We start from the raw sequence: 57,671 nt of genomic DNA, 5'->3' as shown, positions 1-57,671 counted from the left end.
GCAGCAACTGAAAAGTGGTGAGCTGGCTGTGGTCAGCCAATTGACCAGGACCCAGAGCCGGGAGCAGGATTTTGTGTTTATCGGCCCCCATCACACTGAGCGTATCTGGCTGATTGGCGATCCGACGAAGCTGCTGCCCATTCAGTCGTTGCAGCAGCTGGCCGGTCAACTGGATTATGGCCGCATTGCTGAACTGAACGGGGCTTATTATGGCGAACAGTTTGAACAGCTGAAGCGACAGCCGGAGTTTGCCCGGCAACTGGTGTCTATCAGCAGTATTCAGGACAAACTGGCGCTGCTCCGAGCCAACAGGGTCAATGCCATTCTGGAAGATGAAACTGTGCTGCAGTATTGGCAGGACAAAGGTTACCAGGATGCAGTCCGTTATCAGAAGTTGCTGCTGATCTACCAAAGCCCGGTGTATTTTGGCTTCAGTAAAAAGGCATTAAGCCAGGCTCAGCTGCAAAAGTTGCAACAAGCCTGGCAGCAGATGGTGCAAGACGGCGAAGTAAGCCGGATTCAGGCGATGCGCTGGTAACGGCGCTGGCATTCCACAAAAAAGCCGTCAATCGACGGCTTTTTGCTTCTTTCGCTGTTAGTCCAGCTTTTCCGGCCCGGCCTGCTGCTCCAGCAATTCCAGTTCACGGCTGAGCTGCTCCGGTGAGCCGGTGTTTTTGGCCAGCACCAGATAAGCGACAGGCACCACATAAATGGTCAGCAGGGTGGCAATGCCGACACCGGCGAAAATGACCATACCTATCACCATCCGGCTTTCGGAGCCCGGCCCCGTAGTGATGATGAGCGGGATTGCACTCATGACGGTGGTGAAGGCGGTCATGACAATAGGGCGCAGGCGCAGCGCAGAAGCGCGCTTGATGGCTTCTTCAAACGCGACTCCGGCATCCCGCAGCTGATTGGCAAATTCGACGATCAGGATGCCATTTTTCGCCACCAGACCGATCAGCATCACCAAGCCTATCTGGCTGTAGATATTCAGTGTCATGCCCGCCAGGTACAGACCGGCCAGCGCACCCACCAGCCCCAGCGGTACTGTCAGCATAATGACCAGCGGGTGAATAAAGCTTTCAAACTGAGCGGCTAACACCAGGTAGGTGACCAGCAGCGCCAGCATAAAAATAAGCGCTGTGGATTCGCCACTTTCTTTGTACAGCAGCGACTCGTTTTTGTAGTCGATGCCCACTGTGCCTTCGATATTCTCCTTGACCACAGTTTCCAGAAATTCCAGCGCTTCACCCAGGCTGTAACCCGGTGCCAGGCCAGCAGTAATAGTGACAGCGCGCATTCTGTTGTAACGGTTCAGCGCTGAAGTGGTGGCTTCTTCTTTTAAGGTCACCAGGTTGTCGAGTGGGATCAACTGGCCAGACTCTGTTGCGCGCACATACACATTGCTGATGGCGCCGGGGCGGGCAAAGTCTTTGTCTTCCCCTTCGAGCAGCACATCGTATTCTTTGCCGCGGTCAAGAAAGGTAGTGACACGGCGGCCACCAAGCATGGCTTCCAGCGCCCGGCCCACAGCACCGACCGAGATGCCTAAATCGGCGGCTCTTTCGCTGTTAATTTCCACCAGCACCTGAGGCACTGTTTCTTTGTAGTCGTGGTCCAGCATCTGCAGGTTGGGGTTGGCCGCCGCTTTTTCCAGTACGATGTCACGCCAGCGCGACAGCTCTTCATAGGTATTGCCCTGAATAACAAACTGCACTGGCCGGCCACCCCCGCGGCCGCCGCCCAGGCCACTGCGCATAAAGGTAAAGGCTTTAATGTCTGGCAGCTGGTTCAGTTTGCCTGCCACTTCCTGCATCAGCTCGGCGGTGCGGCGCTGGCCGTTGTTCCAGTTTTCGGTGCCGACTATGGCCACACCACCGCTGTTGCCCCAGCCCGGCACCCGGATAAGCAGCCGGTTAAATTCGCCTTTCTGGTAGTAGGGCAGCAGCACATCTTCAATTAACCGCATATTTTTGCTGTTGTTCTGATAACTGGCCCCTTCAGCGCCATTCATATTGACAAAAAAGGTGCCTCTGTCTTCCTGAGGGGCCAGCTCGCCTGGCAGCATTTTCAGCAGCAACACACTGGCCACCAGGCTCAGCAGCAACACAGCAAAAGTAGGCCAACGATTCTGCATCACCATGTTCAGTTGATTGCGATAACCGGTTTCCAGTGTGTCAAAGGCCTTGTGCATGGCGGCACTGAAACGGGATTCACGTTTCTGATGCTTCAGCAGTTTGCTGGCCAGCATGGGCGACAGGGTGAGGGCCGTCAGTGCCGAAAAGGCCACGGCCGCCGCCACGGCCAGCGCAAATTCGGTAAAGAGTTTCCCCAGTTCGCCTTGCATAAAGACCAGGGGGACAAAGACTGAAATCAGCACCAGGGTGGTGGCGATGACGGCAAAACCCACTTCACGGGTGCCTCGATAGGCCGCCAGCAGTGGTGCTTCACCCTGTTCAATGCGCCGGTAAATGTTTTCCAGCACTACAATGGAGTCGTCAACCACCAGACCTATGGCCAGCACCATGGCCAGCAAGGTCAGCAGATTGATTGAAAAATCCAGCGCAAAGAGCACAGTGACAGCCGCCACCAGGGCGACGGGCACCGTAATAGCCGGAATAAAGGTGGCGCGCAGGTTACCGAGGAACAGGAAAATGACCAGCACCACCATCAGCATGGCGATGGCCAGTGTGTTGTACACCTCGTGAATGGATTCGGCGATAAAGAGGGAGGAGTCATACCCTGGTTCAATGGTGGTGCCGGCCGGCAGGCTTTGTTTGATTTTCTCCATCTCGGCGCGGGCGTTGCGCACCACGTCCAGCGTATTGGCTTTGGACTGTTTGATAATGCCGATACCCAACAGGTTTTTACCGTCGCCGCGGAACTCACTTTCTTCATCTTCTGAACTTAAAATGACATTGGCAACTTCACCGAGGCGAACAATGTAATTGTCGGCCCCCCGTTTAATGGCCAGGCGGCGGAAATCCTGCTGGGTTTTGTAGGTGCGCACTACCCGCACGGTAAAATCGCGTTCAGCGGATTTAATTTCGCCGGCCGGCAGTTCGACATTTTCGTTACGCAGCACAGTTTCAATGTCCTGCACTGTGACACCACGGGCAGCCATGGCATCTTTGTCCAGCCAGATCCGCATGGCATAACGGCGTTCGCCGCCTATCTGAATACGGGCCACACCGTCCACCACCGAAAAACGTTCCACTATGTAGCGGTCGGCATAGTCGGACAGCTCCAGACTGGTCATGGTCTCACTGTTCAGCACAAACCAGGCAATGGTGTCGTCATCGCCGTCTGCTTTAAAGACTTCAGGCGGGTAGGCCTGATCCGGCAGATTATCCAGAATACGGGAGACCCGTTCCCGCACGTCATTGGCGGCGGCGTCTATGTCCCTGTTGATATTAAATTCAATGGTGACGTTAGAGCGGCCATCCCTGCTGTTGGAGGTGATGTTTTTAATGCCTTCCACACCGGAAATGCGGTCTTCAATGGGCTGAGTAATTTTGGTTTCGACAATTTCGGCTGACGCGCCCGGGTAGTCGGTGCTGACGGTGACGATAGGCGAGTCAATATCCGGAAACTCGCGCAGCGGCAGCATGGTAAAACAGACAATACCGAAGATCAGCAATAACAGGTTCATCACTGTAGCGAAGACAGGACGTTTGACGGAGACATCAGATAACCACATAACTTACTCCACCACAGTCACAGACGAACCTGTCTGGAGTTTTTGTGTGCCTTCAATCACCACCTGCTGGCCCGGTGTCAGGCCCTGGCTGATTTCGACCATACCGGGCAAGCGCTGACCAATTTCCACTTCGGTCTGAACGACGGTGTTGTCCGGCTGAATCACATAGACATACTGTTTGTTTTTCAGGGGCACCAGGGCTTTTTCGGAAATTTGAATGGCCTGCTGCTCGTCCAGTGTCACTTTCACGGTCAGCAACATACCAGGGCGTAATTTGTGATCGGGATTGGGCAACATGGCATGTACCCTGACGGAACGGCTGACCGGGTCCAGACGGGTGTCAATGGCTTTGATGGTGCCGTCAAATTCCTCGCCGGGGTAGGCGACACTGCTGCTGCTGACTTGCATACCAGGCTGCAGTTGGGCCAGATACTGTTCAGCCACACTGAATTCAATGCGGATCTGGCTTAAATCATCGAGTGTGGTCAGTATGGTGCCGGCACTGACATAAGCCCCCTGGCTGACCCGGCGTAAACCCAGTACACCACTGAACGGCGCTTTGATGGCCAAATCATTCAGCCGGGCTTTAACTGCATCCAGCTGCGCCAGTGTGGTGTTTACTTTCGCTTGTTGTTCATCCAGTAAAGACTGCGCAGAGGCCTGGGTGCGGGTCAGGTTTTTTAATCTGTCCAACTGACGTTTTTGTTCGGTCAGCTGGGCTGTCAGCTCTGCCACCCTGGCCCGCTCTTCCACGTCATGCAGCTGCACCAGTAAAGCGCCTTTTTCGACGGCCCGGCCTTCGTTAATATTCAGCACTGTGATGTAATCGCTGGCATTACTGACAATTTGGATGGATTCGTTGGCCAGAGCTGTCCCCAGGCTTTGCACCTGACGTTTTAAATTGCTCAACTCTGCAACCTGAGATTTCACCTGAACAGCTGAGTTGGTGGCCGCGGCTTTTGGCGCTACCTGTTGATTTTTGAACGCTAAAAAGCCAATAAATGCAGCCATTCCAATCAGTAATAACCAAATCAGTCGAGAGTTTTTTTGCACCACTTGTACTCCGTTTTTGTATAGTTCTGTTGGTTTTTATTAAGCAGGGCTATTGTAGGGAAGAATAGCCATTGCGTATGACCTGTTATCGCAGTGACTCAGGTATTGGTCGTATTGGAGAGAGAATGTCAGATAAACCCTGTCAGTTTTGCCTGAATATGCGCTTTTTAGTGCTGTGGACTGTTGCGATGTTGTTATTTTATTGGTGGTACACCGCATGACTCCGCTGCAGTTTCAGGCAAAAACCGCCAAAGGTGGCGCCAGTTTGCTGCTCTGGTCCTCTGGTCTGTTATTGCTGTGGCTGCTGGCGCTCGCGGCATTTCGTGAGCTGTTGCCTGCCACCGCCTGGGCTATGTTGCTGCTGGTCTGCCTGATTGCCCTGGTTTTGGCTTATGCCCGTTTGACGGAACCATGGCTGGTGCTGGAAGCGACCGAGCAGGGGCTGACGTTTTTTCATCGCAAAGGCAACTGGGTGTTGCCCTGGCAGGAATGTGGGCTGGTCACAGTGCCCGAGCTCAATGGCCAGGAGCTGGCTTATGTTGGCATCCGCCTGAAGCAACAAAGTCCGTTTTTATCACGCCTGAGCCCGCGTCTGGCGGTGGCGCTTTTGATGGAACAACGCAACCTGTTGCTCAGTGCGGTCGGTCAGAATTGCCCGACCGGGCAATGTCCGTCGGCCTTTTTTATGGAAACCAACCCTTGTCTTGTGGAAGGGAAGGTGTATAAAGGGGTGATTGGTATGTTTGGTCAGCGTATGCAGACGCTCAGACAACTGATTGGTTTTGAACTCTATATTCCTCTGAATGCATTGAGTGAAAACCCGCAGATTTTTTGCCGGACAATCAATCAGCTTCGGCTACAATATTCAGAGAATACAGTCACCTAGACACCTGCATCCTGCTGTATCATAATGGCGGTGAAAAAATAAGTGAGTACACGGTAAGTTGTTATGAATAATTACGAAAAGCCTTTTCTGGTTAGTGGTCGTAACACATTAATCCATAAGCAAAAAAAAGTGGATTTAGTGATTGTGAATGACACAAATGACCCTGTTGTTGTTGCCACCCGTCATGGGGTGAAAATTTTTAATGAAGAATTACCAGCCAATAAAGCGGAAGCAAAATCCCGCTACCTTGAACTGGTGGATATTTCCAGCAGTGATGTGTTCAGCGAATGCAAAACCCTGTTGTTTGTACAGGCACTGAATAATAAAGAATATAAAGTTGATTACAGCAAAGTAGGCACAGATTTGTTTATCCGTATTCACCAGGAAAACTACATTTAATCCTCTGCTGAGTCCGGTTGTTAAACACAGAACTGCCTGTCACAGCAGGTAGTTTTTCTGGTTGTAGGACCTTTATGCTAGAAGCCATTGCTTGTCAGTTTAGCTTGAAAGACGATTTGGTATTTGTCGAAATACCAGTCTCCTTGACTGACATCAGTGATGCCACCATCAAAGAGCAACTGGAGCAGGCAGGTTATGGCCGTTGTCTGTTGCTGCTTGATCAATTGACGAATCTGGTCACTGAATACAAACAAATCCAACAAAAAATCAAGCAACAGCTGCAAAGCGAAGGCTATATCCTGAAATACAAGGTGGCTCAGCGCAAACCGGCCATTCTGAACATTATGGTGTCAGACGATACCATGTCGGCTGTCGCCGAAATTATTGCTGCTTTTGGTGGCCAACACGTTTCTGCCAACGACGTGGTTAAAGCCGGACAGGAAGCCGGTATTGTTTACGGTTTTCAAAAAGAACAGATACTGCAGTTGGTTGCACATGCCAGCCGCGCTGAATCTGGCAGCAAAGTGCGCGCCACTATTGCCGTAGGCCGCGAGGCTGAATCTGGCAAAGACTCGGTATTTGAACCGCTGATCAGTGACATGGGGAACAGGATCCGTAAACCTGTGGCACAAAGTGAGGGGAAAGTCGATTTACGCGATTTTGGCGTGATTGCTTCGGTCAAAACCGGCGATGTGCTGATGCGGCGTTTACCGCCGACCAAAGGCAAACCAGGCATGACGGTCACCGGCAAAGCGCTGCAGGCGCTGGATGGTCAGGAAAAGTCCTGGGGGGCCGGTGAAGGCGCTGAAGTCAGCCCACAAGACCCCAGCCTGCTGCTGGCCAGCCGGGATGGTATGCCCCGTTTGCTGGAAGCCGCTGTCACTGTTGATGAAGTCTTTGTGATTAATAAAGTGGATGCCAGCACCGGCCATATTATTTTCAAAGGTGCAGTGGTCATCAACGGTGATGTGGCCGAATCAATGAAGGTGGTGGCTGGCGGCAATGTGTTCGTCAAAGGGGTTTTTGAAGGAACGTTGCTGGAGTCGGGAGGCGATGTCAGCATTGGCGGCGCCGTGATAGGCCATCAAATCAATGATGAAACCGGTTCTGCACTCAGCACCGTGATCCGGGCCAAAGGCAATATTCAGTGCACGCTGGCGCAATATACCGAGTTTGAATGCGAAGGGCTGCTGAATGCCACCAAACAACTGCTGCACTGTGATGTGCAGGCCGCCGAAGTGTTGGCCGGGATGCCGGACAAAATCAATGGCAAAATTGTCGGTGGGAATTATTACCTCGGCAGTCATCTGAAGTGTGGTGAATTAGGCGCTTTGTCAGGCAGTCAGCTGAAAATCCGTCTTAACCGACTGATGGATCCGATCCTTGAAAAGCAGGCTGTGCTGAAAAATACCCTGCTTGAACTGAAAGCAGAAATGGAAGAGATCAGGCAGCATGTTGAGCAAATGAAACAGATGGAACGCTCGCCGGCTGTGATGGAACAACTGACCGCTATGGTCAAAGATTACGAGGAACAGCGGCGTATTGCTGCCGCTTTTATAGCCGACATCAAGCAATTGGAAGAAAATCGCCGCCAGTTATTATTGGCTGTGGCGGTCGAAGCCCGCCAAAAACTCTTTACGGGTGTGGAATGCCAGATAGGTCAGGAACTGACCCGTACCCGCAGGGAGTACGGCCCGTCCCGCATCCGCCTGACTGATCAGGGCGTGGTGGTCGAAGCCTTTATCTGACACCCGCAACTCTTCTTACAGATTGAATTCTGGTCTGATTATTGCTTCGTTCGTGGTCTGAATCTAAGGTGTCAATGCGCTGACGCTTCGACGTTGGCCGGTGCAAAGGACTAGAACTGAATGAAGCTGAAAACCCTGGTATTAGTGCTGAGCCTGAGTGCTCTGCTACCGGCCTGTGGCGGTGGTGGAGGAGACGAAGGCTCCACGACCGAACTGGCCAGTGTCAATGCTGGTGCAGACCAAAGTGTGAACGAACGCAATAGTTTTACCCTGACTGCGGTGGCGGATCCGACAGGCGGCAGCTTTAGCTGGCGCCAACTGACCGGCACTGTGCTCAGTGGTATGCCTGCCTCAACGGCCAGTGTGAGGCTGACCGCGCCTGTGACTAAAACCGACCTGCTGCTGGCCTTTCAGGTCAGTTACACCAGCCCAACCGGACTGGTCAGGACCGACGAAGTGCAGGTGACCATTAAACCCGTAAATACCTTGCCTGTTGCTGTGGCACAACTGAGCAAACCTTCTATTGTTCCTGTCGCTCTCGGTCAGCAGGTGGAACTGTCTGCTGCCTCTTCTTATGATCCGGATGCCGATGGCAGCATCAGCAGCTACAGCTGGCAACAGTTATCCGGCCCCACTGTGGCCCTGACCGGCGCCAGCAGTAAACAGCTCAGTTTTATCGCCCCTTTGGTCACCGAAGCGACGGACCTTGGTTTTAAACTGACAGTGACAGACGATGAAAACGGCAGCCACAGTACAGAAATTAAAGTACCGGTGCGGGCCAGCAGCAGCACTGTGTATGCCAATGCCGGGGCCGATCAGCAGGTCAGGGAGTTTTCGCTGGTGCAACTGGATGGCCGGGCGTCGCAAAGCAGCTCTGCCAGCTACAGCTGCAGCTGGAGCCAGGTGAGGGGACAGACGGTGGTGTTGCAAAATGCCAGCCAGTGCCAGGCGAGCTTTATTGCACCTGACGTGGCGGGCAGTGCTGAAGTTGAACTGCGCCTGACGGTCACTGACAGTGCGCTGCGCCAGGCCGCTGATACTGTGGTGGTATCGATAGTGAACGCTGTGCTTGGCAGTCTGCCGGATACGGGAATGACCCGCTGTTACGATCAGAGTGCTGAAATTCCCTGCGGTAATGCGGCATTGCCGCGTCAGGATGCAGAGCATGGCCGGGATTCTGTGATCCCTTACCTGCGCAAAATTGGTCGGGGTGAACATGCCTTTGATTTTACCAAACTCGATGAAAATGGTGACGAGGTGTCGGACGACGCTTCGGAGTTCTCCTGCGTCCGCGACAACGTGACGGGCCTGATTTGGGAGCTGAAGGAGCCTGTGCTGGCGGCTGCACCCAATACCACCTTAAGAGCAGCGAATAACAGGTACAGTGACGTCAATCCGGCGCCGGGCAACGGCGGAGAGGCTGGGGAGGCTGCCGCAGCAAACAGCAGTTGTCCCAGTGACACAGACTGCGGTACCCAGACTTACATTGATGAAGTCAACGACGCTGTGTATTGCGGGGGATCCAACTGGCGTATGCCGACGCTGGTGGAACTGATGTCGCTGGCGGATTTCAGCCGCCGGGGTCAGGCCCATTTGCTCGATCCGGCTTTGTTTCGTTATGAACCCGCACTGAGCCTGCAAAACAATTTGTATTACTGGACCAGTGAAACCAGCGCTGAAGGCGGTGGCGGCATCTCCACCTGGGTGTTTAATAACCAGAATGGCAACGACAACAGTCTGCCGAAACAAGCGTCTCAACTGGCTTATATTCGCCTGGTCAGAACCCCTTAGGAGAGCGGTATGAAATTGATACTGGTGGCTTTGAGTCTGAGTTTCTCTGTGCAGGCAGCACAGATTTGTTATGACAATATTGAAGTTGGGGTGGATTTCAGCCATCTGACGCTGAACAGCGACGGTACAGTACTGGACAGCAAAACCCGGCTGCTCTGGTCTGCCTGTCTGGTTGGACAGACCTGGGACAGCAGCAGTAAAAGCTGTACCGGTAACCCGCAACAATTAACCTGGGCCGATGCGCTGCTCGAAAGTGCCCGTCAGGATTTAGGCGGCTACACCAGCTGGCGATTGCCCAATGCCAAAGAAGTACAAACCATTATCAACAGAGGCTGTGTCGATCCGGCGCTGCGACTGAGTCTGTTTCCTGGGGCCAACAGTGAGAATATCTGGACTGGGACTACCGCCGCGAATGAAGCCAATCAGGCGTTTGCTATTGCCATGTACAGTGGCAAAAATAACCTGAAAACCAAAAACACACCTTTGTATGTGCGGCTGGTTCGCTTCAGCGACGAGTAACAGGCGATAAATACCTGTTGCCGTGCGCTGAGGCAGGCTGCTTTTCATGCCCGCTTCCGTTAAGCTCGGGGCTGCAACGAAGAGGAGTAAAACCAGTGCGTTGGTGTGTCTTGTTCTGTCTGATCCTGAGCTGCCCGGGCTGGGCCAATGAATGCGCTATGGCCTTTCGGCATGGTATTTTGATTTCGCCTGAGCAAATCCGGGTGCAAAGCAGCAACCGCACTGTATTTCAGATCAACCATGACAGGCAGCTGTTTATCCGGGGGGAATGGGTCACCTTAACCCCGGCAGAGCAGGAGTTGCTGCAACGTTATTCGCACCTGTTGCGTAAATTTGTGCCTGAAGTGGTCAGCATTGCGGTGGACAGTGTGGAGCTGGGACTGAGTGCCATTGAAAATATGTTGTCCGGCATTGGTGACAGTTCGCAACAGGAAGAATGGCAGCAACTGATCCGCGAGTCGACCTACCAGTTAACCTCCCGTTTTGTCCGCAGTGGCGACCATTTTTATCTGGCCCCACAAAGCCTGCATGAGCTGGATTCATTTTTACACGGCGAGCTGAAACATCAACTGAAAACCTTAGCCAAACAGACGGTTGGGGCCGTCTGGGAAGCATTGCAGGATGCCTTGCGGCAGACGGATGACAATTTTGAGCGGACCGAAAGCCCGAGCTGGCAGCCGCTGGGAGAGCTGGTCAGTAAGATCAATGCCGGTCTGGACCAGAAAGCCGGCGAGCTGGAAGAAAAGTCGGCGTTATTCTGTCAACGTCTGACGGAACTGGATCAGATTGAAAGCCAACTGCAACAACGGGTGCCGCAGTTGATGCAGTATGACGTGATTATTGCCAAACCGTAAAACTACCTACCCTGGTAGCCCTTCTGTTGTTCTGACAGCAAGGCGATAACCTAACCAGGCCATAGGCAGGTAGGCCGCAAACAAGTCGACGACAATAAACCAGGTGGGGGCGGGGATCAGTGTTGCGGCCATTAGTCCACCGCAGAGAAAGAGGCTGCCTACCAAGGCTGCCGCCGCTTTTTTATATCCAGCACATAGTTTAACGGCGATAAAGGCAGCGAGTAGCGTACCACCTGCATGCGCCAAAAATGGCATCAGAAAATGAATAGGTTGCAACAGCGGCATCGCCGCGTTGATCCCCTCCGGCGTCGTCATATCCACACCTTCAGGTAAGGGGATAAGTGGGCCGTTAAGGCTGACAAACAGCATATTAAGCAGGCTGCCAAATACAAGCCCAACCACCACAGCTGCAATGAATTTGAACCAGGCCATACGCAAAGCTTTCTGTTAAGGAATTCCTCTAAATAACATCGGGCATTGGCCTGCTTTTGTCTAGCTTTAGCTGGGAATTTACGCTGTGACCTGTATTGAATGCGGGCGCGACAATGCGCACCCGCAGATGCATCACATATAGGCTCGACTAAAGGCTTCTTTCGATTGACGAATATAAGTCCGTGCTTTTTGTGCGTGTGCTTCCCAGGCGGCTTTGTCTTTGGCGTCGGTAAAGGGGTTTTTCTCACTGGCGACTGAGCTTTCGAACTTGTCGTAGAAGGTAATAGCGGCGGAGGTGATCTGGTTAAAACGCTCTTTAAATTCCTGCATACCTTCCAGCTGGGCTGAGGTTTTCAGCATGTACTGGATCAGTTCAGTCGAATCGTTGCTGTTCAGCAGCGCCACAGCCCTGTTGCTGACCGAGCTGCTGACTTCATCCGCAATGTTAGCGCGCACCGGCTCCTCTTTGCTCATCACCCGGCTGTAGTTTTCCTGGGTGCGGGCCAGACCGGCATGCTGCACGTAGTCGCGCAGGTGTTTGTCCAAATCTTTGCGGAAGCTGTCCACCAGCCGCTGCATGGCCTGCAGGTCGCTTTCCAGTTGCTGCACCTGCAACAGTTCTTTTTCCAGCTCGGTTAAAAACTGCTCGGCTTTTTCATACACTTTCAGGCCGTTTTCTTCAGCAAATTTGCGGTCTTTGCGGCTTAAATCGGCATTGTCATAATTGGACCGGTCAAAAGCCGTCGCTAAAAAGGATTTAAAAGGTTCAGCAAAAGCAGCATACAAACCGCCGCTGACCACTGTTAAGGTGGCGGTGCCCAAATCACTGAAGGGTTTCACCATGGAATTCAGCCGTGCCTGTTGCAATGGTGAGCTGACCCTTTTGGCGTCGGCCAGAATAGTGCGGAAGGAGCTGTAGGCCATAGGGTTGGACATTTTATTACGCTCAGAGCCTGCCAGCACAAAGGTAATGCCGGAATAAATACCGTTGGCATACTCCAGGTACTGGCGCTGGGTTTCCAGCTGAGCGGCGTAATTTTTGCCAAGACCCAGCAGGGCTTCTTTTTTCAGCTCGTAATTCTGATTGGTCTGCAGCTTGTCCAGAATGCCGCTGATAATACGTTGTTCGTTTTTCTGCAGTGCGGTGTCGAGCAAAATGCGCTGAATGCTCAGCTGGTCCAGCAGCACGGTGCCGTGTTGGGTTTCGATATCCAGCCGGATGTATTTGCGGCCCGGGTCGTCAATCGACAGCCGGTGTGCGGTATACCCCTCCTGACCGGGGTTCATTTCAATCAGGCCAATTTGTTGCCACTGGGCACCCACGCTGACAGAAGGTGAGCTCAGCACATTAATTTTGTAGCTGGTAAAGGCGGTTTCAGGTTTAACCCAAAACTCCATTAAACCGGCTTCGGCAACCGGCTGACGGCTGACCAGGGCGCTGCTGCCATTCTGGCATAACAAGGCGCTGGGTCCGGCTTTGGGCTGGCTTTGATCAGGCTGACAACCGGCCAGAATGGTTAAGGGCTGATGGTCTTTGTCAAAATCGGCCACAAACACCAGTTCAGCCGCCTGACTGGTCAGGCTGCACACCACAAATACAACAGAGCACAAAGCAACACGCATAACCAATTTCGCATCCTGATAAGGTCTTTGACGGCCAATGCCAGTCTGATCAAATTAAACTGTACCCTGGCTGAATCAGGGCCATTTGTATTCAATAAGCAGCTGTTTTACACTGCGTTTTTCATTTGAACCAAGAATAACAGATGTCTCACAACGCTGGTTTACAGTTTTATCATCCGGTGGCCTTTTGGTTGGGCTGCCTGGCCATTACCTTAGGTGTGCTTGGCCATGTCCCCATGTTTATGCACTCGGTGCATATGAATTACCAGATGGTGGGCATGCCGATGGACACCAACATGTTGATTGGTATGGGGCTTATTCCTTTTGGTCTGTTGCTGGCAACCTATGGCCTGATGCCCCGTATGGCGCAGTTGCGCCAGCAAGGCGGCTGTACGCTGCAATTTCATGTTGCTGATCAGTTACCACTGAACAAAGAGCACTGGACTCTGGTGCTGGTGCTGCTGCTGGCTGTCGTCGTGGATGTGATGAAACCCGCCACGCTGGGCTTCGTGATGCCCGGTATGAAGACCGAGTATGAAATTGACAGCAAAACGGCAGGCACTCTGGCACTGGTGGCTTTAACAGGCACTACGGTCGGTTCAGTGCTTTGGGGCATAGCTGCGGATAAATTTGGCCGCCGGGCTGCTATTTTGTTGTCGGCACTGATGTTTATCGGCACCGCTATTTGTGGTGCCATGCCAAGTTTTGAGTGGAACCTGATCATGTGCTTTTTAATGGGCATGTCGGCGGGGGGCTTGTTGCCTATTACTTTTACCCTGATGGCTGAAACCATACCCGCAGCGCACCGCGGCTGGTTGCTGGTGGCATTGGGGGGCATAGGCACTGCCGGCGGTTACCTGGTGGCGGCTGGCTCTGCCGCCGTGCTCGAGCCAATGTTCAGCTGGCGGGTGTTATGGCTGCTGGGGTTACCGACAGGTTTGCTGCTGATTTTTCTGAATCGTTATATGCCCGAATCGCCGCGTTATCTGGCAAGTCAGGGGCTTGAGCAGCAGGCGAGGGCGGTGCTGGCCCGTTTTGGCAGCGACGGACAGGGCCACAGCCATGTGGTGGCCGAAGTGCAGGCCGACAGCAAAAAGGCTGGCTTTCAGGACTTATGGCAAGGGCCTTATGCAGGACTGAGCATTGGCCTGGTGCTGGCAGGTATTGCCTGGGGTCTGGTGAACTTCGGTTTTCTGCTCTGGCTGCCGGTGAATCTGGGCGAGCTGGGTCTGGCCAAAGAAGCCAGCGCTATTATCGCCAAATCGGCCCTGATGGCTGTGCCTGCTGTTTTTGTGGTGATTTGGCTGTACCACAGCTGGAGCAGCATCAAAACCCTGTTGCTGTTTTTATTGTTGACCGCCTTTTCGCTGATGGCTTTTGTTGCCTTTGATTTCTGGCAACTGTATCAGCCAACGGCCTTGTCTGTGGCCATTGCTCTACTGCTGGTCAGTGCCAGCGGAGTGATCGCCATGCTGATCCCTTATGCCGCCGAAATTTACCCGGTGGAGCTGCGTGGTGCCGGCTCTGGCCTGATCGCCGCCAGCTCAAAATTTGGTGGTATTCTCGGTGCCGGTGTCGGGGTGCTGGGCTGGTTTGAGCAGCTGGGGTATTCGGCTTTGGCCATTGCTATCGCGTTGGTCTGTGCCGCGCTGGAGCTGAAACGCCATGGTATAGAGACCCGTGGCAAAAGCCTGGAGCAACTGCAGCAGGAAGTCAGCAGTCGTTAGCGGGTCAGCCATGAAAACAAAAAGGCCAGGGGGAGCTGGCCTTTGTCTGCAGAGCGCTTACAGGGCGGCTTTCAGCTCTGCCGCCGTTGCGTATTTTTGCGCTATGGCTTTGTCCAGTAACAACTGACCTGCGGCTTTATCCCCTTCTAAGATCTGCCGTACCCCAGACCAGGTTTGCACCTGCGGGTCGTTTTGCTGCAGCAGGTAGTTTTCCCACTGCCCGGAGAAAGCCGCTAATCGACGTTGTGCGTCCAGATTGCCGTTTTTGGCGGCCATGCCCCACCAATAACTGGGGCTGTGTAGTTGCGACAAGGTCATAATAGGCTGCACCCGTGCATCTTTACCTGGTTGGGCCGACAGATGGTAATCCCCTTGCGTGGCTTTGTTGCCCAGTGATTTTCCCACCAGCTGTTGTGATACCTCTGCCAGGTCCTGGTTGGCCGCGCTCAGCACCTTGGTAATGATGCCATCGGCATTGGCGCTGACTTCCGCATAGCCGGCAAAACCAGGCAGTTCAGCTGTGAAATACAGACTTCGTTTGGTGTTATAGAGTTCAGAAGGGAGCCCCTGATTTGGATCCAGCGGCAGCTGCTTGTCAATATCTACATAGTAATACGAACTGCTGGTCACCAGGTCGAGCAATGAACCCAGCGCATATTGGTGGGTCGGAGAACCGGCGATCGCATAATCCAGCAACTTATGTTCCTTGATGATCTTATTCACCTTCGATTCGGAGACCGGCCCCAGGCTATAGGTCAGCAGAACCTGTGCCTGGTGTTTTTTACCTGTGGCGGCGTATTGCCACTGCCTTAATGCACGGACCGAGTTGCGGTCGAAGACTTTATCCGGGTAAGAGCCCAGAACTTCTGCGACTGGTACTTTGCCTTCTTCATCGACGATAAACCGGATTACGACATAACCAAACTGTCCTCTTCGGGCCGCCTCTTCGGGGTACTGAGGCTCCTGACGCTTAATCGCCTCAGGAAATTCGGTTTTATTGGATTCCTTCGGATCCAGCTCCCGGATCTGCACTTGTGTCAGCAATTGGCTGGCCAGCGTGGCGGCTTGCTGCTGCTCTCCGGCTGACAGCCTGGCCGATAATTTGCTGATAATACCTGCCGCTCTGCTGTCACCCAATTGGTCCGCCAGTTGAAAATAGGCCATCGCCTTCACCGGATCGGCGGCAGTGCCTTCGCCATTATGGTGCATAGCGGCCAGGTTAAAGGCGGCCAGTTCGTTGCCCAACGGCAACAACGCAGTGAACTCAGCCTGCGCTTTGGCATAGTCTTTGAGTTCATAGTGTTTCAGGGCATCCAATAAGTCGGCCTGAGCCAGAGTGCTGCACAGCAAGCTGGCGGCAAGTAATGAAAAACGCATTTTATGTCCTTATAAAATTTCAAATGAGAAATGATGTTAACACTGATTCTTTTACAGGGACAACTCCATAGGCTGGTAAAACAGCAATAAAAAATGGCCCGCAAAGGGGCCATTTTTACGAAGTGGCAGGGCCGGTATTTAAACCGATTTAACGCTGTTTACCCAGTTGTCCACCCGTTTTTCCAGCACATCCAGTGGCAGGGCTCCACCACCCAGCACTGTGTCGTGGAAGCCACGGATATCAAACTTATCGCCCAACTGCTCTTTGGCTTTGGCGCGCAGTTCGAGGATTTTCAGCATACCGATTTTGTAGGCCGTGGCCTGGCCAGGCCATACCAGATAACGGCGTACTTCAGACACCACAGCGCCTTCGGCCACTGGGGTTTTAGCCTTGAAGTAGTCAATGGCCTGCTGTTCAGTCCAGCCTTTGGCGTGCATGCCGGTGTCCACCACCAGACGTACGGCACGCCACATTTCGGTGATCAGGCGGCCAAAATCGGTGTATGGGCTTTGGTAAGCGCCCATTTCTTTGGCCAGCACTTCAGAATACAAAGCCCAGCCTTCGACATAGGCGGTGAAACCGGCCTGAGTACGGAAGGTTGGCACCGATTTCAGCTCCTGCGCTATGGAGATTTGCATATGGTGGCCCGGGCTGCCTTCGTGATAGGCAATGGCTTCCATTTCATTTTTTGGCATCTGCTTCATATCAGACAGGTGCGCGTAATAAATGCCAGGACGTTTGCCATCCGGAGTGCCAGGGAAATAATGCTGGGCAGCACCCGGTTGTTCACGGAAAGCTTCCACCCGTTTTACGACCAGCGGCGCTTTGGGCAGAATGCCAAAGTACTCGGGCAGTTTTTTCTCAATAAAGGCCAGGTAAGCTTCGGAGTCTTTCAGGTAAGCGTTGCGGCCTTCGTCTGTGTCCGGGTAGAAAAATTGCGAGTCGGTTTTAATAAACTTAAAGAACTCCTGCAAGTCGCCTTTAAAGCCAACCTGGTCTTTGATCGCAATCATTTCTTTGGTGATGCGGTCCACTTCATTCAGGCCAATCTGGTGAATTTCTTCCGCCGTTAATGAGGTAGTAGTGGAGTTTTTCAGCCGGTGGTTGTAATAAGCCACACCGTTGGGCTGAGTGGAAACACCAGTGGGGTTGACGGTGGTTTTATCCAGCTCGCTGGTTAAAAACGCAGACAGTGCCTGGTACGACGGCTGGAACTGGGTGGTCAGTGCCGATTTCACGTCGGCCAGCAGTTGTTCGGCTTTTTTGTCATCCAGTTTGTCGGCTTTTTTCAGGCTGTCGATTTTGCTTTTGGCGTCTGCCCACAGCGGAGCGTCTTTGTCGCTTTCAGTAAAAGGCGCGCCGGTCAGCAGATTGTTCACCTGCTCAATCACCCCTTCATAGGCAAAACGGGGTGGCCGCACACCAGCTTCGGCGTATTTGGCCGCCCGTTGCTGCAGCTCGGCAATGGCTTTGGCAATACCGCCCAGACGTTTGATATAGGCCTCCATATCGGCCACTTCATCCACTTTGTGGAAGTTGATCATAATTTGTGGCAACAAGGCATGAATGCCCTGCATCTGGTTAAACACATAGGTATTTACCCGAAAGGCGGCCGCGTCGCGGGCCTGCTCGTACTGGTAAATCCAAAGGTCGTAGGAGGTTTTGGCTTCCATATCCAGTTTGTTGTAGTCAAACTGGCTTTTCAGCTCCTCCACTGTGGCGGCATGCCAGGCCAGTTGCTGGTCTTCTGCCGCTTCGGTGACCTCATCAATCTGGTCGTTTTTATCTTTACGGCCCAAAAAGGTCATTTGCAGCGGGCTCATTTGCAGCTGTTCTTCATATTTGGTTTCAAACCACTGGTTCAGACGCTCTGATTCAGACTGAGCCGCCGCCGTGTTTTCTGCCGGTGCTGCAGCGGCTGGTGCCGCGGTTTCTGTGCTGGTTTTTTCCTGGGCTGGGTTGCAGCCACTGACCAGTGCGGTGACGGCCAGGGCGATAAGGGTTTTACGCACGTTGAATTTCCTTTTTTTGTTATGCCATGTTGAATGGTGCAATTTTTAGTTGTGCTTACGGGTGAAACAACAGGGTTCAGCCTAACGCTTTTTGGCGGTCAGGTGAACCCGATTTTGTAACATGCTGTTGCACACCTGCTCAGGTTTTTGGCATCAGTTCCAGCATGGCGACCACAGTGGCTTCTACACCAGTGCGGATCGCTGGTTCCGGGCTGATTTTAAACAAAGGGCTGTGATGGCTGGGCACCGCAGCACCCCCCTGACGTTCGGCGTCAAAGTCGGCCTTGGGGGTGCCGCCTATCTGGAAGTACACAGAGGGAATAGTCGGGTTTTGAATTAAAAACGGATAGTCTTCCGCCCCCATGCCCAGGCGTCTGAATTTTTGATCAAAAATATCGGCACCAAAATGCGCGGTCCAGCGGGTTTTCAGGCGCTGGGTCAGCGGAATATCGTTGATGGTCGGTGGTGTCGGTTGTGGGTCCACTGTGACTTTCGGCAGTTTGTCTTCCGGCAGGCCCGCCACCCGGCCCATATTGACCGCCACCCGTTTTATGGCGCTAATCAACTGCTCGCGGGTTTCCAGCGTGTCACTGCGCACCGTCAGCTGCAGATGGGCTGAATCCGGAATAATGTTGTGTTTGGAGCCGCCATGGAAGGAGCCCACTGTGATGACGCTGGGCTCTTTCGGGGCTATTTCGCGGCTGACAATGGTTTGCAGGGCCAGCACAATCTGTGACCCCAGCACTATCGGGTCTTTGCCCCGGTGCGGGCTGGCACCGTGGGCGCCAATGCCAGGAATTTCAATATCAACAGAATCGACGCCGGAAAAAGGCGAACCTTCCACTGCCACTATTTTTCCAGCTTCAATTTCACTGGACACGTGCAGCGCCATCGCATAGTCCGGTGTGCCAAACCGCTGGTAAATTTTGTCGTTGCGCATGCCAATGGCGCCACCCGTGTACTCTTCCGCCGGCTGGCCTATCAGCATCAGGGTGCCAGACCACTGGTCTTTTAAGCGCACCATTTGGCGGGCCGTGCCGACCAGGCTGGTGACATGCATATCATGGCCACAGGCGTGCATCACCGACACCTCTTTGCCAAACCAGTCTTTGCTTTTGGTTTTAGAGGCATACGGCAAACCGGATTTTTCTTCGACCGGCAAGGCGTCCATGTCGGCACGCATCATCACCATAGGGCCCGGGCCGTTTTTCAACAGCGCCACCAGCCCGGTTTTGCCGACGCCGGCCGTTACTTCATACCCCAAAGCGGTCAGCTCTTCAGCCAGCCGCTTCGAGGTGTTGAATTCCATAAAAGACAGTTCAGGGTTTTGGTGCAGGTGTTCAAACAACCCCTTCAGGTTTTGTTGGTAATCGGCTGCTATGGCTTCATTGAGGTGTTGGGCCTGCAGTACAGTGCTGCAAAAAAGTGCCGGCAGGAGCACAGACAGCCGTAAGGTGGAGGCATGCAGTTTCATCCGTTGTCCTTATGTTTATTTCAGTCGTTGTTCTTGTCGGTCTACCTTAACTGAATTCCGCCGGAATTGGCATGACATCCACCTCAACCTCAAGTTGATGGTCGCCATGGCCGAGTACCAGACCCTTGAGAGGCACCACATCGCTGTAGTCCCGGCCCCGTGCCAGTACCAGGTGACGACCATTGGGCTGCAGGTTGTTGGTTGGGTCGAACCCGACCCAACCGCTGTCCGGACACCAGACTTCAAACCAGGCATGGGAGGCGTCAGCCCCGGTCAGTTTTGGCTGACCGGGTGGCGCTTCGGTTTCCAGATAGCCGCTGACATAACGGGCCGATAACCCCAGACTGCGCAGACAGGCAATCGCCAGATGGGCGAAATCCTGGCAGACGCCTTTTTTATGGTGCAGCACTTCGGTTAGCGGCGTGGCGACACTGCTGAAGCCTGGATCATAGTCAAATTGCCGGTAGATTTTTTCACTTAAGGCCGCTGCCAGTTGCACCACCGATAAATCGGGGGCGGCCAGTGGCTGAATAAAGGCCCTGCATCCGGCAAGCTGAGGCAACATGGGGCTGGTTTTGCTGCACAGGCAGGCCTGCAGATCCGCCATGGCGGCAGGCACCGAAGACACCAGAGCTTCGGACCAGGGGCGCTCAGAATAATGTCGTTCAGCTTCAGTGCTGACCTGCAACACCGAGCTGGCGACCACACAAAGCCCCTGATGGCTTTGTGGCAGATGCAGCAGTTGTTTATGGTTGCCAAACCAATCCTGCTGTTCATAAAGTGGCGCAGTTTGCGGGTCTATGGTCAGATTGAACTGACGCAGCTGTTGCCTGTGGTCAGACAGGGGTTGCAGGCATAACAGGTTGTAACTGTTGGCCACCGCATGCTGGTATCGGTATCGGGTCAGGTGACGGATCTGATAACTTTTCATCGGCTCTCTCACCACTGCTGCCAGCGCCAGCTGGGTTCTGCATGACTGAAATAACTGTGAGTGATTTGCTCCGACAGCTGGCGTAGCAGCTGTTGCAGCTCGAACAGCATGGATTTAAGCCCCGGGCTGGCCTGTTGCTCTGCCGTCAACAGCACGTCGGCTTCCAGACCGAAGAAGGATTTGAGCTGTTGCAGTAAGGCCAGGCTATGGCTGTTTTGTCCGTCATTGCTGGGCAACAGGCTGAGCAAGCCTTCCAGTTGGCTGACACCAAAACAGACAGAACGGGGGGTGCTGTCGTCCAGCAGCAATAAATCCAGCACTGCGAGCGGATGCAGTTCAGAGCCATAGCGGCGTCTGTACGTGACCTGAGTATCGGTCAGCCGCAACAAGGCCTCCTGCAGGCTGGCGCTGATGCTCTGGGGCTGACAAAAACAACTCTGCAATAAGTGACTCATTTGCAGCGCCCGTTCCAGATGCTGGCCAGCCTGCAGAAAATTCAGGCCGGGTGTACGGGTCATGGTTTCATTGTTCATGCCATAGATAGCGGTCTGCAACAGCAACAGTTGGTCTAACTGACGAACCAGGGCGGCAGGTTGCCATTGGGTTTCGGCGGACCAGCTCTGGCGCTGCAACTGTTCCAGCACGTACCAGCTGTCTTCGCTGATGTATTCCCGCACCGACATTGTGTTGTAGAGTACTGCGCTGAGCGCTTTTGGCAGGCTGCCCGGCGCCGTAGGACTGCACAGCTGCGCCAGACCGTGCTGCAGCCAGTTGGCGGCCTGCTTAGGTGCTGTTAAAGCTGTGGCGCCATTGGCAAACAGACAAAATTGCAGCAAGGCCCGGCTGTCCGCAGTGGCCAGACTTTGTTCCAGCACCGCCATCTGGACCAGCTGACGCACGACCCGGCTCATCAGGTTCAGCCGTTCGTTGTAGCGGCCAAGCCAAAATAAATGATCGGCGATCCGGCTGGGTAACACCCCTGAACTGCGGTTCAGCCGGACATGCTGCCGCCCTGGTCGCCACAGACTTTGCTGATCGGCCGATTGGCCTGCAAACCAGACATCGCGGTACAGTGGGCTGTCAGCCTGGCCCTGTTGTTGAGCCAGGGCGCCGGGCAGCACAGAAATGTGTCCCTGCTGATCCAGGCTGAACAATTGCAGACTGAGTGGGGCATCTCCCTCCGTGCCTGGCTGCGACTGAAACAGCACAAAATCGGCGCTCTGCAGCTGCAGCTGTTCCCGCCAGGCCTGCTGGGCAGTACTGTCCAGCTCAGACCAGTGCAGTAAGCGATGGCTGCTGATTTGATACAGCTGGCAGCCTGGCTCAAGCCTGGATGGCAACTCGTGCTGCCCCCCCCAGTAACAGGGCAGGGCAGGGAGCAGCAGCTCTTCGCCCAATAAATGCCGGCAAAGTTGAGGCAGAAATACCTGCAGCAACGGGTGCTGCACCAGGCTGGCCCCGGGCGGGTTGATCATCTGGAGCTGCTGTTGCCTGATGCTTTGCACCAAGCCGGCAGGGCCGAGGCCGGAGTGGTTCAGTTCCAGTGCATCCCGCTCTGCATCGGGCAGTGCGCACAACAAGGCATGCAGCGGTTTCAGGCCTGTCACGGTTTTTAAATGCAAGGCACCATCCTTAAACATCAGATCGGCGCTTTGCAGCAAAGGCAAATCCAGATAACCGGCCAAAAAATTCAACTCGGCGTAAAACGGGTCGGCTTTACCTGCGCAGAGCAGTCCACCTTGGGCCTGATTGTTCTCTGTGTCATGCAGTAATTGCTTTAAATCGCGGAAAAACTGCGCCAGATGCAGCCGTTTGGGCAAGTGCTTGCCGGGCAGCTGCAGCTGGTTCATGGCCAGGCGGTGCTGAACCACCAAACCCAACCCAAGCGGGCTGCTGTGTTGCTGCCTGACAAAAAAGCGGCCATCGGATGTGCTGCCCAATTCAATGGAAAACAAGCTCAGCCAGGGCTTGTTGCTTTGCTGCAGCTGATGACAGGGCAGCAGGAACAGCGGGCTGGACAGCAGTTCTGCAGCGGGCAACAGGCCCTGACGCAGTAGTTGTTGTTCGCCATAGAGATCGGCCAGTACCAGATTGAGCAGCCGATGCCGCTGCGCCAGGCCCCGTTGTAGCGGGTGCCACTGGTCGGGGCTTAGCAGCAAAGGCCGGGCCGACAGCTGCCCGAGCGGCGGTGCGGCAGGGTTGAGCTCCTGCAACTGGCGGTTCAGCTCCTGCTGCAGCATGGCCTGTTCGGTCTCTGAGCGCGAGCCCCACCACTGGTCCAGTGCATTGACCGTCCTATTCATGCCGTCAACTGGTCCAGGTTATGTGCCAGTTCGACTGAACCTGCCGCCAGGATCACCTGATGCAACAGAATAAGGCCTGACTGAATTTGATCAATCAGCTGGTGCAGCTGCGCCGTGGATAACTCCCCCAGCTGTTCGGTCTGGATCAGGTCCTGCAGCAACCAGACCTGCTGCAATATCGCGGTGCTGTGCGGCATGGCTTTCGCCGACGCGGCCACCCGGTTCAGGCAGTAACGGATGGAACGCGGGAAATCAGCGTACCCCAGCAGGTAATCGACGGCGTCGGCGTCGCCACCATGTTGCGCCTGATAGTACTGGTACGATTCAACGCCGCCGAGCGCGTTAAGCACCGACAGCCAGCGAAAGCGCGGGCGCTTGATGTCGGTGGGTTGCAGCTGCTGCAGCACCATCACATCCATAATGCGGGTGGTCATATCGGCGCGTTCCAGATGCCGCCCCAGGTTAAAGGCGTCGAAGGCATCCGAGCGCAACATGGTGCCATCCAGCACCCCAACCACCATCTGGCAACGTCGGGTAATTTCGGTCATCAGCCGGTAACGCTGCTGGCGGCTGGGCAGGGTTTCGCATTCGGCCTGAATAAATAAATCCAGAGTGTTCAGTTCTTCCCACATATCCCGTGGCAACAAGGGGCGGATGGTGCGGGCATTGCGTTTGAGCGCACTGCTGACAGAACGTAATGACAGCGCACTGTCGGCGCTGGTTAATAACACCTGCATGACCTGCTGCTCTGTGGTGAAGCCCTGGTCTGGTGCTTCGGTGCTCAGCAGTTGCCGGCTGTCTTCGCCCAGTACTTCAATCAGCAAAGGCCAGCTGACCTGGCTGTCTTTGTGGCTGTCGATCAGTAACTGACTGGTGGCATTGATCAGGCGGGCTGTATCATCCAGCCGTTCCAGGTAACGGCCTAACCAAAACACATGGTCGAGTGATTTCAGTAACATAATTCAGACCTCGTCGTTGATGATCCAGGTGTCTTTACTGCCGCCACCCTGAGATGAATTGACAACCAAAGAACCCCGTTTTAATGCCACCCGGCTTAAGCCGCCTGTGGTGCAATAAAGTTCTGCCCCCTGCAGAATAAAAGGCCGCAAGTCCAGATGGCGGGGCTCCAGTACGCCGTCGCACAAAGTGGGTGCCGTAGACAAAGCCAGTGTTGGCTGCGCAATAAAATTGCGCGGATTGGCGCGAATTTGCCCGGCCATGGCCTGCCGTTCCTGCTCAGTGGCGCGGGGCCCGATTAAGATGCCGTAACCGCCCGATTCATTGGCCGGTTTCACCACCAGTTTATCGAGGTTTGCCAGCACATAGCCGCGTTGTTTTTCGTCCAGGCACAGGTAAGTCGGCACATTGTCTATTTTGGGTTGCTCGCCCAGATAATACTGAATGATTTGTGGCACATAAGCATAAATGACTTTGTCGTCGGCCACCCCTGAGCCCGGCGCATTGGCAATGGCCACCTGACCTTTGGCCCAGGCGCGGATCAGGCCAGGCACACCGAGCGCTGAATCGGGTCTGAAAACCTGCGGGTCAATAAACACATCGTCCACCCGGCGGTAAATGACATCGACCTGCTGCAGGCCCCGCAGGGTTTTCATATAGACATGATCGTCCTGCACCAGCAGGTCGGTGTTTTCCACCAGCGGCACGCCCATTTGCTGGGCGAGAAAACTGTGCTCAAAATAAGCCGAATTAAACACACCGGGGGTCAGCACCACTATGGTTGGCACCTCGCCCTGACGGGGTGACAAGGAGGCCAGCATTCGCCACAGCTGATGCGGGTAATCATCGACCGGGTAAATAAAGGAGTCGGCAAACAGCTCTGGAAACACCCGTTTCATCACGGTACGGTTTTCCAGCATATAAGACACTCCCGAAGGCACCCGCAGGTTGTCCTCCAGCACCAGAAAGCGGCCGTCACTGTCGCGGACCAGATCGGTGCCACAGATGTGGGCCCACACGCCATAACGGGGCGAAATGCCCCGGCATGGTGCAAGGTAATTGCGTGAATCCAGCACCAAATCGGCGGGCACTATGCCGTCTTTGAGGATTTTTTGCTCGTGGTATAAATCGTCGATAAACAGATTCAGTGCACGCAGACGTTGGGTTAAGCCTTCGCTGGCTTGCCGCCACTCGCTGTAAGGAATGGTCCGTGGCACCACATCCAGTGGCCAGGCTCTGTCGATATTCTGCCCCTCCGAATACAGGGTAAAACAAACGCCCATTGAGCTAATTGTTTGATTTAAAAGCTCTTGTCTTTGGCAGAGCTCGTCGGGGCCATGGCGGTGAATAAAGCGGCTGATGCCACTGGCCTGAGGGCGTGCCTGGCCCTCGTTGTCCACCAGCTCGTCAAAACACCCCGCTGTGCTCTGGTAATCCCTGAATGCAGACTCACTCATGTGCTCTCCCGTCCCCTGAAGCGGCAAAGGTGCCCCCCTGCGCTGCTGTTGTTCTACCCGGGAGAAGAGCAAAGCCTGTGCCAAAAGCAAATTGGGTAGGGCGGGCCCCTTCCTGTGCACCCAGTAGCCTCTGCCTGCCTTGGTGCGCGTTTGGCCATAATGGCAAAGCCTGACAACCGAAATGTCCGCTCGTGGGGGATGCAAAGGCAAGAATTAGTCTTTATGGCTTTCAACAGGCGGTTTCTGCATTTTCACGCTTTGAAGCGTATGGGGCATCAATAGGTTCTGAAGAGCAGCGGCATTCTGCTGCAGCCACTCAGCTTTTAATCTGGAGGAAATCTCTTTCTCCAGCGCTTTTTTTCATTGTCGCGGACAAATTGATATTAAGGCGCTTAGCTTCAGCAAGTAACTCACTGTTTAAGCTAAGATTTGTGGCCCACTTTTTGAGGGGACATTCAGGGCTTGAGCGCTAAAGGTGGTTTTCATAACGTCACTCTGTGCGTATTTGTGATGCGCATGAATTGTAGTGGTGAACATGGCATCTCATAAACACATTGTATTACCGGCCAAAAACGCTGGCTGCAACGCCAAACTGCTGTACTGCCTGAATTTGGGCGTTAAACCAAACTAATTTCAGTGCCCAAGACCGGTGGCATGGCGGCGTCCACTTCGTCCACTATGGCGTCCAGGGTTTTTTCGGCTTCTTCCAGTTCGCTGACCTCAGCGATATGGAACAGTGCTTCGCCTTCGTTGACCAGTGGCAGGTTGTTACGGCCAATCACAATGCCGCTGAAGCTGGCGGTGACCGCCACTTCAAAATCGGAGTAGGGGCTGTAGATATGCGCCAGCACATCCCCTTGTTGCACGGCCTGGCCTAAGGTCACGTAATAACGGGCGATGCCGTCATGTTCAGCGCGGATCCAGCTGCTTTTTTTGGTGAAGAGCGAGCGGGTGCGTGGTGCTGTTTTGCGGCCGGTCAGCATGCCCAGATGCTGCATCACATTGAGAATGCCGCGCACGCCGATATTGATGGACTGCTCGTCAAAACGCAGGGCTTCACCGGCTTCGTACAGAATAATAGGAATACCCAGACTGTTGGCGGTGCCGCGCATGGTGCCGTCGCGGCTGGCGGCTTTGACAATAATAGGGGCGTTAAAAACTTCCGCCATTTGCAGCGCCATTTTGTCTTTGGCACTGGCCCGCACCTGGGACAGGTTGCTGCGGTGAATGGCACCAGTGTGCAGGTCTATCACATACTGGCTTTTCTTCAGAATATGTTCGGTAAACTGCCAGGCCATGCGGCTGCCTAAAGAACCTTTTTCGCTGCCGGGAAAGCTGCGGTTTAAATCGCGCCTGTCGGGTAAATAACGGCTTTGTTGCACAAAGCCGTAGGTGTTGACGATAGGCACCACCACTAAGGTGCCTTTCAGCTGATTCAGCTTGGGAATTTTCAGCAGGCGGCGGCAGATTTCCACCCCATTGATTTCATCGCCATGCAAAGCGGCCGTGACCAACAGCACAGGGCCGGGTTTTTTACCATGCACCACATGAGCACCTATGTTGAGCTCAGTGTGGGTGTAGAGTTTGCCAAAAGGGATATCGACCACAGCACGGCTGCCGGCTTTGATCCGGCTGCCGGCCAGCTCAAAGTCGGTCACTGAAGGGCTGCTTAGCATCAGACTGTCCTCTTTTTTGTGCGTTTTTGCTGTTTTTCCACCTGGTGCTCCAGGTAGCCAATGATCAGACCGGCCACATCAATGGCGGTGGCACCTTCAATGCCTTCGAGGCCAGGAGAAGCATTCACTTCCATCACCACAGGGCCGTTGTGGGAGCGCAGAATATCCACCCCGGCCACTTCCAGCCCAATGCTTTTGGCGGCGGCCAGGGCGGTGCGTTTTTCCGCAGCGCTGAGTTTCACCAGACTGGCGGTACCACCCCGGTGCAGGTTGGAGCGAAATTCACCGGCTTTGGCCTGACGTTTAATTGCAGCGACAATTTTATTGCCCACCACAAAACAGCGGATGTCGGCACCATTGGCTTCTTTGATGTACTGCTGCACCAGAATATTGGCGTTGAGGCCCATAAAAGCTTCAATCACGCTTTCGGCGGCGGTGCGGGTTTCGGCCAGCACCACCCCAATGCCCTGAGTGCCTTCGAGCAGTTTGATCACCAGGGGGGCGCCGCCGACCATATCTATCAAATCCGGAATATCGCCGGGTTTGTCGGCAAACCCCGTAATGGGCAACCCGATGCCGTCGCGGGCCAGCAGTTGCAAGGAGCAGAGTTTGTCGCGGGCACGGCTGATGGCCGCTGATTCGTTCAGCGCATAAACGCCCATCATTTCAAACTGGCGCAGCACCGCAGTGCCGTAAAAGGTAATAGAGGAGCCGACACGGGGGATCACCGCATCAAAACCATCCAGGTTACGGCCTTTGTAGTGGATGGCCGAACGGGTCTGGTTAATGTTCATATAACACATCAGCGGGTCTATCACCTCAATCTGATGGCCACGGGCTTCGGCGGCTTCCACCAGCCGCTGGGTTGAATACAATTCACGGTTTCGCGACAACACAGCAATTTTCATACAGCACTCACGCCTGTTCACTGAGGCCTATTGTAGTGGGGCCAAGGGGATTTATCAGCAAGTGCCTGAAAAATTACAGTAAAAATAACGAGCCTAAACCAAGAAACGCGAAGAAACCAATCACGTCTGTGACAGTGGTTAAAATGACCGAACCCGACAAGGCAGGGTCAATTTTGGCTTTTTCCAGCCAGACCGGGATCACCACCCCAGACAAGGCGGCCACGGATATATTAATCACAATGGCCATTGCTATCACTGCAGCAATAATCCAGTCGCCAAACCAGAGGTAAGTGGTGCCGGCTATCACCAGGGCCCAGAGCGCTCCGTTCATTGCACCGACACTCAATTCTTTGCGAAACAAGGTCCAGTAGGTTTGTGGCGTGATTTGCCCCAGTGCCAGGCCGCGGATAATCAGGGTTAAGGTCTGGCTGCCGGCAATACCGCCCATAGAGGCCACTATGGGCATCAGAACCGCCAGCGCCACCACCTGCTGCAAGGTGGCTTCAAACAGGCCTATGGTCCAGGCCGCGAGGAAGGCTGTCAGCAGGTTAATACCCAGCCATAATGCCCGGCGTTTGGCGCTTTGGATCACCGGGGCAAACAAGTCTTCTTCTTCGCCTAAACCTGCGGTATGCATAAACTGGCTTTCCAGGCTGCGCCGCACGTTTTCCAGCGCTTCGCCGATAGACAAACGGCCCAGCAGCTTGTCTTCCTCATCCAGCACCGCCAACGCACTATACCCGGAGCGGGCGACCATGTCGGATCCTTCGTTCAGGTCCATCGCGCCCCGCACCACAGGTGCCTCATCGTCAATAAATTCAACCACAGGCAAATGATTGGGTTTGCCTAATAAACGAATGCCATGCAAAAGCCCGACATAACGGCCGGTGCGGTCCACCACAAACAGCGCTTCCTGGTATTCAGCGTCTTCCTCAACTTTGGTAAACAAACGCACTGCGTCCCGCACTTTGGCGTTTTTTGACAGGATCAGCACGTCATGGTCGGCATAACGACCACACTGTTCTTCATCGTAGGTCAGTGCCTGGTCCAGCCATTGCTTTTCCTGCAAATCCAGCCGCGAACAGGCGTATTGGTAGATATGGTCTGGCAGTTCATCCAGCAGTTCAATCAGGTCATCGACATCAATTTCCGCGACCAGTGTCTGCAGCTGGTCAGTATCAAGCTGGCGGAAAATATTGACCCTGGCGTCGACCCGCATATAAGTCAGGGATTCAATTTGTTGCTCGTTCGATAAGGTCAGCCAGGTGGCCAGACGCTGCTCCAGCGGCATGGCTTCCAGGGCAAAGGCAATTTCTTCCGGCTCCAGCTCTTCCAGCCGTTCGGCTAACTGCTCTGTTTCGTTTTCATCAAAACTGTCGCGGACAATTTCCTGAATATCCAGCGGTGTATTTTCGACCATCTGCAACTCCTTGGGCTGTTACCACCACCGGCGAACCTTAAACCAAACCAACAATCCCACAGCGACCCCCAGCATCACGGCCAGGGTCAGATGATAGCCCCACTGTGTTTCAAGTTCCGGCATGTACTTAAAATTCATGCCATAGACACCGGCGATAAAGGTCAGTGGCACAAAAACCGCCGTTAAAATGGTCAGCACCTTCATTTTTTCGTTGATCTGGTGCGACGAGGTCGACATATAGCCGTCGACTAAATCGGACAACTGGTCATAGTACATTTGCACCATGCTGTGCAGCCGTTCGAATTTTTCATAAAAATCACGCAGTTCCACCCGTTCAAACAAGAGCCGGAACGGATGGCTGTCGTCCTCTTCGTACAGCAGGTCGGCAAAGATATCTTTCTGATAAGCGAGGTTTCGGTCTATTTTGCGAAAAACAGAGCGAAATTTCATGATCTGCGCCATCCGCTGATCATTGCCGTTGCTTTGCATCGCATCTTCCAGATCCCCCAGTTCCTCTTCAAACTGGATCAGTTTATGTAAGTAAGACGCCGAGACGGCATAAATGCACTGTTTAACCCAGCCTTTGGTATCCAGGCCTTTGAGCGTGCTGAAGGGCAACAGAATGTGTGGCGCTGGTGCCTGACTGTAAAACTTTACCAGCATCACCTGCTCATTAAACAACAGGTTCAGTTGGCAGTGACCGGGGTAATCTGAGAAATCTGTGGCAGCAAAACCACGCAAAATCAGTAACTGAAACGAATTACTGGTGTCCAGTTTGGGGGGATGGCGGTCCCGTAAAAAATCTTCGGCAATGACAGGGTGAATACGGAACAGCTCCAGCACCTGCTGCTGTTCCAGCGCTGTGGCATCAGTCAGATTGATCCAGAATCGGCTGCCTTGCAGCAAAGGCAAACGCACAGTGGCAAAATCACCGATTTGCCATTGCTGTTGTTCGGGGCAGTACTGATGCAGTTCAATCATAGGAGCTTCCGACTGCTGGCCGTCTGAGACGGCAAAAACTGTCCTCAGCATAAGAAAAACAGGGGCTTAATGCAAATGCACAGCCCCTGCCACAGAACGGTTTGCTGGTATTTTCAGCAGTTTAGCTTTGGTTGGTCCTGATATAGTGATCGATCATCAGCTCCAGTGTATCCAAAGGCAAAGCACCGTTTTTTAACACCACATCGTGGAATTGGCGGATATCGAATTTTTCGCCCAATGCGGTTTTGGCTTTTTCCCGCAGTTCCAGCAGTTTCAGCATACCGACGGTGTAAGCCGTTGCCTGACCCGGCATCACTATATACCGCTCAATGGCATTAATGGCTTCGCCTTCCGAGTTGGGGGTATTGTCTTTTAAGTACGCAATGGCCTGCTCGCGACTCCACTTTTTGTCATGCAGGCCTGTATCCACCACCAGACGGCAGGCGCGCCACAGCTCCATGGCTAAACGGCCAAAGTCGGAGTAGGGGTCCTGATACAGGCCAATCTCTTTAGGCAGCAGCTCAGTGTACAAACCCCAGCCTTCGATATAAGCGGTGTAACGGCCAAAACGGCGGAACTTGGGCACATTTTCCAGTTCTTGCGCGATCGCAATTTGCATATGGTGACCGGGGATCCCTTCATGGTACGCCAACGCTTCCAGTTGGTATTTGGGCATGCCATTCATCCGGTACAGATTGGCGTAATAGGTTCCAGGGCGGCTGCCATCGGCTGCGGGAGGCTGATAAAAGGCCTTGCCTGCCGATTGTTCACGGAAGGCCTCGACGGCTTTGACCACCAGATCGGCTTTGGGCTTCACCAGAAACAGCTGGTCCAGCCGGCCTTTCATATCGTCAATCACCCGGGTGGCTTCGGCCAGATAGGCGGTTTTGCCTTCGGCGGTGTCCGGGTAATAAAACCGCGGATCGTCGCGCATAAAGGCGAAAAACTGCGGCAAATCACCTTGAAAGCCGGTCTTTTGCATAATGGCTTTCATTTCACCATGAATACGGGCTACTTCAGACAAACCCAGCTGATGAATTTTTTCGGCGCTGTAATCGGTGGTGGTGATGGTTTTCAGCCGGTAGGCATAAAACTCATTGCCTTCCTTAAAGCGCCAGACGCCATCTTCAGTGCCGGCCACTTTTTCAAGCTCGGTCAGATAGGCTATCAGGTTCTGATAGGCTGGGGCCACACTGCCGGTCAGTGCCAGCTCGGCTTCTTTCACCAGCAAGTCTTTCGCGCTTTGTTCCATGTCCAGTTTTTGCACTTTGCTGCGAAAATCGGCGAGTAAGGTACTGTCGGCACCTCCATCAAAAGGGGCTCCCGTAATAATATTTCGGCTGGCGCCAATGACATGAGCGAATACAAATTTCGGTGGCAGAATGCCGGCGTCAGCTCTGATCTGCAATTGCTGTTGCAGTTGTTTGAAATAAGGCAACACGTTTTTCAACCGGCCAATATAGGCTTTGGCGTCGGCTTCGTTATCAATGCGGTGCTGGTTGATCAGTAAATCCGGCACATTGGAATGCACACCGTACATCTGATTGACCGGGTAGCTGTACAAATGCCAACGGTCGGCGTCCAGCTGCTGCTGCAACTGGCTTTGCAGCAGCTGTAAACTCAGCTGACGCTGGCTGTCCAGGCTTTCCACATTCAGCGCAGAGAGGCGCTGCAGCTGTTGCCTGGCCATCTCCAGATCCGCCTGACGGCGCCGGTCGGATAAATCGTCCCACTGGTCGTAGTTGGTTTTCTGGCCTAATGAAGTTTGCGTTTCCGGGCTGGTCGCCACCTGCTCATCAAAAATAGCGTCAAACAAGGCGTCGGCTTTTTCGTTTTCGGATTTTAAAGCCACACTCTGTTCTGCCGCTGTTGGCTGTTCAATCTTGGGGGGAGTGGTCGGGTTGCAGGCACTGAGTAGCGCGACAGCGATAGCTGCCGCAAGCGCATGGTGTTTCATTGGATCATCCTGATTGTTGTCATTCTGGTGTTACTACACCATCTGCAGCGCTTTGTTTCAAGCCTTGTCTGTTCAGAGCTGGCCAGGCTGCGGTAAGCTAAAGGCTCGTATGATTGGAGGTAATCAATGCAACAGAATTATGACGACACCAATATTTTCGCCCGTATTTTGCGTGGTGAAATTCCGGCCTTTAAAGTGTATGAAGATGAGCAGACATTGGCCTTTATGGACATCATGCCGCAAATTCGTGGCCATGTGCTGGTGATCCCGAAAGAGCCGGCGGTCACAGTGTTTGAAATGTCAGCTGAAGCGAGCCTGGCCTGTATGCACACAGTGCAAAAAGTTGGTAAGGCGATCATCCAGGCGCTGGATGCCCCGGGCATTACGCTGTTTCAGCAAAATGGTGCGGGTATTGGCCAGACAGTGCCGCATGCGCATTTTCATTTACTGCCGGGTTCGGTGTTTGCGCTCAAAGGCCATCAGGCCGAAATGGGCAATATGGATGAGCTAAAAGCGCTGGCGGCCCAAATAGCGGCAGCGCTTTAATCCTGGTCAGAGGAAGAGTTCCAGCAAATCGTTCAGGTAACGCACGCCTTTGGGCGTGATTTGCCACTCGTTGTCTCGCAGTGCGAGCAAACCTAAAACACCGGCTTGGTGCAAAGCTGGTTCAACAGCACTGAGCGATACACCGGTCAGACTGGTGAAATCTGTTGTCGGGCAGGCTTCGAGCAAACGGAAGCGGTTCATAAAAAACTCAAAAGGCCGGTCTTCAGGCGCTACGCTGCTGCGGCTGTCCAGGTAGCCCTTGCTTAAATCCATATAGCCCTTGGGGTGTTTGATTTTTACCGTCCTGACAATATCGTTTTGTTCAGGCAGGGTAATTTTGCCGTGTGCACCACAGCCAATTCCCAGGTAATCACCAAAACGCCAGTAATTCAGGTTATGCCGGCACTGATAACCAGCTTTGGCATAGGCCGAAGTTTCGTATTGCAGGTAACCCTGGGCAGTCAGCAGCGCATGGCCTTGCTCCTGGATGTCCCACAGCGCTTCGTCTTCCGGCAGTTTGGGCGGGCGGGAAGCAAAAGCCGTGTTGGGCTCAATGGTGAGCTGGTACCAGGACAGATGCGGTGGCTGCAGCGCTATAGCCTGCTGCAAATCCGCAAGGGCACCGTCGACGTTTTGTTGTGGCAAGCCGTGCATTAAATCCAGATTAAAACTTTGCAGCGGCAGTTGCTGAGCCAGTGTGGCGGCCGCTTTGGCTTCATCACTGTTATGAATGCGGCCAAGGGCTTTCAGTTGGTCTGCCTGAAAGCTTTGCACCCCAATAGAGAAGCGGGTGACCCCGGCCTGCACATAAGCGGCAAAACGAGCGGCTTCGACGGTGCCGGGGTTGGCTTCCATGGTGATTTCGCAGTCGGCAGCGAGCTGAAGCCGCTGACGCACCCCGTCCAGTAAGGCCTGAATAGCGTCGCCGCTGAAGGTGCTGGGGGTGCCGCCGCCGATAAAAATGCTGTGAATGGTCCGGCCCTGGACATAGGACAAATCCTGCTCCAGATCCGCCAGCAGATGCGCCAGGTATTCCTGCTCCGGAATGCCTTGCTTCACCGCGTGAGAGTTAAAGTCACAATAAGGGCACTTCTGTACACACCAGGGGATGTGGATATACAGCGACAGCGGGGGGAGTTGCAGGCTCATGCGCCAGCCTGTAACTGGCTGAGCAGCAGCTTCAGGGCTTTGGCTCTGTGGCTGAGCTGCTTTTTTTCCCCAGGCGTCAGTTCCGCTGCGGTGCCTTGGGCGTCATCCGGCAAAAACACCGGGTCGTAACCAAAGCCATGGCTGCCTTGTGGTTCAAATGCAATCTGGCCGCGCCAGATGCCATGGGCAATCAGTGGCACCGGGTCGTCCGCATGGCGGACAAAGGCCAACACACAGTGAAACTGGGCCTGACGCTGGCCTGACGGAACCTGGCTTAAATCGGCCAGCAGTTTGGTCAGATTGGCCAGGTCGTTGCCATGCGCTCCGGCATAACGGGCGGAATAAATGCCCGGAGCACCGCCCAGCGCATCCACGGCCAGGCCAGAATCGTCGGCCAGGGCTGGCAAACCGGATAGGCGGCTGGCATGACGCGCTTTGAGAATGGCGTTTTCAATAAAACTCAGGCCGTCTTCCACTGCATCGTCGATGGCAAAGGCCGATTGCGGTTGCACGGTAAATTGCAGCGGGGCCAGTAAGTCGGACAATTCGGCCAGCTTGCCTTTATTGCTGGTGGCCAGTACTAAAGTTTGCATTATGGTTCCTGAGTCGAGGGGCAGCACGTCATTTATTCGGTGTAAAAAGTCTGGCTGAATTGCAGTTGCTGTTGCGTCGTGCCCTGACGGATATCAATAAGAAACGTCAGGTGCTGCTCGTTTCGCACTGGCAACTGGGCCAGATAGTAAATGGCATTGCCTTCGGTCACTTGTTTAAAGCTCAGCTCGCTGGTTATACCCATTAAATCCCGTACTTTACCGCTGAGCTCCACCTGTTGGGCCTGCTGATTGCTGCTGTCCAGCACTGAAATATTCAGCAAGGCATTAAAGTGGCTGCGTTCAATACCATAGGTTTTGGCTATGGCCGGATCCAACATAGTGCTGTCCAATGCCATGTAATGGACATCCCAATTCCCTAAGGTTTTTTTCTGCTCAGCCGTTACTCCAGTGCTGAATAAGGACAAAGCCAATAGCATGGTAAACAGATAAGTTTTCATAACGCCTCCAGATATGGGCTGAATTCAGGCGGAACCTGGCAAGGTGGCGCCACGTGCCAGGTTTTTTGCCGGTTGAGTTCGCCTCGGACCAGCTGCAACTGATTTTTACGCACACCAAACCAATCCGCCAATAATTGTTGCAAATAGGCATTGGCCTTACCATCGACCGGCGGCGCCTTGATGGCAATTTTAATGGCACCATCATGCAGGCCAACAAGCTGATCCCGGCTGGCCCCTGGCTGAATATAAAGCCGCAGCTCAAAACCGCCGCCGGGCAGTGGTTTCAGCACCCTTTAGAACCCACGCAACAGACTTTGCAGCAGAATTTGCACAAACTGCAGGCCCAGTAATACCACCAGCACGGATAAATCCAGGCCCCCTAAGCTTGGGATCACACGGCGCACCGGGCGCAGCAGCGGTTCAGTCAGTTGCATCAATACCAGTTCCATTGGGTTACGGCCCTGGCTGAACCAGGACAACAGGGCCCGGATCACCAGTACCCAAAACACCAGTTGAAGTATTTCAGTGACCAGTAGCACCAAAGCCCCCAGTGGCAGGTAGATCACATAGAGCTGTCCCATCTGGAATAACTGTGTCAGTGACACATGCAGCAAACAGATCACAAAAGCCAGCAGCCAGGTTCCGGTGTCAAAACCCCCCAGGCTGGGTAAAAAGCGTCGCAGAGGAATGACGGCCGGATTGGTGGCTTTGACAATAAACTGACTGAACGGGTTATAAAAATCGGCGCGGGCGGCCTGTAACCACAGGCGTAACACCACCACCATCAGATAAAGTTTGATAAGAGTGCTTACCAGGAAAAATAATGCGTCTGTCATAACTTGCCTTATAAAGTTTTGGCCATTTGTTCGGCTCTGTTGATGGCAGCCATCATGGCGGCTTTTACGGTGGTTTCAAGGTTGTGTTGTTTAAAAGTTTCAATGGCTTCGTGGGTGGTTCCGCCTTTGGAGGTGACCTGCGCCCGTAATTCTTCAAAGCTCAGTGGCGTCTGACTGGCCATAGTGGCAGCCCCCAGCGCGGTTTGCGCCACCATGGCTTTGGCTTGCTCTGCGGTAAAACCAAGCTCTTCGCCGACCTGTTGCATCGCCTGCATCAGGTAGAAAAAATAAGCCGGTGCACTGCCAGACACCGCTATCACCGCATTGATTTGCGCTTCGTTATCCAGCCAGACGCTCTGACCGGTGCCGGCAAACATGTCCTGGGTGAATGCCTGCTCGTACACAGAGCAGCGGCTGGGATACAGACCTGTGACGCCAAGCCCGACCAGCGCAGGTGTATTCGGCATGGCCCGCACCAGCCGCACCGGTCCCAGCCATTCTTCGTAGCGACTGACCGGTAAACCGGCCGCCACTGTGATAAACAGTTTCTCTTTGCACTCTGGTGCCTGTGTCGCCAGTTGTTGGCAGACCTCCGCCATCATTTGTGGCTTCACCGACAGCACAATGACATCCGCTTTTTGTGCCGCTATCAGATTGTCGGTGGTGATTTGAATGCCGTACTGCTGCTGCAACTTGTCCAGCTTGTCCGGGCTGCGGTTGGCCGCAATAATATTGTCGGCCGGATAGCCCTGACGGACCATGCCGCCAATAATGCACTGGGCCATATTGCCGGCGCCAATAAAGGCAACTGTGTTATCTCTCATCTGTTGTGGTAATCCCTGGCACCAAAAATAGCTGTGCCTAATCGTATCATAGTTGCGCCGCAAGCCAGAGCGTCTGGCCAGTCATCGGACATTCCCATCGACAATTCAGTCGCCTGAGGGTGCTGTTGCTGCAGCAATGCTGACAGCTCCGCCATGCGGGCAAAGGTGACTTTTCCTGAACCCGGTTCCGGGATCGCCATCAGCCCTTTCAGTTCCAGCCCCGGCAGTTTAGCAACAGCTTGTGCCAGCGCAGGCATGTCGTGCGGGCTGACCCCCGCCTTGCTGTCTTCGGCACTGATATTGATTTGCAGCAGCACCTGCAGAGGCGGCAAATCCGCCGGGCGCTGCGCTGATAAACGTTCAGCAACTTTTAACCGGTCGACACTGTGCACCCAGTGTGCATACCGGGCTATATCGCGGGTTTTATTCGACTGAATGGGGCCGATAAAATGCCATTCCAGTTCCGTCAGCGCCTGCAATTCAGTGGCTTTGTTGACCAGTTCCTGTACATAGTTTTCGCCATAGGCGCGTTGCCCGGCCTGATAGGCCCGGACTATGGCCTCTGCCGGCTTGGTTTTGCTGACGGCGATCAGCCTGACGCGATGAGGCAAGCTGTATTGCCGCTGAATTTGTTGAATTGCCTGTTGGGTCCGCTGCAGGGCTTCTGCTATGTTGTCTGTCATATCCTGTCTAAGGTGTGGAGTAAGCAAATGGATATTACCGAATTACTGGCCTTTAGTGTGCAACATAAAGCCTCGGATTTACATCTGTCAGCTGGTGTACCGCCGCTGATCCGGGTGGACGGCGATGTGCGCAAACTGAATATTCCGGCGCTGGATCACAAAGCGGTGCACTCGCTGGTGTACGACATTATGAACGACAAGCAACGCAAAGAATACGAAGAAAAGCTTGAAAGTGATTTTTCCTTTGAGGTGCCCGGGCTGGCCCGCTTCCGCGTGAATGCATTTGTGCAGAACCGTGGCGCTGCCGCCGTGTTTCGGACTATCCCAAGCACAGTCTTGAGCCTGGAAGACTTAAATGCCCCGGACGTGTTTCGCAGCATAGCGGAGAACCCACGTGGCCTGGTGCTGGTGACAGGGCCGACGGGGTCCGGCAAGTCGACCACACTGGCGGCCATGATTGACTACATCAATGCAACCAAACATCACCATATTCTGACCATTGAAGACCCGATTGAATTTGTGCATCAGAACAAACAAAGCCTGATCAACCAGCGCGAAGTGCACCGCGATACCTACAGCTTCAGCAATGCACTGCGCTCTGCGCTGCGGGAAGACCCTGATGTGATACTGGTGGGCGAAATGCGTGATTTGGAAACTATACGTCTGGCGATGACGGCCGCCGAAACCGGCCATTTGGTATTTGGTACCTTGCACACCACCTCGGCCCCCAAAACCATTGACCGTATTATTGACGTCTTTCCCGGCGAAGAAAAAGCCATGGTGCGTTCCATGTTGTCGGAGTCGTTGCGGGCGGTGATATCCCAGACGCTGCTGAAAAAAAACGGCGGTGGCCGGGTGGCCGCCCACGAAATTATGCTTGGCGTGCCGGCCATCCGTAACCTGATCCGGGAAGATAAAATTGCCCAGATGTATTCGGTGATCCAGACTGGCGCCGCGCATGGCATGCAGACCATGGATCAGTGCCTGCAGAATCTGGTCAGCCGCGGCGTGGTCAGTCATCAGGATGCGTTGGCCAAAGCACAGGATAAAAACAGCTTTGGCTCAGCCGGTGGTATAGGTGCCAGCACTGGCAGCGGTTTTGGTGGATTTACGAGGTAAGTTATGCAGCTGATTGATGCATTACACACCATGGTCAGCCGCGGCGCTTCCGATATGTTTGTCACTGCGGGGTTGCCGGTGTCGGCAAAAATTAACGGTGAAATGCAGCCGATTGACGCAGTGGTTCTGACAGCGGATGCGTCGCTTGCTCTGGTGAAGGCGGCGATGACAGAGAAACAACAGCAGCAGTTTGCACGTGACAAGGAATGCAATTTTGCGATAGCCAATGAAGCGGGCCGTTTTCGGGTGTCGGCATTCTGGCAGCGTGATCAGGCGGGTATGGTGGTGCGGCGTATTGTGACTACGATCCCCAAAGCCGATGATTTAGGCCTGCCCCCTGTACTGAAAGACATTATTATGGCGAAACGTGGCCTGGTGCTTTTTGTTGGTGGCACGGGAGCGGGCAAGTCCACCTCGCTGGCGGCGCTGCTTGGGCATCGCAATCAAAACGCCCGTGGCCATATTCTGACCATTGAAGACCCCATTGAATTTGTGCATGAGCATGGCCTTAGCCTGGTGACCCAACGCGAAGTAGGCATTGATACTGAATCCTTTGACGCTGCTCTGAAAAGCTCATTACGCCAGGCCCCTGACGTGATCCTGATAGGGGAAATTCGCAGCCAGGACACAATGGAATACGCCTTGTCCTTTGCTGAAACCGGCCATCTGTGTATTGCCACTTTACATGCCAACAACGCCAATCAGGCAATTGATCGCATTATGCATCTGGTGCCCAAAGAAAAACACGGCAAGCTGTTGTTTGATTTGTCGCTGAATCTGCGGGCCATTGTTGCCCAGCAACTGGTGCCGACCATGGATGGGAAAAAAAGAGTGGCCGCTATTGAGGTTCTGCTGAATTCACCTCTGGTCGCTGAGCTGATTAAGCGGGGCGATATTGGCGAGGTGAAAGCGGTGATGGCGAAGTCGCGTGAATTGGGAATGCAGACTTTTGATCAGGCGTTGTACGACTTGTACAAGGCCGGCCACATCAGCCAGAACGATGCGCTGCATTATGCCGATTCGCCGAATGACTTACGGCTGATGATGAAGCTGCAGGGGGGGCAGACCGGGGCTGGTGGCCTGTCGGGGGTCACTATTGCCGGATTAACGGATCAGCAGTAGCGCGTCAGCGTGATGGCTGACGCAGCGCTGAAGGAATATCGGCAGAAACAAAAGCAAAACGCGGTTTGGTGCCTGTATCGGTTGGCACCTGTTCCGTAAACATGGCCAGGGGCCTTACCCACAACCCAAAGTCGCCATACAAAGCCCGATACAGCACCAGCACTTCATCGGTTTCGCTATGGCGCACTGTGTCTGTCACCTGGTAGTAGCGGCCTTTATAGTGTTGGTACAAGCCTGCAGCTAACAGCGCGGGAGCCTTACTCATAAGCGCCCCCGTTTTCAAACCAGCTTTCCAAAATCAGCTTGGCGGACTGACTGTCGACCGCATCTTTGCTGAGTTTACGATACCCCCCTTCAGCAAACAGCTGGCTGCGCGACTCCACTGTCGTCAGCCGTTCATCCTGGGTTTTCACCTGCACACCAAAACGGCCATGCAGCCGGTTGACAAACTTATGCACCCGGGCCGTTAACGGTTGTTCGGTGCCATCCATATTGAGGGGCAGGCCGACCACCAGATAGTCGGGTTGCCACTCCTTGAGCAGGGCTTCAATCTGTCCCCAGTCCGGTATGCCATCATTGGCTTTCAGCGCTTTCAGTGGCGAGGCGGTGCCGGTCAGGCTCTGACCAACAGCCACACCGATACTTTTGGTACCATAGTCAAAGGCAATTACAGTCTGGCTCATCAGGCATGGCCCGCCTGAGGTGAAATTTGCCAGACATCAATGCCCAGTTGATGAGTGGCACCCTGCCATTTTTCAGCATGTGACAGCTCAAAAATAATCCTGTTGTCGGCCGGGATCACCAGCCAGCTGTTATCCGCAATTTCCTGCTCCAGCTGGCCGGCACTCCAGCCTGCATAACCCAGCGCCAGAATAAACTGGGCCGGGCCTTCGGCGGTGGTCAGGTTTTGCAGTATGTCCTTGGACGTAGTCACCATCAGGCCGTTATTCAGTTGCATGCTGCTGACGTAACCCGCCTGTGGCGAATGCAGTACAAAACCTCTGTCGTTTTGTACCGGGCCACCGGCACAGACCTGAGCTTTGGCCGCCTTACTCTGTGGGTCAAACTCAATTTGCAGTTGTGATAATAAATCGGCCACTGTCACCGACATCGGATGGTTGATCACTATGCCCATCGCGCCTTCGGCGTTGTGCTCACAGATGTAGGTGACACTGCGCCGGAAGTTGGGGTCTTCCAGTGTTGGCATTGCGATCAATAAATGATTTTGCAGAGTGTCCATACCACCTCTCTGGACTTAATGTTGAACTTGCTGGCTTAACAGTAGCTCAATCTGGTCAAATAGCATGCCAGTGATACTGACCGGGAACGCCGCTTCAATTTCGCGGATACAAGTGGGGCTGGTGACGTTAATTTCGGTCAGTTTGTCACCGATAATATCCAGCCCGACAAAAATGAGCCCTTTGGCTTTCAGTGTGGGACCAACGGCCCGTGCTATGGCCCAATCCGCGTCGGTTAAAGGCCGGGCTTCACCACGGCCTCCCGCCGCCAGATTACCGCGGGTCTCGCCACTGGCTGGAATACGGGCCAGGCAATAAGGCACAGGCTCACCATTAACCACTAACACCCGTTTGTCGCCTTCGGTAATTTGGGGAATATAACGTTGCGCCATGGCATAGCGGCTGCCGTGTTCCGTCAGGGTTTCAATAATCACGCTGACATTGGCGTCGTTGGGTTGTAAGCGGAAAATCGAGGCGCCACCCATGCCATCCAGCGGTTTTAAAATCACATCCTGCTCTTGCTGGTAAAAAGCTTTTAAGCGGGCTGCATCGCGGGTAACCAACGTCTTTGGCGTCCACTTTGCAAACCAGCTGGTGTACAGCTTTTCGTTGGCATCCCGCAGGCTTTGTGGTTTGTTGACAATCAAAGTGCCTTCGTCTTCAGCCCGCTCGAGAATATAAGTCGCGTAAATAAATTCGGTGTCAAAGGGCGGGTCTTTGCGCATCAGGATCACATCCAGGTCACTTAAGGCGATATCCTGACTGCCGCCAAAATCGTACCAGTGTTCGCTGTTTTGTTGCACCGATAACAGCCGGGTGCGGGCGCGGGCCTGGCCTTCGAGTAAATACAGATCGGCCATTTCCATATAATGCAGCTGATAACCACGGCTTTGCGCCTGCAGCAACATGGCGAAGCTGGAGTCTTTTTTAATATTGATGGCGCTGATGGGGTCCATCACAATACCGAGTTTGATCATTCTTTGTTCCTTGTTCTCTGGGAGGCCAAATTCAGGCCAGATCACCAAATTGCAATTGCAGCGCGCTAATGGCGGTTAAGGCGGCCGTTTCGGTACGTAATACTCTGGGGCCTAAGCGCACAGGCAGAAAGCCCGCTTGTTGGGTTTGTATAACTTCAAGTTCACTAAAACCGCCTTCCGGGCCAATCACCAGCCGGATTGTTGTGCTGCCGCTGATGGTTTTAATGGTGGCATCGGTCCAGGGATCCAAGGTCAGCTTTAAATCTTTTGTGCTCTGGCCCAGCCAGTCTCTGAGTGGCACCGCGCGGTGGATCACCGGCACCACACTGCGGCCACTTTGCTCACAGGCGGAAATAGCGATTTTTTGCCACTGTTCAGTGCGTTTATCCAGCCGCTCGCCATCCAGTTTGACGCCGCAACGTTCGGTAAACAGCGGGGTAATTTCGGTCACACCCAGCTCTACGGCTTTTTGAATAACAAAATCCATCCGATCGCCTCTGGATATACCCTGGCCTAAATGCAAAGACAGGGGGGATTCAACCGGATTGGCTTTTTGGGTTGTACAGCGCACATACACGGCTTTTTTTTCGACACGGCTGATGGTGCAGTCATAGTTTTGGCCATCGCCGTTAAACAACTGCAATGCCTGCTCTGCGCTCATTCGCAGTACCCGGCCTATATGATTACTGCCGTCTTCAGATAAGGCGAACTCAGTCTCTGACTGGATTGGGTGTGGGTGATAAATTCGAGGTGTACGCATCAGGGTTCCGGCCAACAACGGGAATGTCTTATGGTAACAGTGTGCCGGGCAATTGAACACGCCAGCAGCATCGGCTGCTGGCGAATTAGCCATTAAAGTGCAGGGTAGAGGTAGCTGGAACCAATACCTAAAGGCAGGCCCAGACTCCAGTACAGAATTAAGAAGGCGGTCCAGCAAATCAGAAAGGTGACTGAATAAGGCAACATCAAGGCCACCAGGGTGCCAATGCCGGTTGATTTGACGTACTTCTGACAAAACACCACGATCAGCGGAAAATACGGCATCAGTGGGGTGATGATATTGGTGGAAGAATCACCCACCCGGTATGCGGCCTGAGTCAGGTCGGGCGACACCCCCAGCTGCATCAGCATCGGCACTAACACTGCGCCAATCAGCGCCCATTTGGCGGAGGACGAACCAATTAACAGGTTGACTACGGCGGTAAGCAGCACCAGACCTATCAGATTAACCGCCATAGGGAAGGCCATTTGCTGCAGGAAATTGGCTCCTTTAATTGCCATTAACGCGCCCAGGTTCGACTGACCAAAGGCATAAATAAACTGAGCACAGAAAAAAGCCATCACGATGTAATAGCCCATACCGCTCATGGCTTTGGTCATGCCCTGTACCACGTCTCTGTGACTGCGGACTTTTCCGGACACATAACCATAGACTATGCCAGGCAGCAAAAAGAACACAAAAATAAGCCCGACTATAGATTGCATTAACGGGGCCGATGCGGCGGTCAGATCGCCATTGGCACCACGCCAGGCTGAATCGGCGGGCAGTGCTGTCAGTACCAGTGCGGCGATTGCCAGTAGCATCGACAACAGCGCAAAACGCAGACCTTTGCGTTCCTGTGCCGTTAAAGGGTCCATGGTCGGTAACTGCTCTTTATCACCATCCACCGGTGTTGTCTGCAGACGGGGTTCGACCACTTTATCTGTTAAAAACCAACCCAGCAGTACAATCACCAACACAGAGGCTGTGGTAAAGTAGTAGTTATTCAGCGGGTTAATTACCAGACTCGCTGCGGCCGGATCGGCGGATAAGCGGGCAGAGGCCTGTGTCAGACCTGCCAGCAGCGGATCCAGACTGGAAGGCACAAATAAGGTGGCCGCAAAACCGCCGGACACACCGGCAAAAGCGGCGGCAATACCCGCCAATGGGTGTCGGCCAGCGGCATAAAAAATCACCGCCCCCAGCGGGATCACCAAAACATAACCTGCATCCACCGCCACATGGCTTAATATGCCGACCGCAATCAGCACCGGGGTCAGTAAATGGCGGGAGGTGATGGCCAGAATGCCACGCAGGGCAGCATTGATAAAGCCGGTGTATTCGGCCACGCCTAAACCCAACATGGCGACCAGCACCACACCCAAAGGCGGAAAATTGACAAAGGTGGCCACCATTTTGGCCATAAATTCTGTGAGGGAGGAGGCCGCCAGCAAATTGTTAATTTGAAACGCCTGGCCTGTGCGCGGATCAATGTCTGTAAATTCAACGCCAGACAAAACCCAGGACAGCAGCCACACCAAGGCCATTAACAGTGCAAATAAGATGGCCGGATCCGGCAGTTTGTTACCAATACGTTCTATTGCATTCAGACTTCGGTTCAGCCAGCTGTTGCTGGCCGCTGTGGATTCTGTGGTCACAGGCGATCTCCATTTGTTATTGCCACAAGCAACTTGTTGTTATCAATGCAGATGTTACCTTAACCAGTTGTTGGGCACAGGTAAATAGACGGATGTTGGTAATCTGAGTTGTGGTTAGGCTCATTCCAACTTTTCAGGCTAAAACCTGCATCACCTGTTTTTCCCATTGTGTGGCCATTTGATCCTGGTGCAAACTTGGTAGTTGATTGTTCCCTGTAAATCAATCATTTAAGCTTTGATTGTGGGATAGCTACTCACTATTATCTTTACATAATTTTAAACAACGGAGTGTGTGATGGAATTAACTTTAAGCCAACTGCGGCAAAGCTTTGAACAAAGAACAAACCGTTCTATGTCGATGCCGCTGGCTGGTACCCTGTTTTGGTCTGTAGTCCTGGGTCTGAGTTTTGTTTCACCTTTTAATACCACCCTACTGGTGATGTTATTTGGCTCGGGTTGTATTTTTCCGCTGGCGTTGTTATTTGCCAAATTGCGTGATGAAGACTTTTTTATGAAAGGCCACAGTTTAGGCAAGCTGATGTTAACCGGAGTCATTATGGCGAACTCACTCTGGGTGTTGCATATCATCTTGCTGTTCGTTCAGCCGAAACTTGTGCCTTATAGTCTCGCCTTAGGCTTAGCTATTCACTGGCCTTTATACGGCTGGATTATTCAGCACAGTTTGGGTTTGCAGCATTTATTTATGCGCGCTTTTGGCCTTTTTGCTGCGTTTTTATGGTTGCCGCTGAATTCAATTACGGCAGCAGCTTTAGTCACGGTGACTTGCTATCTGATTACCCTGGTGCAAATGCAGCGACGTGTGGTTGCGCTTAGCTGATCCTGAGTTGTTATTGGGATAGAAAGGCGTAAGGTGATTTTATTCAAAATCAATGAATTATAAGGCCGATATTTACCCCCACCTGAGGTTCGAACGCAACTATCGGTGAAGTTTCACTACAGATCACCGATGGCACCGCAGAAAAAAAAAGGGAGCCGAAGCTCCCTTTTAGATTGATGGCGGTGCTATTACAGACCGGCGTCGGCGCGTAATGCGTCCGCTTTATTGGTTTGCTCCCACGGGAACTCATTACGGCCAAAGTGACCGTAAGCTGCGGTGCCTTTGTAGATGGGGCGCTCCAGGTCCAGCATTTCAATCAGGCCATAAGGGCGCAGGTCGAAATGACGACGCACTAATGCAATCAGTTGCTCTTCACTCAGTGCGCTGGTGCCGAAAGTTTCCACACTGATGGAGGTTGGGTCTGCCACACCAATGGCATAAGACACCTGAATTTCACAGCGGTCTGCCAGGCCTGCGGCCACAATGTTTTTCGCCACATAACGGGCGGCGTAAGCAGCAGAGCGGTCCACTTTTGACGGGTCTTTGCCAGAAAATGCACCGCCACCGTGACGGGCCATACCACCGTAGGTGTCGACGATGATTTTACGACCGGTCAGGCCACAGTCACCCATAGGACCACCAATGACAAAACGGCCAGTCGGGTTAATAAAATACTTGGTGTTGCTGGTCAGCCATTCAGCTGGCAGTACCGGCTTGATAATGTGTTCCATCACAGCTTCACGCAGGTCGGCCGTTGAGATGGTGTCGCAGTGCTGAGTGGACAGGACCACCGCATCAATACCGACTGGCTTGCCATCTTCGTAGACAAAGCTCAGCTGTGATTTCGCGTCCGGACGCAACCAAGGCAGGGTGCCGTCTTTACGCACTTTGGCCTGTTGCTGCACCAGACGGTGAGAATAGGTAATAGGAGCTGGCATTAACACGTCCGTTTCGTTACTGGCGTAACCGAACATCAGCCCCTGGTCGCCAGCACCTTGTTCACGTGGGTCTTTTTTATCGACACCCTGGTTAATGTCCGGAGACTGTTTACCGATGGCGCTCAATACTGCGCAGGAGTTGGCGTCAAAGCCCATATCGGAGTGAACATAGCCGATGTCACGAATGGTGCTGCGGGTCAGCTCTTCAATATCAACCCAGGCGGATGTGGTAATTTCACCACCCACTAACACCATGCCTGTCTTGACGAAAGATTCGCAGGCAACACGGGCTTTTGGATCTTGCTCCAGAATTGCATCCAGTACCGCGTCAGAAATTTGATCGGCAATTTTATCCGGATGTCCTTCAGAAACAGATTCAGAGGTAAAAATGTGTTGTGCCATTTACGTTTTCCACATGTTGGTTGTTAATGCGCCAGGGCGCTGTATTTTGGGGCGGCTATTCTAGAGAAAGCGCAAGCTGAATTCTAGCTTTTTTTGCCGCCCGGACGTCTTTCATGCTAAATGTCTCTTTATATCGCCTTCAGGCTGGAAAACTCCAGTTGCGCGGGGATTTATATTTGCGCTTTGGAAGTGGCTCTGTGAAAATACCGCCAGCTTTGGGCTTCCATGTAAAAAAACAGAAGTCATATAAAAAAACAGAAATGAACCCATCAAACTGCCAGTGCACACTCAGATCGCTTTTACAGAGCAGTACAATTTTTATATGAATTTCAGCCCCCTTGGATCAAAGTGAACACAGATAAGATAGCAGGAGAGAAGATGCCGTCTCGCAAACAACTGGCCAATGCCATTCGTGCTTTGAGTATGGACGCAGTACAAAAAGCGAAATCAGGTCACCCGGGCGCCCCTATGGGCATGGCCGACATTGCCGAAGTGTTATGGCGGGATTATCTGGTACATAACCCACAAGACCCCAGCTGGCCAAACCGTGACCGCTTTGTTTTGTCCAATGGCCATGGTTCCATGTTGTTGTATTCCCTGCTGCATTTATCAGGTTACGAGCTGTCAATTGATGATTTAAAACAATTCCGTCAGTTGCACTCCAGAACACCGGGTCACCCGGAGTATGGGTATGCACCAGGTGTGGAAACGACGACAGGTCCGTTAGGGCAGGGTATTACCAATGCGGTGGGCATGGCGATCGCTGAAAAAGCGCTGGCCGCTCAGTTTAACCGCGACGGTCATGCCATTGTTGACCACTACACCTATGCCTTTTTGGGTGACGGCTGTCTGATGGAAGGGGTGTCGCATGAAGCCTGTTCCTTAGCCGGCACCTTAGGACTGGGTAAGCTGATCGCCTTTTGGGACGACAATGGTATTTCTATTGACGGTCATGTTGAAGGTTGGTTTACCGACAACACGCCAGCTCGTTTTGAAGCCTATGGCTGGCATGTGATCCCGGCTGTCGATGGCCACAACGCCGATGCGGTGGCTGCTGCCATTGAACAAGCACGTCAGGTCACAGACAAACCGACACTGATCTGCTGCAAAACCATTATCGGTTATGGCTCACCAAACAAATCCGGTTCCCATGACTGCCACGGCGCCCCGCTGGGGGATGCCGAAATTGCCGCGTCTCGCGAGTTTTTGCAGTGGCCATACGCACCATTTGAAATCCCGGCAGAGATTTATGCGCACTGGGATGGCAAAACCAAAGGTGCGGCAGCCCAGCAAAGCTGGAACGCCAAATTTGCCGCTTATGCCGAAGCCTACCCAGAGCTGGCGGCTGAACTGAAGCGCCGCACTGCGGGTGAGTTGCCCGCTGATTGGGCTGAAAAGTCTCAGGCTTATATTGAACAGTTGCAGGCGAACCCTCAGACCATTGCCAGCCGTAAAGCCTCCCAAAATGCATTAAATGCCTTTGGTCCTTTATTACCGGAATTTATGGGCGGCTCGGCTGACCTGGCGGGCTCTAACCTGACGATCTGGTCCGGCTCCAAAGGTTTAACCAAAGACGATGCCAGTGGCAACTACGTATTCTACGGCGTACGCGAATTTGGTATGTCGGCCATTATGAACGGTATTGCCCTGCACGGTGGTTTTATTCCTTATGGCGCCACCTTTCTGATGTTTATGGAATATGCCCGCAACGCGGTGCGCATGGCTGCCCTGATGAAACAGCGGGTTATTTTTGTTTACACCCACGACTCCATTGGTCTGGGGGAAGATGGTCCGACCCACCAGCCGGTTGAACAGCTGGCGTCACTGCGGGTGACCCCGAACCTGATGAACTGGCGTCCTTGTGATGCAGTCGAATCCGCCGTGGCCTGGCAGGCCGCCATTGAGCGCACTGAAGGGCCTAGCACTCTGATCTTCACCCGGCAGAATCTGGTGCAGCAGCCTCGCACTGCGGAGCAGCTGACGGCTGTGCGAAAAGGTGGCTATGTGCTGGTGGACTGCGAAAAAGCGCCAGAGCTGGTGCTGATTGCGACAGGTTCAGAAGTGGAACTGGCAGTGCAGGCGCAAAAACAACTGGCGGCCAAAGGCCACCAGGTGCGGGTGGTGTCTATGCCATCAACGGACGTGTTTGAAGCTCAGGATGCTGCGTACCGTGAAGCTGTGTTACCTGCAGCCGTCACGAAACGTGTGGCGGTGGAAGCGGGTATCAAAGACAGCTGGTACAAGTATGTGGGACTGACAGGCAAAGTCATTGGCATGGACAGTTTCGGTGAATCTGCACCGGCTGAACAGTTGTTTGAATACTTTGGTATTACGACGGCGGCTGTTGTAGCCGCTGCTGAAGAACTTCTGGCCTGAGGGCTGGTGTAAGGGGGCATGCGTGCCCCTTTTGTATAGTTGAGGAGCCGGTTTTTCCAGCATGACAATTCGGGTTGCTATTAATGGCTTTGGCCGTATCGGTCGTAATATTCTGCGCGCACTTTATGAAAGTGGTCAGCAGCAGTGGGTGCAGGTGGTTGCCGTGAATGAACTGGCCGATGCCAGAGGCATAGCGCATTTACTGAAATACGATACCTCACATGGCCGTTTTGCCCACAAGGTGGAACTGGACGGTACCAGTCTGAAAGTGGATGGCCACAGCATCCGGCTCTTTGCCGAGGCCGATCCTGCTCAACTGCCTTGGGCCGAGCTTAATATTGATGTGGTACTGGAATGCACGGGGGTTTTTCACAGCCGTGATGACGCCTTGTTGCATCTGGCGGCAGGCGCTAAAAAGGTGCTGTTTTCGAACCCGGCCACAGCCGATATCGACGCCACTGTCATTTATGGGATCAATCAACATCTGCTGAATGACAGCATGACAGTTGTCTCTGCAGGCAGCTGCACCACCAATTGTATTGTGCCTGTGCTGCAAGTGCTGGATGATGCCTTTGGGGTGGAAAGTGGCACTATCACCACTATTCATGCGTCGATGCATGACCAACAGGTGATTGACGCTTATCACAGCGATTTACGCCGCACCCGTGCCGCCAGTCAGTCTATTATCCCGGTCGATACCAAATTGGCGCGTGGTATTGAACGCATACTGCCGCATCTGGCCGGACGTTTTGAAGCCATTGCCGTCCGGGTGCCAACGGTGAACGTGACCGCGATGGACTTAAGTGTGACCTTGCATAAGGATGTGGATATAGGGCAGGTAAATCAGGTGCTCCAACAAGCCAGTCTCAGCAGTCTGCAGGGGATCCTGGATTACACCGAAGAGCCTTTAGTTTCGGTTGATTTTAACCACGACCCACATTCCTGCATTGTTGATGGCTCGCAGACCCGGGTCAGTCATAAAAAATTAGTCAAATGTCTGGTCTGGTGTGACAACGAGTGGGGCTTTGCCAACCGGATGATCGACACCGCCAGAGCCATGATGAACAGTTAACGACAACAGAGTTCAAATCACAGGAGTTCGTCTATGTCCGTAATTAAAATGGCCGATTTGGATTTACAGGGAAAAAGGGTGCTGATCCGTGAAGATCTGAATGTGCCGGTTAAAAATGGCAAAGTCAGTTCAGATGCTCGTCTGAAGGCCGCCATCCCCAGCATTGAACTGGCATTGCAAAAAGGTGCCAGGGTGATGGTGTGCTCACACCTGGGACGGCCGGATGAAGGCGTGTACGCCGAGGAATTCTCCATGGCGCCTGTGGTGGACTATCTGAATCAGGCGCTTTCTGTGCCAGTCCGCCTGGTGAAGGATTATCTCAACGGCGTTGAGGTCAAGGCCGGTGAAGTGGTGGTGTTTGAAAATGTGCGCTTTAACAAAGGTGAAGGCAAAAACGACGAAACACTGTCAAAACAACTGGCTGCTTTGTGTGACATTTTTGTGATGGATGCCTTTGGCACTGCGCACCGGGCACAGGCTACCACTCATGGTGTGGCTAAGTTTGCGCCTGTCGCCTGTGCAGGTCCGTTGCTGGCGGCTGAACTGGACGCTCTGGCCGCAGCGCTGAAAAACCCAAAACGCCCTTTAGTGGCTATTGTTGGTGGTTCTAAGGTATCGACTAAACTGACAGTGCTGGATTCCTTGTCAGGTATTGTTGATCAGCTGATTGTTGGCGGGGGTATCGCCAATACTTTTATTGCTGCTCAAGGTCATAATGTAGGGAAGTCACTGGTTGAAGTGGACTTAATTCCAGAAGCCAAACGTTTAATGGCGCAGGCCGAAGCGCGTGGTGGTTTTATTCCGGTGCCAACCGATGTGGTGACAGGCAAAGCGTTTGCAGAAGACACGCCAGCGACGACCAAAGCGGTATCAGCCATTGACGCGGACGATATGGTGTTTGATATAGGCCCTGACAGCACCAGAGCGCTGGTCGATATCTTAAAAAATGCAGGTACCATTGTGTGGAATGGTCCAGTCGGTGTGTTTGAGTTTGCCAGCTTTGAAGCAGGCACCAAGGCGTTGTCCGAAGCTATTGCACACAGTGATGCGTTTTCCATTGCCGGTGGTGGTGACACGCTGGCGGCAATTGATAAATATGAAGTAGCTGAAAAAATTTCATATATCTCTACAGGGGGAGGGGCCTTCCTTGAATTCCTTGAAGGGAAGACACTACCCGCAGTAGAGATACTGGAACAACGAGCAAAACAATAATTAACATTATCGGCAGCCAGGTCCGGGTATAACTTGATCATCTGAAGATGACGCCGGACTCTGCCATACCTTAACCCTTACCCTACAAAACAAGAGAGGATTTATGGCTCTGATCTCCATGCGTCAAATGCTGGACCATGCGGCCGAATATGGTTACGCGGTGCCGGCTTTTAACGTGAACAATCTCGAGCAGATGCGCGCCATTATGCTGGCCGCCGACGCGACAGACAGTCCGGTCATAGTGCAGGCATCTGCCGGCGCCCGTAAATATGCCGGAGCGCCATTTTTGCGTCATCTGATCCTGGCTGCAGTGGAGGAGTTCCCACATATCCCGGTGGTGATGCACCAGGATCACGGAACGTCGCCAGCAGTATGTCAACGCGCCATGCAACTCGGCTTTTCCTCAGTGATGATGGACGGTTCGCTGCGGGAAGATGGCAAAACGCCGGCTGATTATGCCTACAACGTGGATGTAACCCGCCGTGTTGTAGAAATGGCGCACGCCTGTGGTGTGTCTGTGGAAGGCGAATTAGGCTGTCTGGGCTCACTGGAAACCGGTGCTGCCGGTGAAGAAGATGGTATTGGTGCTGACTGCGTGCTGAGCCATGACCAAATGCTGACCGATCCGGAAGAAGCGGCGCAGTTTGTGAAGGCAACGGGAGTTGATGCCTTAGCTATTGCTTGTGGTACCTCACACGGCGCTTATAAGTTCAGCCGGCCGCCGACAGGGGATATTCTGGCGATTGACCGGATCAAAGAGATCCACGCCCGTATTCCTAATACACATTTGGTGATGCACGGTTCGTCTTCGGTGCCACAGGACTGGCTGGCCATTATCAATGAATATGGTGGTGCTATTCCGGAAACTTACGGGGTTCCGGTGGAACAAATTCAGGAAGGGATCAAACACGGTGTCCGTAAAATTAACATCGATACGGACTTGCGTTTAGCGTCGACGGGGGCGATTCGCCGTTTTATGGCGCAACACCCGGCAGAGTTTGACCCGCGTAAATATTTGCAGGAATCAGTCAAAGCCATGGCTGATATTTGTAAAGACCGTTATCAGGCGTTTGGTACCGCCGGTCACGCGTCAAAAATTAAAGCCATTTCTTTGGAAAAAATGGTCAGTATGTATGAGTCGGGTCAGCTGGCTCAGAACATAAAATAAGCAAAATGGTTAGTATGCCGTTAATGGAATAATGGCGACATTTTGCCAAGTCCGAACAAAGGGGAAAACAGCCTTTTTGTTGCAACAAAACTGTCACTGGGGATTGCCTTGGTTATATTGACAATCCGCGGTTTTGCTGCAATGATGCGGGCGGTTTACCCTTTAACCAGGTCATATTTTGTAACAAAAATGACCTTCCTAAAACAGGTTACGTTAATCAGCAATTATTGGTTGGGAACTATGTCTAACAATAACATTCGTAAGAGTCTGGTTGCCTCTGCTCTGTTCGGAGCATTCGCAATGGCCAGCACTTCAGTCGCCGCAGATCCACTGGTGGAATTGCACAAAGCCGGTCAGCAAAACATCCGTGCTGCAGTTCAGTCTCAAGAAAAAATCAACAACATTTTTGACCAAAGCCAGGAGTTACTGGCCGAGTACCGTCAATTAGTTGAACAAACTGAAAACCTGAAAGTGTACAACGACCACGTTGCCCGTCTGGTTGCTGACCAGGATGCTTCTTTGGCTTCTCTGGACAAACAAATTGGTACTATCGAAGGCACCAAGCAAGGTATCGTTCCTCTGATGTACCGTATGATCGATACATTGGAAGCCTTTATCAAAGCGGATATGCCAATCGATCTGAACAAACGTTTAGAGCGCATTGAGCGTCTGCGTGCGGTGATGGCAAACTCATCTGTCAACACTTCTGAGCAATACCGTCTGGTATTGGAAGCTTACCAAATCGAAAAAGACCTGGGCACAGCTCTGGTTACTTACACTGACAAGCTGAATGCTGGCGGTCAGGAAATCACTGCAAACTACGTTTATGTTGGCCGTGTTGCGCTGTTAGCCATGTCTCTGGACGAAAAACACGCCTGGATGTGGAACAAAACATCTGGTCAGTGGGAAGAGTTAGGTCCTGAGTATCTGGATTACACTAAAAAGGCAATTCGTGTAGCGGGTAAACAAGCTGCCCCAGAACTGTTAAAACTTCCAGTGATTGCAGCGGAGTAAGAATAAATGAAGAAAGTGTTTAAAGGTTTAATCGTTGCTGCTGCAGTAACCTTGTCTGCTGGCGTGTGCTTAACTGCCGCTGCTGACACCGCAAAACTGGATCAGCTGCTGGAACAAGTGAAAAAAGATCGTACCGCCGAAGGCCGTATGAACCAGCAACGTGAACAAGAGTTCCTGTCTGACCGCGCTGACAAGCAAGCTCTGCTGAATAAAGCAAAAGCTGAATTCTCTGCAGAAGAAGCCCGTGGCCGTAACCTGACCAAAGCTTTTGCTGACAACGAAACCAAGCTGGCTGCCAAAGAGCAGGAGCTGGTAAACGCTCAGGGTACGCTGGGTGAAATGTTCGGTATCGTTCGTGGTGCAGCTACTGAAACTATCGGTGGTATCGCTACGTCTAACATCAGCGCTCAGTACAAAGGCCGTGAAGACCTGCTGAAGAAACTGGCTGATGCGAAAGAACTGCCAACTATTTCTGAACTGGAAGAACTGTGGATCGCTCTGCAGACTGAAATGACTGAATCAGCGAAAGTTGCTAAGTTCGAAGGCAGCGTAACGGCTCTGGACGGCAATGCAGCCCCAGCTCAAGTGACTCGCGTTGGTGCATTCAACCTGATCTCCGACATTGGCTACCTGGTATACAATGCAGATACCAAAGAAATGCAACCTCTGGTGAAACAACCTGAGTCTTATGTTGTTGCTGATGCACTGAACTTCAAAAACGCCGCTGCAGGCACTGTTGCTCCAGTATATATTGACCCAACTGGTGGTAACTTACTGCGTCTGAAGACTCAGGAAGCGACTCTGGAAGAACAGTTCCACCAAGGTGGTACTCCAGGTTATGTCATCACAGTATTACTGATTATCGGTTTGTTAATCGGTGCTGTCCGTTGGGCTTCTCTGACAGCTGCTGGCGCGAAAATCAAATCTCAGCTGAAAAACGTCAACAACCCAACTGCGGATAACGCTTTGGGCCGTATCCTGAAAGTTTACCATGACAACAAAAACGTTGATGTGGAAAACCTGGAGCTGAAACTGGACGAAGCCATCATGCGTGAAACTCCGTCTATCGAAAAAGGCATTGCTATCATCAAGCTGATTGCTGCTGTAGGTCCTCTGCTGGGTCTGTTGGGTACAGTAATTGGTATGATCGGTGCGTTCCAGGTTATTACTCTGCACGGTACTGGTGACCCGAAAATCATGGCTGGTCAGATTTCAATGGCGCTGGTTACTACAGTTCAGGGTCTGGTCTGTGCGCTACCGTTGCTGTTTATTCACTCTCTGTTACAGAGCAAATCGAACTCAATCCTGCACATTCTGGATGAGCAAAGCGCTGGTATCATCGCTGCTCATGCGGAGAAGGAGAAAGCTTAATGCATGGCCTGATAGAGCTTTGGGAATCTGTCAGGGATTTTATCGCGACCGGCGGTGACGTTCTTTATGTAGTTGCCGCAGTCCTCTTCATCATGTGGGTATTGATGATAGAGCGTTGGTGGTTTATCGCACGAGAGTATCCGGCCATGCGTGACAAGATCATTGCTGACTGGAATGCCCGTGAAGATACCACCTCATGGTATGCGCACAAAATCCGTGACGCTTGGGTATCAGAAGCCAAAACCCACCTAAATTTGCGTATGAATGTCATCAAGACTCTGGTAGCTGTCTGCCCTATGGTAGGGTTGCTGGGTACCGTAACAGGGATGATTGCAGTATTCGAAATTATGGCGATGGTTGGTACTGGTAACCCACGTTTGATGGCAGCTGGTATTTCAATGGCAACAATTCCGACAATGGCCGGTATGGTTGCTGCATTATCAGGTGTATTCGTAACGTCTAAATTGGAAGGTAAGGTGCGCGCGGCCGTTCACGAGCTGGCGGACAGCATGCCTCATCATTGATAGAGAGTAATTTATGGCACGTAAAACTAGACGTGAAGCCGAAGAAGCAGCGATTGACTTAACGCCCATGCTGGACGTTGTTTTTATCATGCTGATCTTCTTTATCGTAACCACTTCTTTCGTTAAGGAAGCTGGTATTGACGTAAACCGTCCAAAAGCCGCTCAGGCCACTAAAAAGCCATCTGCAACTATTTTCGTTGCTATCCGGGCCAATGGTGAAATCTGGTTGGATAAACGTGCGGTGGACGTTGAACGCGTAGGCGCAACAATCGAAAAGCTGTTAGCTGAGTCACCAACCGATACTGTAATTATTCAGGCCGACAAAGAAGCGAAACACGGTGTTGTGGTTTCTGTGATGGACCAGATTAAACTGGCTGGTATCGATAAGATCTCGATTGCAGCATCGGAGAACTAATATGGTACGGTTATTACTATCACTGGTGCTTGGTGCGGTAATAACGTTTTTCCTGTACGTATTGATGGCATTCCTGATCGGCGGGGATGATATGTTCACCAATGCAAAGAAGGAACAAATCGTTATTGAGATCAACACGACGCCACCTGAGTCAAAAGCTCAGACCCGGCAGCGTGTTCCGCCACCGCCACCACCGCCACCACCGCAGCCACCTAAGGCTCCGGTAGCGGAACCTAACCAGTCAAATACTGGTGGTGCTATTGCCTTCAACATGCCTTCAGTGGATGTTGGTGGTGCCAGCACTGGTTTAGGTGACCCTTCATCAGCAATGATGCGGGATGGTGATGCGACTCCGATTGTTCGTATCGAACCTAAATACCCTGTGCAGGCTGCACGTGACGGTATTCAGGGCTGGGTAAAAATGCGTTTTACCATTCTTGAGGATGGTAGCGTCGGTGAAGTTGAAGTCGTTGATGCTGACCCGAAACGTGTATTTGACCGTGAAGCGATCCGTGCACTGAAACGCTGGAAGTACACTCCGAAAGTTGTGAACGGTAAAGCGGTTCAACAGCCTGGTATCGTTGTGCAGTTGGACTTCTCTTTAGATCAGAGTGGAGGTTAATCGGATGAAAAAATTAACATCTATTGCTTCAGCTCTTGTGGTGATGACCGCTTTTGGCATCACCACCTTCGGAAGTTATGCTGTTGCAGCTCCGGATTTTGCCAAAATTGAAGCCCGGAAGAACCAAAAGTCTCAGGCTGTTGGTGAAAAAGTAGGTAAGGCTATAGGTAAAGCCTATGAGCTTTATGGCCAGGAAAAACTGAATGAAGCTATCGCCGCCTTAAACGGTGTTGAGAGCAGCAATACCTTTGATCAGGCTTATCTGAATCGTTTCCTTGGTAACATGTGGGCGACCAAAGATGAGAAAAAGGCGATTGGCTACTTACAGAAAGCCGTCGCACCTGACGTACTGGGTTTTACTGATCATGCGGCTGCATTACGCCTGTTGGCGGACTTGCAGTTAAGCGACAAGCAGTTTAATCAGGCTATCAAAACTTATAACCAGTGGTTAGATTTTACTGGTGAAAAAGATGGCAACGTCTACTTACGTATTGCCAGCGCTTATATGGAAACCAAGCAGTATGCCAAAGTGATTGAGCCAGCTGATCTGGCGATTGCTGCGCAAGATCCTGCGAAGCCAAATGCCGGTCCATATACATTGAAGTTCTCAGCTTATTATGAGTTGAAGAACAACAAAAAAGCGATTGAAGTGCTGGAAACTACCGTCAAGTTGTTCCCAAGCGAAAAACGCTGGTGGACATACCTGGCTCAGTTTTACAGCCTGGAAGAGCAGTACGAAAAAGCATTGGTAACGTTGGAAGTGGCTAACAAGCAAGGCATGTTGGAAACTGAAAACGAATACAAGCTGTTAGCTCAGTTGTATGCCAATGCGAACGTTCCATACAAAGCGGCCAGTATTCTGGAAAAGCATGTGAAGTCAGGCCTGATCAAAAAGGAAAAGAATATCCTGAACAGCATGGCCAGTTCATTCCAGAACTCACGCGATATGGTAAAAGCGGCACAGTACTATGGTGAATCAGCCAAACTGGACAACGATGGGGATGCTTATCGTCGTCAGGGCTCTTCATTAATCCTGGCAGAAAAATACTCTGAAGCAGTGACAGCGTTAAATAACGCCATCAATGCCGGAGTGAAAAACCAGGGTCAAGTGTACTTAAGTCTGGTTGAAGCTTATTTCTATCAGAATAAGTTCCGTGAAGCTTATCAGGCTGTACAAAAAGTTAAGTCTGATACCAAGCTGGGCCGTCAGGCAGCTGCTTGGGAGTCTTACATTAAAGAGCGTGCCTCGAAAAAAGGCATCAACCTGTAAGTCCTTCCCACTAAAAAGCCCCGCTTAGCGGGGTTTTTTTATGGCTGTAAGCAGCTGTTCTTACCAAATACGCATGCAGGCACATCTGTGTTTTTCATGAGAATTGGCCAACAAATTTGCAGTTAGTTTAAAAAACATCCGAACGATCAAGGTGTTCTAAAAAACTGTTGACACTACTGGCACCTCCCCCTAGAATTCGCAGCGTCTTGTGGGGGATTGCAGTAACGCAGAAGCCACGACTGGTGTGGGGCTATAGCTCAGCTGGGAGAGCGCTTGCATGGCATGCAAGAGGTCAGC

Annotated in this window: 52 protein-coding genes (1 of these 52 running past the window's edge); 22 read left to right on the top strand and 30 right to left on the bottom strand. The window is 52.9% G+C overall.

Going from position 1 to position 57,671, the window contains the following annotated elements:
- On the top strand, nt 1–538 hold the 3' portion of the coding sequence (locus WKJ04_RS02240) for a transporter substrate-binding domain-containing protein (protein ID WP_337878919.1). It extends 212 nt beyond the left edge of the window; 538 of the gene's 750 nt are visible here — the last part of the coding sequence; its start codon lies off the left edge, out of view; it ends in the stop codon at nt 536–538.
- A gap of 57 nt (nt 539–595) precedes the next feature.
- Here the strand turns inward: WKJ04_RS02240 and WKJ04_RS02235 are convergent, their stop codons facing one another.
- Nucleotides 596–3,703, bottom strand: a complete 3,108-nt coding sequence (locus WKJ04_RS02235) for an efflux RND transporter permease subunit (protein ID WP_337878918.1) — start codon at nt 3,701–3,703, stop codon at nt 596–598.
- Between the two features lie 3 nt (nt 3,704–3,706).
- Complete coding sequence (locus tag WKJ04_RS02230; RefSeq protein ID WP_337878917.1) at nt 3,707–4,756, bottom strand: efflux RND transporter periplasmic adaptor subunit; 1,050 nt, start codon at nt 4,754–4,756, stop codon at nt 3,707–3,709.
- A 217-nt stretch (nt 4,757–4,973) separates the two neighbouring features.
- Between WKJ04_RS02230 and WKJ04_RS02225 the strand changes: the two genes are divergently transcribed.
- The 6 genes from WKJ04_RS02225 to WKJ04_RS02200 all read left to right on the top strand — a co-directional run bounded on the left by WKJ04_RS02225 (nt 4,974) and on the right by WKJ04_RS02200 (nt 10,953).
- Complete coding sequence (locus WKJ04_RS02225; RefSeq protein WP_337878916.1) at nt 4,974–5,642, top strand: DUF2982 domain-containing protein; 669 nt, start codon at nt 4,974–4,976, stop codon at nt 5,640–5,642.
- A gap of 63 nt (nt 5,643–5,705) precedes the next feature.
- The gene (locus WKJ04_RS02220) at nt 5,706–6,041 is read left to right on the top strand and encodes a hypothetical protein (protein ID WP_337878915.1); all 336 of its coding nucleotides are present in this window, start codon (nt 5,706–5,708) and stop codon (nt 6,039–6,041) included.
- 74 nt (nt 6,042–6,115) lie between these two features.
- On the top strand, nt 6,116–7,789 hold the full coding sequence (locus WKJ04_RS02215) for a FapA family protein (RefSeq protein WP_337878914.1): 1,674 nt from the start codon (nt 6,116–6,118) through the stop codon (nt 7,787–7,789).
- Nucleotides 7,790–7,909: 120 nt separating this feature from the next.
- Nucleotides 7,910–9,580 (top strand): DUF1566 domain-containing protein, encoded by a 1,671-nt coding sequence (locus WKJ04_RS02210; RefSeq protein ID WP_337878913.1) that lies wholly within the window; start codon nt 7,910–7,912, stop codon nt 9,578–9,580.
- A 9-nt stretch (nt 9,581–9,589) separates the two neighbouring features.
- Nucleotides 9,590–10,099 (top strand): DUF1566 domain-containing protein, encoded by a 510-nt coding sequence (locus WKJ04_RS02205; RefSeq protein WP_337878912.1) that lies wholly within the window; start codon nt 9,590–9,592, stop codon nt 10,097–10,099.
- 95 nt (nt 10,100–10,194) lie between these two features.
- Entirely contained in the window at nt 10,195–10,953 is a 759-nt protein-coding gene (locus WKJ04_RS02200; protein WP_337878911.1) for a DUF2884 family protein, read from the top strand.
- 6 nt (nt 10,954–10,959) lie between these two features.
- Here the strand turns inward: WKJ04_RS02200 and WKJ04_RS02195 are convergent, their stop codons facing one another.
- Nucleotides 10,960–11,385 (bottom strand): hypothetical protein, encoded by a 426-nt coding sequence (locus WKJ04_RS02195; RefSeq protein ID WP_337878910.1) that lies wholly within the window; start codon nt 11,383–11,385, stop codon nt 10,960–10,962.
- 132 nt (nt 11,386–11,517) lie between these two features.
- Nucleotides 11,518–13,008: a hypothetical protein gene (locus WKJ04_RS02190; protein ID WP_337878909.1), complete on the bottom strand. Its 1,491-nt coding sequence runs from the start codon at nt 13,006–13,008 to the stop codon at nt 11,518–11,520.
- A 143-nt stretch (nt 13,009–13,151) separates the two neighbouring features.
- Between WKJ04_RS02190 and WKJ04_RS02185 the strand changes: the two genes are divergently transcribed.
- Nucleotides 13,152–14,735 carry an MFS transporter gene (locus WKJ04_RS02185; protein WP_337878908.1) on the top strand — a complete coding sequence of 528 codons (1,584 nt, stop codon included), beginning with the start codon at nt 13,152–13,154 and terminating at the stop codon, nt 14,733–14,735.
- Nucleotides 14,736–14,792: 57 nt separating this feature from the next.
- Here the strand turns inward: WKJ04_RS02185 and WKJ04_RS02180 are convergent, their stop codons facing one another.
- The 12 genes from WKJ04_RS02180 to WKJ04_RS02125 form a co-directional block, all read right to left on the bottom strand.
- A complete protein-coding gene (locus tag WKJ04_RS02180; protein WP_337878907.1) occupies nt 14,793–16,112 on the bottom strand; it encodes a TonB family protein in 1,320 nt (439 codons plus the stop codon).
- Between the two features lie 138 nt (nt 16,113–16,250).
- Nucleotides 16,251–18,125: a DUF885 domain-containing protein gene (locus tag WKJ04_RS02175; RefSeq protein ID WP_337878906.1), complete on the bottom strand. Its 1,875-nt coding sequence runs from the start codon at nt 18,123–18,125 to the stop codon at nt 16,251–16,253.
- Between the two features lie 139 nt (nt 18,126–18,264).
- On the bottom strand, nt 18,265–19,599 hold the full coding sequence (locus WKJ04_RS02170; protein ID WP_337878905.1) for an amidohydrolase: 1,335 nt from the start codon (nt 19,597–19,599) through the stop codon (nt 18,265–18,267).
- Nucleotides 19,600–19,645: 46 nt separating this feature from the next.
- Nucleotides 19,646–20,530 carry a transglutaminase family protein gene (locus WKJ04_RS02165; RefSeq protein ID WP_337878904.1) on the bottom strand — a complete coding sequence of 295 codons (885 nt, stop codon included), beginning with the start codon at nt 20,528–20,530 and terminating at the stop codon, nt 19,646–19,648.
- A gap of 8 nt (nt 20,531–20,538) precedes the next feature.
- Complete coding sequence (locus tag WKJ04_RS02160) at nt 20,539–22,833, bottom strand: circularly permuted type 2 ATP-grasp protein (RefSeq protein WP_337878903.1); 2,295 nt, start codon at nt 22,831–22,833, stop codon at nt 20,539–20,541.
- Nucleotides 22,830–23,792, bottom strand: coding sequence for an alpha-E domain-containing protein (locus tag WKJ04_RS02155; RefSeq protein WP_337878902.1), 963 nt, complete (start codon nt 23,790–23,792; stop codon nt 22,830–22,832). The genes WKJ04_RS02160 and WKJ04_RS02155 overlap by 4 nt, the downstream gene beginning before the upstream one ends.
- A gap of 3 nt (nt 23,793–23,795) precedes the next feature.
- Complete coding sequence (locus tag WKJ04_RS02150) at nt 23,796–25,247, bottom strand: circularly permuted type 2 ATP-grasp protein (RefSeq protein WP_337878901.1); 1,452 nt, start codon at nt 25,245–25,247, stop codon at nt 23,796–23,798.
- A gap of 617 nt (nt 25,248–25,864) precedes the next feature.
- The gene (locus WKJ04_RS02145; RefSeq protein WP_337878900.1) at nt 25,865–26,923 is read right to left on the bottom strand and encodes a succinylglutamate desuccinylase/aspartoacylase family protein; all 1,059 of its coding nucleotides are present in this window, start codon (nt 26,921–26,923) and stop codon (nt 25,865–25,867) included.
- Nucleotides 26,923–27,831 (bottom strand): 30S ribosomal protein S6--L-glutamate ligase, encoded by a 909-nt coding sequence (gene rimK / locus WKJ04_RS02140; protein ID WP_337878899.1) that lies wholly within the window; start codon nt 27,829–27,831, stop codon nt 26,923–26,925. The genes WKJ04_RS02145 and rimK overlap by 1 nt, the downstream gene beginning before the upstream one ends.
- Nucleotides 27,832–27,904: 73 nt before the next feature.
- Nucleotides 27,905–29,251 (bottom strand): magnesium transporter, encoded by a 1,347-nt coding sequence (locus WKJ04_RS02135; RefSeq protein ID WP_337878898.1) that lies wholly within the window; start codon nt 29,249–29,251, stop codon nt 27,905–27,907.
- Nucleotides 29,252–29,269: 18 nt separating this feature from the next.
- Nucleotides 29,270–30,283, bottom strand: a complete 1,014-nt coding sequence (locus WKJ04_RS02130) for a magnesium transporter CorA family protein (protein WP_337878897.1) — start codon at nt 30,281–30,283, stop codon at nt 29,270–29,272.
- A gap of 70 nt (nt 30,284–30,353) precedes the next feature.
- On the bottom strand, nt 30,354–32,189 hold the full coding sequence (locus WKJ04_RS02125) for a DUF885 domain-containing protein (protein WP_337878896.1): 1,836 nt from the start codon (nt 32,187–32,189) through the stop codon (nt 30,354–30,356).
- 126 nt (nt 32,190–32,315) lie between these two features.
- Here WKJ04_RS02125 and WKJ04_RS02120 point away from each other — a divergent pair, with 126 nt between their 5' ends.
- Nucleotides 32,316–32,735 (top strand): HIT domain-containing protein, encoded by a 420-nt coding sequence (locus WKJ04_RS02120; RefSeq protein WP_337878895.1) that lies wholly within the window; start codon nt 32,316–32,318, stop codon nt 32,733–32,735.
- 6 nt (nt 32,736–32,741) lie between these two features.
- Here WKJ04_RS02120 and hemW read toward each other — a convergent pair whose 3' ends face one another.
- Genes hemW through WKJ04_RS02085 form a run of 7 tightly spaced genes read right to left on the bottom strand, consistent with a single transcriptional unit; the run spans nt 32,742 to nt 37,278 of the window.
- Nucleotides 32,742–33,884, bottom strand: coding sequence for a radical SAM family heme chaperone HemW (hemW, locus tag WKJ04_RS02115; protein WP_337878894.1), 1,143 nt, complete (start codon nt 33,882–33,884; stop codon nt 32,742–32,744).
- Nucleotides 33,881–34,477: an RdgB/HAM1 family non-canonical purine NTP pyrophosphatase gene (gene rdgB, locus WKJ04_RS02110; RefSeq protein WP_337878893.1), complete on the bottom strand. Its 597-nt coding sequence runs from the start codon at nt 34,475–34,477 to the stop codon at nt 33,881–33,883. The genes hemW and rdgB overlap by 4 nt, the downstream gene beginning before the upstream one ends.
- Nucleotides 34,478–34,509: 32 nt before the next feature.
- Entirely contained in the window at nt 34,510–34,935 is a 426-nt protein-coding gene (locus tag WKJ04_RS02105) for a DUF4426 domain-containing protein (RefSeq protein ID WP_337878892.1), read from the bottom strand.
- Nucleotides 34,932–35,225, bottom strand: a complete 294-nt coding sequence (locus WKJ04_RS02100) for a DUF167 family protein (RefSeq protein WP_337878891.1) — start codon at nt 35,223–35,225, stop codon at nt 34,932–34,934. Before WKJ04_RS02100 ends, WKJ04_RS02105 begins: the two co-directional genes overlap by 4 nt.
- A gap of 3 nt (nt 35,226–35,228) precedes the next feature.
- Nucleotides 35,229–35,771, bottom strand: coding sequence for a YggT family protein (locus WKJ04_RS02095; protein WP_337878890.1), 543 nt, complete (start codon nt 35,769–35,771; stop codon nt 35,229–35,231).
- A gap of 8 nt (nt 35,772–35,779) precedes the next feature.
- Nucleotides 35,780–36,595, bottom strand: a complete 816-nt coding sequence (proC, locus tag WKJ04_RS02090) for a pyrroline-5-carboxylate reductase (protein ID WP_337878889.1) — start codon at nt 36,593–36,595, stop codon at nt 35,780–35,782.
- Nucleotides 36,592–37,278, bottom strand: a complete 687-nt coding sequence (locus tag WKJ04_RS02085) for a YggS family pyridoxal phosphate-dependent enzyme (RefSeq protein WP_337878888.1) — start codon at nt 37,276–37,278, stop codon at nt 36,592–36,594. The genes proC and WKJ04_RS02085 overlap by 4 nt, the downstream gene beginning before the upstream one ends.
- Before the next feature lie 27 nt (nt 37,279–37,305).
- On the opposite strand from WKJ04_RS02085, the gene WKJ04_RS02080 reads away from it, so the two are divergent.
- Both WKJ04_RS02080 and WKJ04_RS02075 read left to right on the top strand, forming a co-directional pair.
- Nucleotides 37,306–38,397 (top strand): type IV pilus twitching motility protein PilT, encoded by a 1,092-nt coding sequence (locus WKJ04_RS02080; RefSeq protein WP_337878887.1) that lies wholly within the window; start codon nt 37,306–37,308, stop codon nt 38,395–38,397.
- A gap of 3 nt (nt 38,398–38,400) precedes the next feature.
- Entirely contained in the window at nt 38,401–39,519 is a 1,119-nt protein-coding gene (locus tag WKJ04_RS02075) for a PilT/PilU family type 4a pilus ATPase (protein ID WP_337878886.1), read from the top strand.
- 4 nt (nt 39,520–39,523) lie between these two features.
- Here WKJ04_RS02075 and WKJ04_RS02070 read toward each other — a convergent pair whose 3' ends face one another.
- The 6 genes from WKJ04_RS02070 to WKJ04_RS02045 form a co-directional block, all read right to left on the bottom strand.
- Nucleotides 39,524–39,784, bottom strand: a complete 261-nt coding sequence (locus tag WKJ04_RS02070) for a DUF1653 domain-containing protein (RefSeq protein ID WP_337878885.1) — start codon at nt 39,782–39,784, stop codon at nt 39,524–39,526.
- Nucleotides 39,777–40,202, bottom strand: a complete 426-nt coding sequence (ruvX, locus tag WKJ04_RS02065; RefSeq protein ID WP_337878884.1) for a Holliday junction resolvase RuvX — start codon at nt 40,200–40,202, stop codon at nt 39,777–39,779. Before ruvX ends, WKJ04_RS02070 begins: the two co-directional genes overlap by 8 nt.
- Entirely contained in the window at nt 40,202–40,759 is a 558-nt protein-coding gene (locus tag WKJ04_RS02060; RefSeq protein WP_337878883.1) for a YqgE/AlgH family protein, read from the bottom strand. Before WKJ04_RS02060 ends, ruvX begins: the two co-directional genes overlap by 1 nt.
- Before the next feature lie 15 nt (nt 40,760–40,774).
- Nucleotides 40,775–41,734 (bottom strand): glutathione synthase, encoded by a 960-nt coding sequence (gshB, locus tag WKJ04_RS02055; protein WP_337878882.1) that lies wholly within the window; start codon nt 41,732–41,734, stop codon nt 40,775–40,777.
- Nucleotides 41,735–41,765: 31 nt separating this feature from the next.
- Nucleotides 41,766–42,494, bottom strand: coding sequence for a 16S rRNA (uracil(1498)-N(3))-methyltransferase (rsmE, locus tag WKJ04_RS02050; RefSeq protein WP_337878881.1), 729 nt, complete (start codon nt 42,492–42,494; stop codon nt 41,766–41,768).
- Between the two features lie 92 nt (nt 42,495–42,586).
- Complete coding sequence (locus WKJ04_RS02045) at nt 42,587–44,152, bottom strand: AbgT family transporter (protein ID WP_337878880.1); 1,566 nt, start codon at nt 44,150–44,152, stop codon at nt 42,587–42,589.
- Nucleotides 44,153–44,447: 295 nt separating this feature from the next.
- On the opposite strand from WKJ04_RS02045, the gene WKJ04_RS02040 reads away from it, so the two are divergent.
- A complete protein-coding gene (locus WKJ04_RS02040; protein ID WP_337878879.1) occupies nt 44,448–44,990 on the top strand; it encodes a hypothetical protein in 543 nt (180 codons plus the stop codon).
- A 188-nt stretch (nt 44,991–45,178) separates the two neighbouring features.
- Here the strand turns inward: WKJ04_RS02040 and metK are convergent, their stop codons facing one another.
- Nucleotides 45,179–46,330, bottom strand: coding sequence for a methionine adenosyltransferase (gene metK / locus WKJ04_RS02035; RefSeq protein ID WP_337878878.1), 1,152 nt, complete (start codon nt 46,328–46,330; stop codon nt 45,179–45,181).
- A 378-nt stretch (nt 46,331–46,708) separates the two neighbouring features.
- On the opposite strand from metK, the gene tkt reads away from it, so the two are divergent.
- The 10 genes from tkt to WKJ04_RS01985 all read left to right on the top strand — a co-directional run bounded on the left by tkt (nt 46,709) and on the right by WKJ04_RS01985 (nt 57,374).
- Nucleotides 46,709–48,706: a transketolase gene (tkt, locus tag WKJ04_RS02030; protein ID WP_337878877.1), complete on the top strand. Its 1,998-nt coding sequence runs from the start codon at nt 46,709–46,711 to the stop codon at nt 48,704–48,706.
- Nucleotides 48,707–48,767: 61 nt separating this feature from the next.
- Nucleotides 48,768–49,778, top strand: coding sequence for an erythrose-4-phosphate dehydrogenase (gene epd / locus WKJ04_RS02025; RefSeq protein WP_337878876.1), 1,011 nt, complete (start codon nt 48,768–48,770; stop codon nt 49,776–49,778).
- 33 nt (nt 49,779–49,811) lie between these two features.
- Entirely contained in the window at nt 49,812–50,990 is a 1,179-nt protein-coding gene (locus WKJ04_RS02020) for a phosphoglycerate kinase (RefSeq protein ID WP_337878875.1), read from the top strand.
- A gap of 103 nt (nt 50,991–51,093) precedes the next feature.
- Nucleotides 51,094–52,158: a class II fructose-bisphosphate aldolase gene (gene fba / locus WKJ04_RS02015; protein ID WP_337878874.1), complete on the top strand. Its 1,065-nt coding sequence runs from the start codon at nt 51,094–51,096 to the stop codon at nt 52,156–52,158.
- 42 nt (nt 52,159–52,200) lie between these two features.
- Nucleotides 52,201–53,172 carry a DUF3450 domain-containing protein gene (locus tag WKJ04_RS02010; RefSeq protein WP_337878873.1) on the top strand — a complete coding sequence of 324 codons (972 nt, stop codon included), beginning with the start codon at nt 52,201–52,203 and terminating at the stop codon, nt 53,170–53,172.
- Nucleotides 53,173–53,178: 6 nt separating this feature from the next.
- On the top strand, nt 53,179–54,543 hold the full coding sequence (locus WKJ04_RS02005) for a MotA/TolQ/ExbB proton channel family protein (RefSeq protein WP_337878872.1): 1,365 nt from the start codon (nt 53,179–53,181) through the stop codon (nt 54,541–54,543).
- Nucleotides 54,543–55,067 carry a MotA/TolQ/ExbB proton channel family protein gene (locus WKJ04_RS02000; protein WP_337878871.1) on the top strand — a complete coding sequence of 175 codons (525 nt, stop codon included), beginning with the start codon at nt 54,543–54,545 and terminating at the stop codon, nt 55,065–55,067. Before WKJ04_RS02005 ends, WKJ04_RS02000 begins: the two co-directional genes overlap by 1 nt.
- 13 nt (nt 55,068–55,080) lie before the next feature.
- On the top strand, nt 55,081–55,482 hold the full coding sequence (locus WKJ04_RS01995; protein WP_337878870.1) for a biopolymer transporter ExbD: 402 nt from the start codon (nt 55,081–55,083) through the stop codon (nt 55,480–55,482).
- 1 nt (nt 55,483) lies between these two features.
- Entirely contained in the window at nt 55,484–56,104 is a 621-nt protein-coding gene (locus WKJ04_RS01990; protein WP_337840901.1) for an energy transducer TonB, read from the top strand.
- 4 nt (nt 56,105–56,108) lie between these two features.
- Nucleotides 56,109–57,374 carry a tetratricopeptide repeat protein gene (locus WKJ04_RS01985; RefSeq protein WP_337878869.1) on the top strand — a complete coding sequence of 422 codons (1,266 nt, stop codon included), beginning with the start codon at nt 56,109–56,111 and terminating at the stop codon, nt 57,372–57,374.
- The last annotated feature ends 297 nt before the right edge of the window (nt 57,375–57,671 follow it).

Origin of the sequence: Rheinheimera sp. (assembly GCF_037442345.1) — a bacterium.
In the GTDB taxonomy this organism is placed as follows: Bacteria; Pseudomonadota; Gammaproteobacteria; order Enterobacterales; family Alteromonadaceae; genus Pararheinheimera.
This window is presented reverse-complemented; position numbering and strand designations above follow the sequence as displayed.

What these genes read in the sequence shown, in the direction of transcription:
- WKJ04_RS02235 (WP_337878918.1), bottom strand. Translation starts at nt 3,703, where the DNA reads ATGTGGTTATCTGATGTCTCCGTCAAACGTCCTGTCTTCGCTACAGTG.
- WKJ04_RS02225 (WP_337878916.1), top strand. Translation starts at nt 4,974, where the DNA reads ATGACTCCGCTGCAGTTTCAGGCAAAAACCGCCAAAGGTGGCGCCAGT.
- WKJ04_RS02220 (WP_337878915.1), top strand. Translation starts at nt 5,706, where the DNA reads ATGAATAATTACGAAAAGCCTTTTCTGGTTAGTGGTCGTAACACATTA.
- WKJ04_RS02215 (WP_337878914.1), top strand. Translation starts at nt 6,116, where the DNA reads ATGCTAGAAGCCATTGCTTGTCAGTTTAGCTTGAAAGACGATTTGGTA.
- WKJ04_RS02210 (WP_337878913.1), top strand. Translation starts at nt 7,910, where the DNA reads ATGAAGCTGAAAACCCTGGTATTAGTGCTGAGCCTGAGTGCTCTGCTA.
- WKJ04_RS02205 (WP_337878912.1), top strand. Translation starts at nt 9,590, where the DNA reads ATGAAATTGATACTGGTGGCTTTGAGTCTGAGTTTCTCTGTGCAGGCA.
- WKJ04_RS02195 (WP_337878910.1), bottom strand. Translation starts at nt 11,385, where the DNA reads ATGGCCTGGTTCAAATTCATTGCAGCTGTGGTGGTTGGGCTTGTATTT.
- WKJ04_RS02190 (WP_337878909.1), bottom strand. Translation starts at nt 13,008, where the DNA reads ATGCGTGTTGCTTTGTGCTCTGTTGTATTTGTGGTGTGCAGCCTGACC.
- WKJ04_RS02185 (WP_337878908.1), top strand. Translation starts at nt 13,152, where the DNA reads ATGTCTCACAACGCTGGTTTACAGTTTTATCATCCGGTGGCCTTTTGG.
- WKJ04_RS02180 (WP_337878907.1), bottom strand. Translation starts at nt 16,112, where the DNA reads ATGCGTTTTTCATTACTTGCCGCCAGCTTGCTGTGCAGCACTCTGGCT.
- WKJ04_RS02170 (WP_337878905.1), bottom strand. Translation starts at nt 19,599, where the DNA reads ATGAAACTGCATGCCTCCACCTTACGGCTGTCTGTGCTCCTGCCGGCA.
- WKJ04_RS02165 (WP_337878904.1), bottom strand. Translation starts at nt 20,530, where the DNA reads ATGAAAAGTTATCAGATCCGTCACCTGACCCGATACCGATACCAGCAT.
- WKJ04_RS02160 (WP_337878903.1), bottom strand. Translation starts at nt 22,833, where the DNA reads ATGAATAGGACGGTCAATGCACTGGACCAGTGGTGGGGCTCGCGCTCA.
- WKJ04_RS02155 (WP_337878902.1), bottom strand. Translation starts at nt 23,792, where the DNA reads ATGTTACTGAAATCACTCGACCATGTGTTTTGGTTAGGCCGTTACCTG.
- WKJ04_RS02150 (WP_337878901.1), bottom strand. Translation starts at nt 25,247, where the DNA reads ATGAGTGAGTCTGCATTCAGGGATTACCAGAGCACAGCGGGGTGTTTT.
- WKJ04_RS02145 (WP_337878900.1), bottom strand. Translation starts at nt 26,923, where the DNA reads ATGCTAAGCAGCCCTTCAGTGACCGACTTTGAGCTGGCCGGCAGCCGG.
- rimK (WP_337878899.1), bottom strand. Translation starts at nt 27,831, where the DNA reads ATGAAAATTGCTGTGTTGTCGCGAAACCGTGAATTGTATTCAACCCAG.
- WKJ04_RS02135 (WP_337878898.1), bottom strand. Translation starts at nt 29,251, where the DNA reads ATGGTCGAAAATACACCGCTGGATATTCAGGAAATTGTCCGCGACAGT.
- WKJ04_RS02130 (WP_337878897.1), bottom strand. Translation starts at nt 30,283, where the DNA reads ATGCTGAGGACAGTTTTTGCCGTCTCAGACGGCCAGCAGTCGGAAGCT.
- WKJ04_RS02125 (WP_337878896.1), bottom strand. Translation starts at nt 32,189, where the DNA reads ATGAAACACCATGCGCTTGCGGCAGCTATCGCTGTCGCGCTACTCAGT.
- WKJ04_RS02120 (WP_337878895.1), top strand. Translation starts at nt 32,316, where the DNA reads ATGCAACAGAATTATGACGACACCAATATTTTCGCCCGTATTTTGCGT.
- hemW (WP_337878894.1), bottom strand. Translation starts at nt 33,884, where the DNA reads ATGAGCCTGCAACTCCCCCCGCTGTCGCTGTATATCCACATCCCCTGG.
- rdgB (WP_337878893.1), bottom strand. Translation starts at nt 34,477, where the DNA reads ATGCAAACTTTAGTACTGGCCACCAGCAATAAAGGCAAGCTGGCCGAA.
- WKJ04_RS02105 (WP_337878892.1), bottom strand. Translation starts at nt 34,935, where the DNA reads ATGAAAACTTATCTGTTTACCATGCTATTGGCTTTGTCCTTATTCAGC.
- WKJ04_RS02095 (WP_337878890.1), bottom strand. Translation starts at nt 35,771, where the DNA reads ATGACAGACGCATTATTTTTCCTGGTAAGCACTCTTATCAAACTTTAT.
- proC (WP_337878889.1), bottom strand. Translation starts at nt 36,595, where the DNA reads ATGAGAGATAACACAGTTGCCTTTATTGGCGCCGGCAATATGGCCCAG.
- WKJ04_RS02085 (WP_337878888.1), bottom strand. Translation starts at nt 37,278, where the DNA reads ATGACAGACAACATAGCAGAAGCCCTGCAGCGGACCCAACAGGCAATT.
- WKJ04_RS02080 (WP_337878887.1), top strand. Translation starts at nt 37,306, where the DNA reads ATGGATATTACCGAATTACTGGCCTTTAGTGTGCAACATAAAGCCTCG.
- WKJ04_RS02075 (WP_337878886.1), top strand. Translation starts at nt 38,401, where the DNA reads ATGCAGCTGATTGATGCATTACACACCATGGTCAGCCGCGGCGCTTCC.
- WKJ04_RS02070 (WP_337878885.1), bottom strand. Translation starts at nt 39,784, where the DNA reads ATGAGTAAGGCTCCCGCGCTGTTAGCTGCAGGCTTGTACCAACACTAT.
- ruvX (WP_337878884.1), bottom strand. Translation starts at nt 40,202, where the DNA reads ATGAGCCAGACTGTAATTGCCTTTGACTATGGTACCAAAAGTATCGGT.
- WKJ04_RS02060 (WP_337878883.1), bottom strand. Translation starts at nt 40,759, where the DNA reads ATGGACACTCTGCAAAATCATTTATTGATCGCAATGCCAACACTGGAA.
- gshB (WP_337878882.1), bottom strand. Translation starts at nt 41,734, where the DNA reads ATGATCAAACTCGGTATTGTGATGGACCCCATCAGCGCCATCAATATT.
- rsmE (WP_337878881.1), bottom strand. Translation starts at nt 42,494, where the DNA reads ATGCGTACACCTCGAATTTATCACCCACACCCAATCCAGTCAGAGACT.
- WKJ04_RS02040 (WP_337878879.1), top strand. Translation starts at nt 44,448, where the DNA reads ATGGAATTAACTTTAAGCCAACTGCGGCAAAGCTTTGAACAAAGAACA.
- metK (WP_337878878.1), bottom strand. Translation starts at nt 46,330, where the DNA reads ATGGCACAACACATTTTTACCTCTGAATCTGTTTCTGAAGGACATCCG.
- tkt (WP_337878877.1), top strand. Translation starts at nt 46,709, where the DNA reads ATGCCGTCTCGCAAACAACTGGCCAATGCCATTCGTGCTTTGAGTATG.
- epd (WP_337878876.1), top strand. Translation starts at nt 48,768, where the DNA reads ATGACAATTCGGGTTGCTATTAATGGCTTTGGCCGTATCGGTCGTAAT.
- WKJ04_RS02020 (WP_337878875.1), top strand. Translation starts at nt 49,812, where the DNA reads ATGTCCGTAATTAAAATGGCCGATTTGGATTTACAGGGAAAAAGGGTG.
- fba (WP_337878874.1), top strand. Translation starts at nt 51,094, where the DNA reads ATGGCTCTGATCTCCATGCGTCAAATGCTGGACCATGCGGCCGAATAT.
- WKJ04_RS02005 (WP_337878872.1), top strand. Translation starts at nt 53,179, where the DNA reads ATGAAGAAAGTGTTTAAAGGTTTAATCGTTGCTGCTGCAGTAACCTTG.
- WKJ04_RS02000 (WP_337878871.1), top strand. Translation starts at nt 54,543, where the DNA reads ATGCATGGCCTGATAGAGCTTTGGGAATCTGTCAGGGATTTTATCGCG.
- WKJ04_RS01995 (WP_337878870.1), top strand. Translation starts at nt 55,081, where the DNA reads ATGGCACGTAAAACTAGACGTGAAGCCGAAGAAGCAGCGATTGACTTA.
- WKJ04_RS01990 (WP_337840901.1), top strand. Translation starts at nt 55,484, where the DNA reads ATGGTACGGTTATTACTATCACTGGTGCTTGGTGCGGTAATAACGTTT.
- WKJ04_RS01985 (WP_337878869.1), top strand. Translation starts at nt 56,109, where the DNA reads ATGAAAAAATTAACATCTATTGCTTCAGCTCTTGTGGTGATGACCGCT.